Source organism: Gilliamella sp. Choc6-1, from assembly GCF_001690385.1.
Taxonomy (GTDB): Bacteria; Pseudomonadota; Gammaproteobacteria; order Enterobacterales; family Orbaceae; genus Gilliamella; species Gilliamella apicola_A.
This window is the reverse complement of sequence record NZ_LZHI01000026.1, coordinates 1-55,589: the sequence shown is the minus strand read 5'-3', so window position 1 is coordinate 55,589 and position 55,589 is coordinate 1. Positions and strand designations below refer to the sequence as shown.

The 55,589-nt window shown below is 34.5% G+C and carries 48 protein-coding genes, 1 tRNA gene, 1 rRNA gene and 1 pseudogene; 26 read left to right on the top strand and 25 right to left on the bottom strand.

Annotated features, from left to right (window positions below):
- From A9G36_RS03205 to tsaE, 11 genes and pseudogenes are all read right to left on the bottom strand, one after another.
- A 16S ribosomal RNA gene (locus A9G36_RS03205) occupies positions 1 to 236 on the bottom strand; the annotation flags it as partial.
- Between the two features lie 303 nt (positions 237 to 539).
- Positions 540 to 1,721 (bottom strand): formate-dependent phosphoribosylglycinamide formyltransferase, encoded by a 1,182-nt coding sequence (purT, locus tag A9G36_RS03200; protein WP_065585399.1) that lies wholly within the window; start codon positions 1,719 to 1,721, stop codon positions 540 to 542.
- A 78-nt stretch (positions 1,722 to 1,799) separates the two neighbouring features.
- Positions 1,800 to 3,098 carry an adenylosuccinate synthase gene (locus A9G36_RS03195; RefSeq protein ID WP_065568926.1) on the bottom strand — a complete coding sequence of 433 codons (1,299 nt, stop codon included), beginning with the start codon at positions 3,096 to 3,098 and terminating at the stop codon, positions 1,800 to 1,802.
- Positions 3,099 to 3,117: 19 nt separating this feature from the next.
- Positions 3,118 to 4,080 carry a protease modulator HflC gene (hflC, locus tag A9G36_RS03190; RefSeq protein ID WP_034947588.1) on the bottom strand — a complete coding sequence of 321 codons (963 nt, stop codon included), beginning with the start codon at positions 4,078 to 4,080 and terminating at the stop codon, positions 3,118 to 3,120.
- A 9-nt stretch (positions 4,081 to 4,089) separates the two neighbouring features.
- A complete protein-coding gene (hflK, locus tag A9G36_RS03185; RefSeq protein WP_051825406.1) occupies positions 4,090 to 5,301 on the bottom strand; it encodes an FtsH protease activity modulator HflK in 1,212 nt (403 codons plus the stop codon).
- A gap of 23 nt (positions 5,302 to 5,324) precedes the next feature.
- On the bottom strand, positions 5,325 to 6,620 hold the full coding sequence (gene hflX / locus A9G36_RS03180; RefSeq protein ID WP_065585398.1) for a ribosome rescue GTPase HflX: 1,296 nt from the start codon (positions 6,618 to 6,620) through the stop codon (positions 5,325 to 5,327).
- Between the two features lie 20 nt (positions 6,621 to 6,640).
- A complete protein-coding gene (gene hfq / locus A9G36_RS03175; protein WP_034947582.1) occupies positions 6,641 to 6,886 on the bottom strand; it encodes an RNA chaperone Hfq in 246 nt (81 codons plus the stop codon).
- 286 nt (positions 6,887 to 7,172) lie between these two features.
- Positions 7,173 to 8,087: a tRNA (adenosine(37)-N6)-dimethylallyltransferase MiaA gene (gene miaA, locus A9G36_RS03170; RefSeq protein WP_034947579.1), complete on the bottom strand. Its 915-nt coding sequence runs from the start codon at positions 8,085 to 8,087 to the stop codon at positions 7,173 to 7,175.
- Positions 8,084 to 9,937, bottom strand: a complete 1,854-nt coding sequence (gene mutL, locus A9G36_RS03165; protein WP_065568924.1) for a DNA mismatch repair endonuclease MutL — start codon at positions 9,935 to 9,937, stop codon at positions 8,084 to 8,086. The genes miaA and mutL overlap by 4 nt, the downstream gene beginning before the upstream one ends.
- Before the next feature lie 20 nt (positions 9,938 to 9,957).
- Positions 9,958 to 10,662: pseudogene (locus A9G36_RS03160) on the bottom strand (N-acetylmuramoyl-L-alanine amidase); the annotation flags it as partial.
- 56 nt (positions 10,663 to 10,718) lie between these two features.
- Positions 10,719 to 11,198, bottom strand: coding sequence for a tRNA (adenosine(37)-N6)-threonylcarbamoyltransferase complex ATPase subunit type 1 TsaE (gene tsaE / locus A9G36_RS03155; protein ID WP_034947573.1), 480 nt, complete (start codon positions 11,196 to 11,198; stop codon positions 10,719 to 10,721).
- 127 nt (positions 11,199 to 11,325) lie between these two features.
- Here tsaE and tusB point away from each other — a divergent pair, with 127 nt between their 5' ends.
- The 3 genes from tusB (at position 11,326) to A9G36_RS03140 (ending at position 13,402) form a co-directional block, all read left to right on the top strand.
- A complete protein-coding gene (gene tusB / locus A9G36_RS03150) occupies positions 11,326 to 11,607 on the top strand; it encodes a sulfurtransferase complex subunit TusB (protein WP_065568923.1) in 282 nt (93 codons plus the stop codon).
- Between the two features lie 123 nt (positions 11,608 to 11,730).
- Positions 11,731 to 12,294, top strand: a complete 564-nt coding sequence (locus A9G36_RS03145; RefSeq protein ID WP_065568922.1) for a Sua5/YciO/YrdC/YwlC family protein — start codon at positions 11,731 to 11,733, stop codon at positions 12,292 to 12,294.
- Positions 12,295 to 12,298: 4 nt separating this feature from the next.
- Complete coding sequence (locus A9G36_RS03140) at positions 12,299 to 13,402, top strand: anhydro-N-acetylmuramic acid kinase (RefSeq protein WP_034947564.1); 1,104 nt, start codon at positions 12,299 to 12,301, stop codon at positions 13,400 to 13,402.
- Positions 13,403 to 13,420: 18 nt separating this feature from the next.
- On the opposite strand, the gene A9G36_RS03135 is transcribed toward A9G36_RS03140, so the two are convergent.
- Both A9G36_RS03135 and hda read right to left on the bottom strand, forming a co-directional pair.
- Positions 13,421 to 14,200 carry a Cof-type HAD-IIB family hydrolase gene (locus A9G36_RS03135; RefSeq protein ID WP_065568921.1) on the bottom strand — a complete coding sequence of 260 codons (780 nt, stop codon included), beginning with the start codon at positions 14,198 to 14,200 and terminating at the stop codon, positions 13,421 to 13,423.
- Position 14,201: 1 nt separating this feature from the next.
- Positions 14,202 to 14,885 carry a DnaA inactivator Hda gene (hda, locus tag A9G36_RS03130; protein WP_080715932.1) on the bottom strand — a complete coding sequence of 228 codons (684 nt, stop codon included), beginning with the start codon at positions 14,883 to 14,885 and terminating at the stop codon, positions 14,202 to 14,204.
- Positions 14,886 to 15,555: 670 nt separating this feature from the next.
- Between hda and mnmG the strand changes: the two genes are divergently transcribed.
- Both mnmG and rsmG read left to right on the top strand, forming a co-directional pair.
- Positions 15,556 to 17,448, top strand: coding sequence for a tRNA uridine-5-carboxymethylaminomethyl(34) synthesis enzyme MnmG (mnmG, locus tag A9G36_RS03125; protein WP_065585397.1), 1,893 nt, complete (start codon positions 15,556 to 15,558; stop codon positions 17,446 to 17,448).
- Complete coding sequence (gene rsmG / locus A9G36_RS03120; RefSeq protein WP_034947551.1) at positions 17,426 to 18,034, top strand: 16S rRNA (guanine(527)-N(7))-methyltransferase RsmG; 609 nt, start codon at positions 17,426 to 17,428, stop codon at positions 18,032 to 18,034. The genes mnmG and rsmG overlap by 23 nt, the downstream gene beginning before the upstream one ends.
- A 32-nt stretch (positions 18,035 to 18,066) precedes the next feature.
- Here rsmG and A9G36_RS03115 read toward each other — a convergent pair whose 3' ends face one another.
- Positions 18,067 to 19,302, bottom strand: coding sequence for an N-acetylmuramoyl-L-alanine amidase (locus A9G36_RS03115; protein WP_034947548.1), 1,236 nt, complete (start codon positions 19,300 to 19,302; stop codon positions 18,067 to 18,069).
- A gap of 378 nt (positions 19,303 to 19,680) precedes the next feature.
- On the opposite strand from A9G36_RS03115, the gene miaB reads away from it, so the two are divergent.
- The 11 genes from miaB (at position 19,681) to A9G36_RS03060 (ending at position 32,616) form a co-directional block, all read left to right on the top strand.
- Positions 19,681 to 21,108, top strand: coding sequence for a tRNA (N6-isopentenyl adenosine(37)-C2)-methylthiotransferase MiaB (gene miaB / locus A9G36_RS03110; RefSeq protein ID WP_065568919.1), 1,428 nt, complete (start codon positions 19,681 to 19,683; stop codon positions 21,106 to 21,108).
- Between the two features lie 193 nt (positions 21,109 to 21,301).
- Positions 21,302 to 22,312 (top strand): PhoH family protein, encoded by a 1,011-nt coding sequence (locus A9G36_RS03105; RefSeq protein ID WP_051825400.1) that lies wholly within the window; start codon positions 21,302 to 21,304, stop codon positions 22,310 to 22,312.
- Positions 22,313 to 22,351: 39 nt separating this feature from the next.
- Positions 22,352 to 24,292, top strand: coding sequence for a penicillin-binding protein 2 (mrdA, locus tag A9G36_RS03100; protein ID WP_065568918.1), 1,941 nt, complete (start codon positions 22,352 to 22,354; stop codon positions 24,290 to 24,292).
- A 2-nt stretch (positions 24,293 to 24,294) separates the two neighbouring features.
- The gene (gene mrdB, locus A9G36_RS03095) at positions 24,295 to 25,401 is read left to right on the top strand and encodes a peptidoglycan glycosyltransferase MrdB (protein ID WP_034947539.1); all 1,107 of its coding nucleotides are present in this window, start codon (positions 24,295 to 24,297) and stop codon (positions 25,399 to 25,401) included.
- Between the two features lie 14 nt (positions 25,402 to 25,415).
- Positions 25,416 to 26,597: a serine hydrolase gene (locus A9G36_RS03090; protein WP_034947536.1), complete on the top strand. Its 1,182-nt coding sequence runs from the start codon at positions 25,416 to 25,418 to the stop codon at positions 26,595 to 26,597.
- A gap of 335 nt (positions 26,598 to 26,932) precedes the next feature.
- Positions 26,933 to 27,670, top strand: coding sequence for a 30S ribosomal protein S2 (gene rpsB / locus A9G36_RS03085; protein WP_034947534.1), 738 nt, complete (start codon positions 26,933 to 26,935; stop codon positions 27,668 to 27,670).
- An 84-nt stretch (positions 27,671 to 27,754) separates the two neighbouring features.
- Entirely contained in the window at positions 27,755 to 28,612 is an 858-nt protein-coding gene (gene tsf / locus A9G36_RS03080) for a translation elongation factor Ts (RefSeq protein WP_065568917.1), read from the top strand.
- 118 nt (positions 28,613 to 28,730) lie between these two features.
- Positions 28,731 to 29,465: a UMP kinase gene (gene pyrH, locus A9G36_RS03075; protein WP_034947527.1), complete on the top strand. Its 735-nt coding sequence runs from the start codon at positions 28,731 to 28,733 to the stop codon at positions 29,463 to 29,465.
- A gap of 29 nt (positions 29,466 to 29,494) precedes the next feature.
- Positions 29,495 to 30,052, top strand: a complete 558-nt coding sequence (gene frr / locus A9G36_RS03070) for a ribosome recycling factor (RefSeq protein ID WP_065568916.1) — start codon at positions 29,495 to 29,497, stop codon at positions 30,050 to 30,052.
- 234 nt (positions 30,053 to 30,286) lie between these two features.
- Positions 30,287 to 31,483 carry an MFS transporter gene (locus tag A9G36_RS03065; protein ID WP_065585396.1) on the top strand — a complete coding sequence of 399 codons (1,197 nt, stop codon included), beginning with the start codon at positions 30,287 to 30,289 and terminating at the stop codon, positions 31,481 to 31,483.
- Positions 31,484 to 31,545: 62 nt separating this feature from the next.
- On the top strand, positions 31,546 to 32,616 hold the full coding sequence (locus tag A9G36_RS03060; protein WP_065585395.1) for an alpha/beta hydrolase: 1,071 nt from the start codon (positions 31,546 to 31,548) through the stop codon (positions 32,614 to 32,616).
- 98 nt (positions 32,617 to 32,714) lie between these two features.
- Here A9G36_RS03060 and A9G36_RS03055 read toward each other — a convergent pair whose 3' ends face one another.
- On the bottom strand, positions 32,715 to 33,590 hold the full coding sequence (locus tag A9G36_RS03055) for a LysR family transcriptional regulator (protein ID WP_065568931.1): 876 nt from the start codon (positions 33,588 to 33,590) through the stop codon (positions 32,715 to 32,717).
- Positions 33,591 to 34,050: 460 nt separating this feature from the next.
- On the opposite strand from A9G36_RS03055, the gene deoC reads away from it, so the two are divergent.
- From deoC to ispC, 3 genes are all read left to right on the top strand, one after another.
- Positions 34,051 to 34,722, top strand: coding sequence for a deoxyribose-phosphate aldolase (deoC, locus tag A9G36_RS03050; protein WP_065585394.1), 672 nt, complete (start codon positions 34,051 to 34,053; stop codon positions 34,720 to 34,722).
- 61 nt (positions 34,723 to 34,783) lie between these two features.
- Positions 34,784 to 35,545, top strand: coding sequence for a DNA-binding transcriptional repressor DeoR (gene deoR, locus A9G36_RS03045; RefSeq protein ID WP_065585393.1), 762 nt, complete (start codon positions 34,784 to 34,786; stop codon positions 35,543 to 35,545).
- Between the two features lies 1 nt (position 35,546).
- Positions 35,547 to 36,725 (top strand): 1-deoxy-D-xylulose-5-phosphate reductoisomerase, encoded by a 1,179-nt coding sequence (gene ispC / locus A9G36_RS03040; RefSeq protein WP_065585392.1) that lies wholly within the window; start codon positions 35,547 to 35,549, stop codon positions 36,723 to 36,725.
- 137 nt (positions 36,726 to 36,862) lie between these two features.
- Here the strand turns inward: ispC and A9G36_RS03035 are convergent, their stop codons facing one another.
- Positions 36,863 to 37,822, bottom strand: coding sequence for an aminoimidazole riboside kinase (locus A9G36_RS03035; protein WP_065585391.1), 960 nt, complete (start codon positions 37,820 to 37,822; stop codon positions 36,863 to 36,865).
- Positions 37,823 to 38,135: 313 nt separating this feature from the next.
- Between A9G36_RS03035 and A9G36_RS03030 the strand changes: the two genes are divergently transcribed.
- Positions 38,136 to 39,605 carry a glycoside hydrolase family 32 protein gene (locus tag A9G36_RS03030; protein ID WP_065585390.1) on the top strand — a complete coding sequence of 490 codons (1,470 nt, stop codon included), beginning with the start codon at positions 38,136 to 38,138 and terminating at the stop codon, positions 39,603 to 39,605.
- A 44-nt stretch (positions 39,606 to 39,649) separates the two neighbouring features.
- Here the strand turns inward: A9G36_RS03030 and A9G36_RS03025 are convergent, their stop codons facing one another.
- The gene (locus tag A9G36_RS03025; protein WP_034909633.1) at positions 39,650 to 40,654 is read right to left on the bottom strand and encodes a LacI family DNA-binding transcriptional regulator; all 1,005 of its coding nucleotides are present in this window, start codon (positions 40,652 to 40,654) and stop codon (positions 39,650 to 39,652) included.
- A gap of 210 nt (positions 40,655 to 40,864) precedes the next feature.
- Between A9G36_RS03025 and A9G36_RS03020 the strand changes: the two genes are divergently transcribed.
- The gene (locus tag A9G36_RS03020) at positions 40,865 to 42,109 is read left to right on the top strand and encodes an oligosaccharide MFS transporter (protein WP_065568907.1); all 1,245 of its coding nucleotides are present in this window, start codon (positions 40,865 to 40,867) and stop codon (positions 42,107 to 42,109) included.
- Between the two features lie 181 nt (positions 42,110 to 42,290).
- Entirely contained in the window at positions 42,291 to 43,052 is a 762-nt protein-coding gene (gene cysE, locus A9G36_RS03015) for a serine O-acetyltransferase (protein ID WP_065568930.1), read from the top strand.
- A gap of 61 nt (positions 43,053 to 43,113) precedes the next feature.
- Here the strand turns inward: cysE and A9G36_RS03010 are convergent, their stop codons facing one another.
- The 5 genes from A9G36_RS03010 to recN form a co-directional block, all read right to left on the bottom strand.
- Entirely contained in the window at positions 43,114 to 43,947 is an 834-nt protein-coding gene (locus A9G36_RS03010) for a mechanosensitive ion channel domain-containing protein (protein WP_065568929.1), read from the bottom strand.
- Positions 43,948 to 44,009: 62 nt separating this feature from the next.
- A complete protein-coding gene (gene slmA / locus A9G36_RS03005; protein ID WP_065568906.1) occupies positions 44,010 to 44,603 on the bottom strand; it encodes a nucleoid occlusion factor SlmA in 594 nt (197 codons plus the stop codon).
- Positions 44,600 to 45,058, bottom strand: coding sequence for a dUTP diphosphatase (dut, locus tag A9G36_RS03000; protein ID WP_065568905.1), 459 nt, complete (start codon positions 45,056 to 45,058; stop codon positions 44,600 to 44,602). Before dut ends, slmA begins: the two co-directional genes overlap by 4 nt.
- Positions 45,042 to 46,268, bottom strand: coding sequence for a bifunctional phosphopantothenoylcysteine decarboxylase/phosphopantothenate--cysteine ligase CoaBC (coaBC, locus tag A9G36_RS02995; RefSeq protein WP_065568904.1), 1,227 nt, complete (start codon positions 46,266 to 46,268; stop codon positions 45,042 to 45,044). Before coaBC ends, dut begins: the two co-directional genes overlap by 17 nt.
- 52 nt (positions 46,269 to 46,320) lie before the next feature.
- Positions 46,321 to 47,982 carry a DNA repair protein RecN gene (recN, locus tag A9G36_RS02990; RefSeq protein WP_065585389.1) on the bottom strand — a complete coding sequence of 554 codons (1,662 nt, stop codon included), beginning with the start codon at positions 47,980 to 47,982 and terminating at the stop codon, positions 46,321 to 46,323.
- A 122-nt stretch (positions 47,983 to 48,104) separates the two neighbouring features.
- On the opposite strand from recN, the gene A9G36_RS02985 reads away from it, so the two are divergent.
- From A9G36_RS02985 to metF, 4 genes are all read left to right on the top strand, one after another.
- Entirely contained in the window at positions 48,105 to 48,557 is a 453-nt protein-coding gene (locus A9G36_RS02985) for an integrase core domain-containing protein (protein WP_442902650.1), read from the top strand.
- A 752-nt stretch (positions 48,558 to 49,309) separates the two neighbouring features.
- Positions 49,310 to 49,861 carry a DUF1440 domain-containing protein gene (locus tag A9G36_RS02975; RefSeq protein ID WP_065585388.1) on the top strand — a complete coding sequence of 184 codons (552 nt, stop codon included), beginning with the start codon at positions 49,310 to 49,312 and terminating at the stop codon, positions 49,859 to 49,861.
- Positions 49,862 to 50,034: 173 nt separating this feature from the next.
- Positions 50,035 to 52,308, top strand: coding sequence for a 5-methyltetrahydropteroyltriglutamate--homocysteine S-methyltransferase (metE, locus tag A9G36_RS02970; RefSeq protein ID WP_065585387.1), 2,274 nt, complete (start codon positions 50,035 to 50,037; stop codon positions 52,306 to 52,308).
- Between the two features lie 127 nt (positions 52,309 to 52,435).
- Positions 52,436 to 53,311 (top strand): methylenetetrahydrofolate reductase [NAD(P)H], encoded by an 876-nt coding sequence (gene metF / locus A9G36_RS02965; protein ID WP_065585386.1) that lies wholly within the window; start codon positions 52,436 to 52,438, stop codon positions 53,309 to 53,311.
- Positions 53,312 to 53,376: 65 nt separating this feature from the next.
- Here the strand turns inward: metF and A9G36_RS02960 are convergent.
- From A9G36_RS02960 to A9G36_RS02950, 3 genes are all read right to left on the bottom strand, one after another.
- Positions 53,377 to 53,453 (bottom strand) — tRNA-Met (locus A9G36_RS02960).
- A 905-nt stretch (positions 53,454 to 54,358) separates the two neighbouring features.
- Positions 54,359 to 54,694 (bottom strand): fatty acid desaturase, encoded by a 336-nt coding sequence (locus A9G36_RS02955; RefSeq protein WP_255305663.1) that lies wholly within the window; start codon positions 54,692 to 54,694, stop codon positions 54,359 to 54,361.
- 108 nt (positions 54,695 to 54,802) lie between these two features.
- Positions 54,803 to 55,589: IS3 family transposase (locus tag A9G36_RS02950; protein WP_081296663.1), on the bottom strand; the 787-nt coding region annotated here is incomplete at its 5' end.

The following is a 55,589-nucleotide window of genomic DNA, read 5'->3' as shown; positions in this document are numbered from 1 at the left end:
CATATGGGTTCATCAAATGGCGCACGTCCTCGCGGAACCGTACTTTGGTCTCTCAACTTTATGCGGTATTAGCAGTCGTTTCCAACTGTTGTCCCCCTCCATCTGGCAGATCCCCATACATTACTCACCCGTCCGCCACTCGTCATCAAGTGCAAGCACTCATGTTACCGTTCGACTTGCATGTGTTAAGCCTGCCGCCAGCGTTCAATCTGAGCCATGATCAAACTCTTCAATTTAAAGTTTGATGCTCAATAACTGTCTCTGACATATTCAAATGAATCTTCAGTGTCACTTATCAAGACTTCTTAATCTTTTTAGTCCGTAGACTTTAATTCTTCGTCTCGCAAGTGCCCACACAGATTGTCTGTTTCTTCTTTTTAAAGAGCTAACAGCTTATATCTTTCATCAACCTTTTGTTGATTTAGTTCGCTGTCTCAAGGGTTGCGTATGTTACTCACTTCACTTGTGAACGTCAACCCCTATTTTAGAATTTTTTATTTTTTTGTATTGAGTGACTGTTTTTTACACAAATTTATGCATTATAGGGTTATCTTTAGTTGTTTTGTCACATCAATTGCTTTATTAATGGCCTCTTTAACTGTCGATGCTCTAGCTAACGCAACACCCATTCTTCGTGTTCCTTTTACTTCTGGTTTACCAAACAAACGTAAATCGGTTTGCGGCTCGCTTAATGCTTTATCAATATTAGCAAAAGTTATTTGCTTGGAATTACCTTCTACTAATAAGACAGACGATGCACAAGCACCATATTGTTCTATAATTGGAATTGGCAATCCTAATATTGCTCTAGCATGTAATGCAAACTCAGATAAGTTTTGTGAAATTAACGTCACCATACCGGTATCATGAGGGCGAGGTGATACTTCACTAAACCATACTTGCTCCCCTTTAACAAATAATTCAACACCAAATACTCCTCGCCCACCTAATGCTTCTGTTATTTTAGTTGCAATATTTTTCGCTTTTTTCAATGCTTTTTCAGGCATCTGCTGAGGTTGCCAAGATTCTCGATAATCACCTTTTTCTTGACGATGGCCAATTGGTTCGCAGAATGAAACTCCGTTAATATGCCGAACAGTCAGCAAAGTAATCTCGTAATCAAAATCAACAAAACCTTCTATGATTACTTTCCCTTTACCAGATCGCCCCCCTTCTTGAGCATATATCCATGAAGATTTGATATCTGCTTCACTACGCAATAAAGATTGACCTTTACCCGAAGAGCTCATAACTGGCTTAACCAAACATGGAAAACCGATCTCTTTTACCATTTGTTCATATTCAAATTCGTTTTCAGCGAAACGGTAAGGTGAAGTGGGTAGTTTTAATTCTTCTGCAGCAAGACGGCGAATTCCCTCACGATTCATTGTTAATTGCGTTGCTTTTGCTGTTGGAATAATAGTAAATCCTTCTTTTTCCAACTCAATTAATGTAGATGTAGCAATAGCTTCAATTTCTGGTACGATATAATCAGGATTTTCCACTTCAATGACTTTTCTTAGAGCCCCCCCATCAAGCATATTAACAGTATGATACCGATGAGCTACTTGCATTGCTGGCGCATTAGCATAGCGATCAACAGCAATAACTTCACAGCCAAAACGCTGTAATTCTATCGCCACTTCTTTAGCTAATTCTCCTGCACCACAAAGCAATACTTTAGTTGCAGTCGGTGATAAAGGAGTACCTAATTTAGCCATAATTCCCTCATACACAGTTAATCGTTATACCTCAAAAAATAAAAAATCGGGAAAATTATCCCGATTTTTTAATCAATATTAAGCTTGATAAGGATCACGTAAAATCATGGTTTCATTGCGATCAGGACCTGTTGAAATAATATCAATTGGTGTTTCAGTTAACTCTTCAATTCTTTTGATATAAGCTTTTGCGGCTTGCGGCAGTGCATCATAGCTTTTAATACCAAAAGTTGATTCACTCCAACCTGGCATAGTTTCATAAACAGGTTTTACTAAGCTCCACTCTTCAGCGGCAGCTGGAGCGTTTTTGATAACATCACCATTTGGTAATTGGTAACCGACACAAATTTTTACTTCTTTAAGCCCATCTAACACATCAAGTTTAGTTAAACAAAATCCAGAGACAGAATTAAGTTGTACTGCTTTACGCACAGCAACAGCATCAAGCCATCCAGTTCGACGGCGACGACCTGTCGTTGCACCAAATTCATTACCTTGTTTGCAAAGATATTCACCAACTTCGTCAAATAGCTCGGTAGGGAATGGACCAGCACCAACACGCGTAGAGTAAGCTTTAACAATACCTAACACATAGCCAACATAACGCGGACCAAAACCAGATCCCGTTGCCACACCACCAGCAGTAGTATTAGAAGAAGTTACAAAAGGATAAGTACCATGATCGATATCAAGTAATGTACCTTGTGCACCTTCGAACATAATTCTTTCGCCTTTTCTTCGTGCATCTTCCAAAAGTGCAGGAATATCGGCAATCATAGCAACTAAAATATCAGCAATCGCTAATGTATCATCTAACACTTTTTGATAGTCAACCGCTTCTGCTTTGTAATAGTTGACTAATTGGAAGTTATGGTACTCCATCACTTCTTTTAATTTTTCAGCAAAAGCTTGGCGATCACGTAAATCACCGACTCGAAGCCCACGGCGAGCAACTTTATCCTCATAAGCAGGACCAATACCACGCCCTGTTGTTCCAATAGCTTTATTACCACGAGCTTTTTCTCGAGCTTGATCTAATGCAATATGGTAAGGCAAAATTAGAGGACATGATTCAGAGATAAGGAGTCTTTCCTTAACAGGAATACCACTATTTTCTAACTCTTTCATCTCTTTCATCAAAGCATCAGGACAAAGCACTACACCATTAGCAATAATGCTAATAACATCATTACGTAAAATTCCTGATGGAATTAAGTGTAATACTGTTTTTACACCATTAATAACTAATGTATGACCTGCATTATGCCCACCTTGATAACGAACAACATATTTTGCTTTTTCTGTGAGTAAATCAACAACTTTACCTTTACCTTCATCACCCCATTGTGTACCTAGCACAACAACATTATTACTCATAAGCTATTTACTCATTCTATTATTTATTTGATTTTAATTTCATATATTGGAAAAAGTCATTATCAGGGCTAATTACCATAACATCATTACTTGTAATGCTTTTTTCATAAGCTTTTAAACTACGAATGAAGCTAAAAAACATCATATCTTTACCAAAAGCATCAGCATATAGTTTTGCGGCAACGGCATCCCCTTCACCACGGATAATACGTGACTCTCGCTCAGCTTCAGATAAAATTTTAGCCGCTTGCAATGTTGCGCTAGCTCGGATTTCCTCTGCTTTTCTTACACCCTCAAAACGCTTATCTCGAGCAATAACTTCGCGTTCTGCTCGCATTCTTGCATAAATAGAACCAGAAACAGCATCAGGGAAGTTTATCTTTTTTATACGCACATCAATTACTTCAACCCCAAAAGCTCTTAAACTAGTTTTGCCATCTTCAGAATCTTTTTTAAGATCAACAGGTAGATTACCAATTTGAGCATGTTTAACTACTTCATGATGAGTACCATTTAAAGAATCTTTAACACGAATCATTAAAGAATTACGTGATTTAGTATCCGCGTTAGAATCGTTTATAATATCTTCATTACTAAGCTTACCAATTTCAGCTCTTAAACGGCCATTCAAACGTGCTAATAATAAGTCTTCAACATTGTTACCACCAGCTACCGTTTCATAATAACGGTTAAAATCTATAATTTTCCATTGAACAAAATAGTCAACAATTAGCTCTTTTTTTTGTACATTAAAAAACCGCTGTTCTCTATTATTATTAGAACTATTTGTCGTGTGGATTTTTGCATCAATTATTTTTACTCTATCCATACCAGGAATTTTGAAATGTAATCCAGGTTTTGACAAAGCAATAATTTTATTGAATCGCAATACGACTCCACGCGTACCTTCTTCAATAACATAAGCACTTGAAAAAAATATCCCAATCAAGATTAAGACAATAGGAATTAATAGTTTACGCATTTTTTCTCCTTATCGTCCTATAGTTCGCGTAGTATTTCCTGAAATACTACCACCATTAGGTTTATTACTATTTTGTGATTCAGGTTTAGTTTCTTGTCGATTTTTTATTTCCTCAGAAGTATTTAGCATATTAAAATGATAACTTTCATTTGTATTTGATAAGGTCGAGGTATCAAAACCCTTTTCAGCTTTATTTTTTAATAATTGCTCTAACGGCAATACCATTAAATTACCACTTTTATCATTAATAATGACTTTATTAGTTTTACTTAATATTTTTTCCATTGTTTCGATATATAAGCGCTCTTTAGTTATTTCAGGCGCAACTTTATATTGTGGTAATATTTTTTCAAATCGAGCAACATCACCAGATGCTTCAAGTTGAACGCTAACTTTATAAGCATTAGCATCAGCTAAAATTCTTGCAGAACGACCTTCTGCTTGCTGAATTAACTGCACTTTATCCGCTTCAGCCTGCTTTATCTCACGTTCACTGTCACCTTGAGCTCGTATAGCATCATCATAAGCGTCCTGAACTTGCTCTGGCGGTCCTGCAACTTGGAAATTTAAATCAACAATATTAATTCCCATATCGTAATGAGTAATAACATTTACAAGCTCATCTTTAGTGCTACTTTCAAGTGCTGCACGCCCATCTGAAATAATAGCATCAATATTAGAACTACCTACAGCCGTTCTAAGCGCACTATCAGCTGCTTGATGAAGGCTATCTTTAACATTAGTAACATTAAATAAATATTTTAAAGGATCATTAATACGATACTGAACATTCATTTCAACATAAACTAAGTTTTCACCTGTAGTAACGATGTATCCTTTCACATTAAAATTTTGTGTTCCTTGTGTATCGACAATATAAAGATTATCGATCAATGGCATTCTCCAATTCAACCCTGGTTGTATGATTTCAGATTGAACTTGACCAAAACGAGTAATTACGCCTCTTTGGCTTTGGTTTATAGTATAAAAGCCACTTACGCCCCAAATAAGTATTAATGCAATTATAACAATGCTACCTATTTTAGTAGCACTAATTGGGCGTTTTCCTGGTAATAATCCACCAATATTGCCTGAATTACCTTTTTTTAAAAGGTTTTTAATTTTATCAAATAAATTACCTGATGAACCAGAAGGCTTTTTGTTATTATTTCCCCATGGATCATTGTCTTGTCCGTTATTTCCGGGCTGATTCCACGCCATATTTTATATGCTCCATTTAACAATTAGTTGTTATTTTGCGTATTAGTTAAGTATAACAGATCTGGCTCTTGTTTACAGAGCCTATTCCACTCAATTGAAGGCATTCTTACATTTAAATAAAAATTACCATCATCACAAATAATTTCCTTTTCTACTGCATTTAATTGATATAGACGACTTCTTATTCTAACTAAATAAGCAGGCAAACTTATCTGACAAATTTGCATTTGTTTAGTAAGTATTTCTTTTAAAGCGATAAATAAAAGATCTAATCCTAAATTATTTTGGGCTGAAATCCAAACACGAATTGGGATGCCATTTTCATCTCGATCAATACTTGGCTGTTTATCTTCTATTAAATCGATCTTATTCATAACAAATAGTGTCGGTATTTTGTGTGCATTAATTTCAAATAATACCTCATCAACTGCATACATGCTATCTAACAAATTAGGATCGGCTGCATCTACCACATGCAATAATAATGCTGCTTCTTGTGTTTCGAGAAGTGTTGCTTTAAAAGCTGCAATAAGATCATGCGGTAAATGACGAATAAAACCTACTGTGTCAGCTAAAACAACCTGACCAACATCATTAACATAAATACGCCGTAATGTTGGATCAAGCGTAGCAAATAGTTGATCAGCCGCATAAACATTGGCATTAGTTAACACATTAAATAATGTCGATTTACCAGCATTAGTATAACCAACAAGTGAAACTGTTGACAGATCAGCTTTGTTCCTAGATTGGCGATTTTGGTTACGTTGTTTTTCAACTTTAGCTAGTTTTGACAAAATTAATTGAATGCGATGACGAATCAATCTTCTATCGGTTTCTAACTGAGTTTCACCCGGTCCACGTAAGCCTATCCCACCTTTTTGACGTTCTAAATGCGTCCAACCTCGAACTAAACGTGTGGATAAATATTGTAATTGTGCTAGCTCGACTTGTAATTTACCTTCATGTGTTCTAGCTCGTTGCGCAAAAATATCTAGAATTAATCCGGTTCGATCAACAACTCGGCATTTACACAATAATTCTAAATTACGTTCTTGGGATGGCGTCAAAGCATGATTTACTAAAATAACCGAAGCGTCAAGCTGTTTAACTTTTTGAGCTATTTCTTGAGCTTTACCTTCACCAATAAAATATTTTGCTTGAGGTGCTTTTCTTGAAGTTGTTACAATATCGAGAACGTCTATCTTAGCTGAAGAAACTAATACTTCAAACTCTTCAAGATCCTCGATATTGCTTTCTTTAGGGAAGAATACATGAACTAATAAGGCAGTTTCACCGCCTTTATGTCTTTCAAACAATCAGATTCTCCACTGAAATATCAGCTTTCGCCTTCCTCTTCAGTCTGAGATACAAATCCAGAAATAGGTCTAGATGGTACGACTGTTGAGATAGCATGTTTATATACCATTTGGCTAACAGTATTTTTTAACAAAATCACAAATTGATCGAAAGACTCAATTTGTCCTTGTAATTTAATACCATTAACTAAATAGATAGATACTGGAATATGCTCGCGACGAAGCAAGTTTAAATAAGGATCTTGTAATGACTGCCCTTTTGACATGAGTTTATCCTTTAATAAGAAAATTATAATAAGATGAAAGAACCAATAATGTTATCGCAGAAAATAAATTATTATTCACGACGAAAAATAAAACTCTTTTATTATCTACCAAAATAACATAAAAAGCACTGTTCTTAAACCAAACAACAACAATTAATGCACAAATAACTAAAATTTTAATGAATTTAAACCAAAAAGTAAAAAATTATACCCATGTTTAACAAACGCTTGCAATATTTTTACTAAAATTACTAGGGTAATTTAAATTAAAAATATTCGTACTCTTTTATTTCAATATGTTATCAAAAATAGAACCTATATTATCGGTATTTAACCATGTTATAGGTTGTTTCCAACCTCGTAACCACGTTATTTGTCTTTTCGCTAATTGGCGTGTAGCGCAGATCCCTTTAAATACCATCTCATCATAGCTAGTACAACCATTTAAATATTCCCACATTTGACGATAACCAACACAACGAATAGAAGGTAAATTTAAATGCAAATCAGTTCGCTGCATAAGTGCTCTAACCTCATTTTCAAATCCTTGATCAAGCATTTGTAAAAAACGTTGCTCAATACGTTCATGTAATTGAGACCTATCTTTTGGCATAATAGCAAATTGCATAATATTATATGGTAATGCTTCACCACTTTCTTGTGTAAGTTCAGTTAGGCTTTTACCTGAAATTAAATAAACCTCTAAAGCACGATTAAGTCGCTGGGGATCGTTAGGATGAATTCGTTCAGCTGAAATTGGATCGACTTTTTTTAGATCTTCGTGAATTGCTTGCCAACCTAATTTATTGGCTTTTTCCTGTATTTGCTTACGAATTTCGCTATTAGCAGCAGGAAGTGGTGAAAGCCCTTCAATTAACGCTTTAAAATAAAGCATTGTGCCACCTACTAATAGAGGAATTCGTCCTTTTTCCAGTGATTTTTTAATTTCTACCAATGCATCACGTCGAAAATTTGCAACTGAATAACTTTCTACAGGGTCGCAAATATCAATCAATTTATGAGGATACATCTGTTGTTCCTCTTTAGTTGGTTTGGCTGTACCAATATCCATACCACGATAAATTAACGCTGAGTCAACACTAATAATATCAATGGGAAAGCGATCATAAAGAGCCATAGCGATAGCTGTTTTACCACATGCTGTTGGTCCCATTAACGAAATAATTTTTGGTTTATTCATAATAAAATTGATTGTGTTAAATTTTTTATATCAATCGGATATAAAAATGATTCTTGCTGTAACAAATTAATATCTATCTGTTCTAACTTTGCTAACAATTGAATTACCTTAGCTACACTCCAACTCTCCGCACAACTATCATAGTATTGATTAGCTAACCAAGCAGCAATTTGAGTTGGATTGAACACTTCCTTTTCCGATGATGAGATAAAACTAATTAAAGTAGGTAAAATTTGTTGCCAGTTCATTGCTCGCAATATTTTAGGCACATTTTGTAGATATAATTTAGCTTTATCAATATAAAAATGAAAACCTAAAAAACTCAACTGAGGTTGATAAGAAGACAGGACTTTCTGCTCTTTATTATCGAGTAAAATTGTTAATGGAATAAGCAATTTTTCAGAATCTTGTGATAATAATTTAATCGCAATGACTTTTTGTTGAGCAATAGGCAATTTTATTAACAATAATTTTTGCTGATCACCTTCATACTTTTCAAGCAATGCAATATTAGGCTGAATAATGGTTAATACCCGACCAAATTGTACTAGTGATGAGCTATCAAGATGCTGTTGTAATGTTTGTAACGGAGTACTTCGTTTTGGAAATAATGATTCAATCACCGCTTTTTGTGGTCCGGTTACGTCATTTTCTTCTATAGATAAAAATGGTTTTTCGATATCACGTTGTGCAATATTTTGAGAGGGAGATTCAACACTAACTAACTGACCATATAACGCATTTTCTTTAGCATAATTGCTATTTTTTTTGGGTAATTGGTTATTAGCTTGATAAGGCTTAGAAATAGCCTGTTGATTAAAGATATTTTCTCCAGCTGCTTGCCGATTAGGTGTTATTGTTACTTTTTCATCTATTGCAGATAAATCTGATTCAAGCGCCATAACTATGGATTGATAAACGAAATCATGAACCAATCTTGCCTCATGAAAACGGACTTCATATTTAGCAGGATGAACATTAACATCAACTTGTTTTGGGTCAATTTGTAAAAATACCACATAACTTTGTTGTTCATTCGTACGTCTTATATAAGCTTGTCGTAACGCATGATTAAGTAATTTATCTTTGATCACTCGACCATTCACATAAAAATATTGTAAATTACTTACTTCACTACTAGTAACCCAACCTTGAATAAACAGATCATCGTGCTGCCAATCAAGTTTTATAGCTTTTTGCATAAAAGATCGACCACAAACTAATTCAACTCTTTTTTCAAGAGAAGATAAACGATATTGTTTTACTAATTTACCATTATGTTGCAAATTAAAAGTCACATCAGGACGAGATAACGCAATACGCCGAACAAATTCCTCAATATGCATAAATTCGGTTTTTTCTGTTTTTAAAAAACGGCGTCTTGCAGGAGTATTATAAAACAAATCAAGTACTTCAACAGTGGAGCCAACTGGGTGTGCAGCAGGTTTAATCACCGGCTGCATATCTCGCCCTTCAGCATAAACTTGCCAAGCTTCAGTTTGTTCTGCTGTGCGTGAAGTTAATGTCAATCTTGCAACTGAACTTATACTCGCCAGAGCCTCACCACGAAATCCGAGGCTAATAATAGAATCTAAATCATCTAACTTGCTTATTTTACTTGTAGCATGGCGAGCAAGCGCCAGTGCTAATTCATCTTTCGCAATACCGCAGCCATTATCACGAATACGAATTAATTTACAGCCACCTTGCTCAAGTTCAATATCAATTTGAGTGCTACACGCATCAAGGCTATTTTCAACTAACTCTTTAATAACAGAAGCAGGACGTTCTACCACCTCACCAGCTGCAATTTGATTTGCTAATTGAGGTGAAAGAATATGAATTGCCATTAGTGTTGCTCTCCAAATTTTGGATTTTGTTTAACGTAATTTTTTATACCTTGATAGATTGCTTTAGCTATCTTATCTTGATGAGCATTACTATTTAGTAATCGTTCTTCGCCTTCATTAGAAATAAAACCAACTTCAATTAAAATTGACGGAATATCTGGCGAACGTAATACACCTAAACTTGCATGTTCAGGAACTGATTTATGTAATTTTACTATCTTTTTAATTTGTTTTAATACTTGTTGTGCTAGCTCATAACCCACTTGTTGAGAATAAGAAAATTGTAAATCTAATATTGCTTGACTTAAATGAGGATTGCTATCGTCGCTTAATGCATTGCCAGCACCACCTAACAACTCTGATTGTTTTTCGCTCTGTTCAAGCCATCTTCCTAATTCCGTATCAGCTCGCTTGGTTGACAATACCCAAATAGAAGCACCCATTGCATTTCGATTCGGTGCTGCATCGGCATGAATTGAAATTAATAAATTTGCTTTATTTTTACGAGCTATTTCAGAGCGTTGTGAAACAGAGATAAAATTATCATTGCTACGGGTTAATACTCCTTTAAAATTAGGATCTTTATTTAGTAAATTGGTAAGTTTTTTAGCAATAGAAAGCGTAACTGTTTTTTCATATAACTTATTTTTCCCTATTGCGCCGGAATCTTTACCACCATGCCCCGCATCAACGGCAATAACAACTTTAGCTGCATAGGCAGAACTACAAAGCAGTAATAAAATAAAAAAAGTGAATAATTTTTTCATTGTCTTTATATTGTTTATTTCAAATATGATAGATTAATAATCTCGCTGCCTTTTTCACTTATTGCCTGAACGCAAGCAGTACGTTCAAGCGCCAAATAAGTCAAATGAATTTCAAGATCAGCACTTGGCAAGATCCCATTTGCTTGCTGTGGCCACTCAATCAAACAAATTGATCGCGAAGAAAAATATTCACGAATCCCCATAAACTCTAATTCTTCTGGATCACTAAGTCTATATAAATCAAAATGATAAACTGAAAAACCATCAAATTGATAAGGTTCAACTAGAGTATACGTAGGACTTTTTACGTTACCAATATGTCCCAATTGTTGCAAAAAACCACGACTAAAAGTTGTTTTACCTGCACCTAGGTCACCAATCAAATAAATGACTATTGTACTATTATGATTTGATAAATAGTTTAAACATTTAGATGCAAGCAGCTTACCAAACAAAACTGTTTCTTGCTCATTGGATAAAATAGTAAGTTTCATCACGCATTCTTTGCTCAATAAATAGTACTTATTATATACTAATACCCTATAAAGATGTACCAAATAAGATTGGACTAAATTTTTTTTAAAATTCGAGCATGTTATTCAATATAAAAAGTGAAAAATTATGTTACACACAATTTCTTCTGCTAACCGATTAGTTATCGAACCTCTAATAATATCAAAACAAGATGCCGTGCTATTTTGGCAAAATGGAGTTATTATGGCTACGCAGAATAATCCATTATTGGATTATATTTTCCAACAAACAGATCATTGCTACATATTAGATAACGATATTAAAGCTCGTGGACTTAGTTCAAGTATCGATCCTAGGCTTAAAATTATTACGATGCAACAAGTTATTAAACTAACAACCTATTATTTTCCACAAATAAACTGGGAATAATCAAAGAGTATTTAATTTATTTGGCTTTAGCAATTGTTTAAAAGTAAATGAGACCAATTTGCAAATCTCAATACCTAGGTTTAATATAATTTTCAACCATGTTTAACTAATATTTATGTATTAATGGCAAATTTATTATCTTTAAAACAAACCAAGAAGTTACTAAAAACAGCTTCGGTTGTGGCCTACCCAACCGAAGCTGTTTTTGGATTAGGCTGTGATCCTAATTGTGAATCAGCCGTATTAAAACTGTTACAACTAAAACAGCGATCAATAGATAAAGGTTTGATTTTAATTGCTAGTCATTACCAACAACTGATTCCTTATATAGATGAATCAGCTATAACTAATGAACAAAAACAGTTAGCACTTACTAGCTGGCCAGGTCCTATTACTTGGGTTTTTCCTAAAAATAAAAAAACACCTTATTTTTTGACTGGTAAATTCGAAACCATAGCAGTACGAGTCACCAATCACCCTTTAGCTCGTAAATTATGCGATCTTTATGGCAAACCGATAGTTTCAACCAGTGCTAATTTATCGAGTTATCCTCCTTGTAAAACAGCCATCGAAGTAGCCAAACAATTTGGCCAAAATTTTCCGATTTTAGCAGGCGAAGCAGGTAATAGATTACAGCCATCTCAAATCAGAGATATTCAAACAGGTAACATTATTCGACAAGGATAGATATATGCAAAATTTATATATTGGTGTGATGTCGGGAACCAGCATGGATGGAATTGATATTGCTATGGTTAGTATTACCGAAAAAAATGTCACATCAATAGCTAGTAGTTGCTACCCAATGCCCACCAACTTAAGACAGAAATTATTAACATTATGTGAAACAAAACAAACCACATTACAAAATTTGGGTGAATTAGACCATCAACTTGGTGGATTATTTGCAGATAGTATCAATCAATTTTTAAAAGACAATAAAATAGATAAACAACAAATAAAAGCAATTGGTTGCCACGGGCAAACTATTTACCATGCACCAATCAGTGACAATCCATTTACCCTACAAATTGGCGATGCCAATATTATCGCTGCAAAAACAGGCATAACCACCATAGCTGATTTTCGCCGAAAAGATATGGCTTATGGCGGGCAAGGAGCCCCACTGGTCCCCGCTTTTCATAAAGCTATACTACAAGATCCAAAAATCAATCGTGTAGTATTAAATATAGGAGGAATTAGTAACATTTCAGTATTAATTCCTAACCATACTGTTATTGGTTATGATACAGGTCCAGGAAACGTACTGCTTGATTGCTGGATAAATCAAAATCTAGGTAAAAGCTATGATAAAAATGGGTTGTGGGCAAAAACAGGAAAAGTTAGCCAAGACTTACTGAATAAATTATTTGATGAAGATTATTTCAAAATACCAGCACCTAAAAGTACAGGGCGTGAGCTATTTAATTTACCATGGTTACATAAAAAACTAACAGGAATTGATTTAAAAGCTGAAGATATTCAAGCAACATTCGTTGAATTAACCTCTTTATCAATTGCAAATGAAATCAATAAATTACCTATAGTAAAAACATTACCTTGTGAGCTTTTAGTTTGTGGAGGAGGAGCTAAAAATTCACTTATTATGCAAAGATTATCAGCATTATTACCATCATGGTCAGTATTAACAACAGATACTAAAGGCATAAATGGTGACGACATGGAAGCTATAGCCTTCGCTTGGCTCGCTTATTGCCGGATCAACAACATTCCATCAAATATTCCCGAAGTAACTGGGGCAAACCAAGCTGTGTGTTTGGGCGTTATTTATTAATAAACTAAAAAATATCGATCAAATCAACCCAAATTTTTGTAACGCTTTAGCAATACCATCATTATTATTAGTATCTGTAACAAACTCAGCTTTTGCTTTTAATTCATCAACTGCATTACCCATAGCAATAGGGTGATCAACGGTTAAGAACATTTCAAAATCATTCATACCATCACCAAATGCATAAGTTGGCACATCAGTGAACTCTTTATTTTTTAATAACTGAGTAATACCATAACCTTTAGAGCCACCATGATTAAAAACATCAACACAGTAAGGGGTATTACGAATAAAAGTTAACTCAGGGAAAACATCTCGATAAAACTCTTCTCCAGATTCACAAAGTAATAAAAGCATCTGAATAGGTGATTTTAAATAAACCTGATCATCAACAGGAGGAACTGGTTGCTTAAGATAATGATAAAACTTCTCGGCTGCTTGACTATACTCAGATATACACATCATTTCATCATTATAAAAAGATAAAGGAATATTCGTTTCCTGCTTAGAATACTGATGTATTCTTATTATCAAATCTTTATCAATATTATTAGTAAAAACCTTTTCGCCTCTGTATAAAACAACTTGCCCATTCATGCCAATAATCGAATCTATTTGAGTCTTTTGCATTAAATCAGAAACTTCACAGGGTGTTCGACCAGTTGCTATCACTGGAATAATATTATTATGTTTTAACTTTTTTATAGCATCAAGGGAACTGGACAATATATCAATTTGACTATTAAATAATGTCCCATCTAAATCAAAAAAAACAATAGCTTCAGGTTTATGGCTCATATTACAAATCCAAAATATTTTTAATAAAAGGAATAGTTAGCTTTCGTTGTTGTGCTAACGTTGCTACTTCAAACTTTTCTAACAAAGAAAATAATGTACGCATATCACGATTAACACGTTTTAATAAAAATAACCCAACATCTGTTGATAGTTCAAATCCACTTAATTGTGCTCTCAATTGCAAAGCTTTAAGCTTGTCATCATCGCTAAGTTCTTTTAATTGATAAACCTGCCCCCAAGATAATCTAGAAACTAAATCAGGCAATATAAAAGGAATTTGTTTAGGTGGTGCATTTGCAGTTATCAATAATTTACTCACATTTTTTTCTGTCAAACGATTAAATAAATCAAAAATAGCCTCTTCCCAATCTCTATGACCTGCTATTGCATCAATATCATCTAAACAGACTAAATCATAATTTTCTAATCCTTGTAAAATTTCAGGTACCAAATGATAATGCTGTTTTAATGGAATATAACTAGCTAATTTATTTTGGCTTGACGCATGTAAAAGGTGAGTTCGGCCTGCAACGTTAGCCGCCCATATATAAAAGACATTAAAACCCTCTTTACCTAATAAGGTTTGCAACGAATCAAACAATAACCGATTATTACCTACATAAAAACTATCAAAAGTTTCATTATTAGATAACGGAAAAGGCAAAGGTAGCTGTGAAAGAGTAATAAAGTAACCTCACAATACAAATAAAATCATATTAAGTATAAATTTGCTTTTATAAAAATCAATCACTTTTATAGAAAAGAAAAACATCCTACTTTTCAAAGTATTTAATGTGTATTTTAAATAACACAAATACAAGTTAATTTACTATTAATAAAAAAATAAAACTAACCAAGTTATTCAGTTGTTTTTGAATTTTATTCAAATAATAAGATCATAAAAAGAGTAGATTACTCACTTATGTATAAAATAAAGGCAATAAAAGATAAAAAGTAAGCAAACGAATTTATTTTTTTGTGGATAACTTTGTGATAAAACGGGATAATAAGTTGTGATAAGCCTATTAACAACCTAAGAAACAAAATTAACTGTGAATAAAAGTAGCACTTATCAACATAATTAAAACAAAAAAGATCCGATCAACTAACATAATTTAGCGATCGATAAGATCAAACAAAATAATAATAAAATAGAGTTACCCACAAAAGTTATCCTACATAATAATAATAAAAATAAAAAGATCATCTAAAAGATCTTATTTTATTTAGAATGCGATCCTAATAGATCATTTGACGTAACCAAAAAGATGAGTAAAATCTCCTACCCTGAATAAATCAAATCTCCCGATCTAAATTAGCGATCATCTATACACAAAATAAATACGAGGCTTTTTATGTTTTATCCAGATCTTTTTGATGTCATCATCGTTGGTGGCGGTCATGCAGGAACAGAAGCAGCAATGGCATCAGCAAGAATGGGGCGAAAAACACTACTTTTAACCCATAATATCAATACATTAGGACAAATGTCTTGTAATCCTGCCATTGGTGGTATAGGTAAAGGCCATTTGGTAAAAGAAATTGATGCAATGGGTGGCTTAATGGCACGCGCTATCGATCATGCTGGGATCCAATTTAGGATCTTAAATAGCAGTAAAGGACCTGCAGTTAGGGCTACAAGAGCACAAGCAGATCGATCACTATATTGCAAAGTGATCCGAACTACACTTGAAAATCAAGAAAACTTAATTCTTTTTCAACAATCTGTTGAAGATGTGATCATCAAAAACGATCAGATCGTAGGTGTAAAAACCCAAATGGGAGTATGCTTTAAAGCTAAAACAGTCGTATTAACAACAGGTACCTTTTTAGACGGAAAGATCCATATAGGACTTAATAATTACAGTGGTGGACGTACAGGCGATCCTGCTTCGATCGGCTTATCAAAATCACTTCATCAATATCCATTTAGAATGGGACGATTAAAAACTGGTACCCCTCCACGAATTGATGCTAGAACAATTGATTTTTCAAAATTAGGTACACAATATGGTGATGATCCTGTTCCTGTATTCTCATTTTTAGGTAATGCAAACGAACATCCTAAACAAATTCCTTGCTATATAACAAGCACTAACGAAACAACGCACGAGATCATCCGAAATAGTTTAGATCGTAGTCCCATGTATACTGGTGTGATAGAAGGAGTTGGTCCAAGATACTGCCCATCTATTGAAGACAAAATTATGCGTTTTGCGGATCGTAATTCTCATCAGATCTATTTAGAACCTGAAGGATTAGATAGCAACGAAATATATCCAAATGGGATCTCAACAAGTTTACCATTTGATACACAATTAGCATTTGTACGCAGTATGAAAGGATTAGAAAATGCTAATATTGTCAGACCAGGTTATGCGATCGAATATGATTATTTTGATCCAAGGGATCTTAAACCAACACTTGAAAGTAAAGTTATTAAAGGTCTCTTTTTAGCAGGACAGATCAACGGAACAACTGGCTATGAAGAAGCCGCAGCTCAAGGAATGCTTGCTGGCTTAAATGCAGCACGTTTTGCATATGATCAAGATCAATGGTATCCAAGCCGTGATCAAGCCTATTTAGGGGTATTAGTTGATGATCTTTGTACTCTTGGTACTAACGAACCTTATCGCATGTTTACCTCTCGTGCTGAATATCGTTTAATGTTACGTGAAGACAATGCTGATATTCGCTTAACTGAGATTGGTCGCAAGCTAGGTATGGTTGATGATTATCGCTGGCAACGTTTTAACGAAAAATTTGAAGCTATTGAACAAGAAAGAGCAAGATTACGTGATATATGGGTACATCCTCATATTGAAAGCATTGACGAAGTAAATGCTGTGTTAGGTGCTAATTTGACTAAAGAAGCCAACGGAGAAGAGTTACTTAAGCGGCCTGAAATGAGTTATAACACATTGAAATCGCTTTCATTATTTTCTCCTGGATTGTCTGACGCACAGGCTGCGGAACAGGTTGAAATTCAAGTTAAATATGATGGATATATAAAATTACAAATAGAAGAAATTGAACGTCAAAAACGCAATGAAGAAACGCTTATTCCTGAGCATATTGATTATGCTGAAATATCGGGTTTATCGAACGAAGTTGTGGCTAAATTAAAACAACATAAACCTATTTCAATAGGACAAGCTTCGCGTATATCAGGAATTACTCCTGCTGCAATTTCAATGTTACTAGTTTATTTAAAAAAGAAAAATTATGTTAAAAAAGAAACTCATTAATTTAATAGATCAAACGGATCTTTTGATCTCAGAATCACAAATAGATCAATTGATCCATTATGTTGAAATGCTTAATAAATGGAATAAGACTTACAACTTAACAGCTGTACGAGATCCTAATGAAATGTTAATCAAACATATCATGGATAGCTTAGTTGTATCGCCCTATTTAACTGGCAAAACTTTTATTGATGTTGGAACTGGTCCTGGTTTACCAGGCGTTCCACTAGCAATTATTAACCCAGATAAACAATTTGATTTAGTGGATAGTTTAGGTAAGCGTATTCGATTTTTAAAACAAGTTCAGTTTGAATTAAAGCTAACTAATATAAACCCAATACAAAGCCGAATAGAGGAGTATAGCGATAAAAAGTTTGATGGCGTTATTAGCCGAGCATTTGCTTCATTGCAAGACATGCTTAGTTGGTGTAAGCATCTTCCTAATGAACAAGGATCTTTTTATGCTTTAAAAGGTAGCGATCTTGATCCTATTCCTGAAGATTTTAGGCTTACCCAGAATATTAAGCTGAGCATTCCACAATTGGGTGCTGAAAGATGTTTAGTTATTATTGTTAAAAGTATATAACTTATTTAGTTTACTTTAAAAATGATAAAAAACTAGTTTTTACGTTTTTTTAGATAATCTTTAATTCCGTCAACAATAGCTTTAGATACTTGATTTTGGAAAGAAGCAGTCTTAAGTTTTTTCTCTTCAACAACATTACTAATAAAAGCTGTTTCAACTAAAACTGACGGAATATCAGGCGCTTTTAATACAGCAAAACCGGCTTTTTCAATGGTTGGTTTATGTAACTTATTTATACCTTTCATGCGATTTAATATTGCGCTACCTAATAAAGCTCCATTACTTAGTGTTGTTTTTTGTACTAAGTCCAAAATAGTGTTGTCTAAATACTTATCACCACTTCGACTAACCCCCCCTATCTGATCGGCTTTATTTTGTGTTTGTGCTAAATAGCTAGCCGCCGAACTACTTGCTCCACGAGTAGATAAAGCAAATACAGTTGAACCTCTTACTGAGCGGTTAGTAAAGGCGTCGGCATGAATAGAAACAAAGAGATCAGCATGCAATGATCGTGCCTTAGCGACACGAACTTTTAATGGAATAAATACATCTTCATTGCGTGTCATATGGACTTTTATATTATTTTCTTTTTTTAATAAATTGTAAGCACGACGGGCTATTTGTAAAACTATATCTTTTTCTTTAGTTTTATTATAACCGATTGCTCCTGGATCTTCGCCTCCATGTCCTGGATCGAGCATTACAATAATTGGTGCATTTTTCTTTTTATTAATTGGGGGAGGGATATTAGCTTGTTTTTTATTAAGATCGCCGTCCTTGTATTCTTCTAATAAGGCAAGTAAGGGATCATCGTCATTTATTGAAATTGATCTAGTAGGATAAAGATCCATAACTAAACGATGTTTGAATTCTGCTATTGGAGATAATGTAAAGGTATTAGGTTCCACACCTTGTTTTAAAACGATCATAATTCTGATTATTTTAGGGTTGACTTTATTAACACTAATCAATTTTATGAAAGGATCGTGACTGAGTACTTTTGACGAAATTGTTTTTAATGTAGGAGTTAAATCTATATTATCAATATCGATAACTATTCGATCAGGGTTATAAAGCAAAGCACTTTTATAATTTAATCGAATAGTTGATTCTAATGTGATTCGTGTATAAGTTGATGATGGCCAAATACGAACAGCAATAATTTTTGCCATTGCTACTGCAAAGCCAATACGGGTGACAGACAATAAACAAGTCGCAATTATCCCTTTGATAAAAAGGCGTTTTTTTGGACTAAATGTTTTTGGCATACCTGAACACTTTATTTGTTATCACTATTAAGTGCGAATAATAACATAAAATAAAATGATATTAAAAAAGAATGAATATCATAATTAGTTGTTTTTTTGATAAATAAAATAGATTCTATTCATGTTTATAGATTTTTATAATATTAGAATCTATTTTTGATTAACCCACTATTTTATATATAAAATACTTTTACTAATCTTCTTACAAACCGCCCTTTATGCTGTAGTTAAAAAAACAAAAAATAAAGTGCCATTTTGTATGGTCATTTTTTATTTTATTATAGACCCTACAATCACAAAGCATTACAATATGCCACGCTAAAATCGCGGATTTAAACCCGTTTTCATTTTAACAATTAAAATATAGCTGAGTTATTGATGAGCAAAAAATTACATATCAAAACTTGGGGCTGCCAAATGAATGAATATGATTCTACTAAGATGGCAGATCTCCTTGAATCCACCCACGGTTTAACTTTAACAGAAAATGCCGAAGAAGCAGATATTTTATTACTTAATACCTGCTCTATTCGAGAAAAAGCCCAAGAAAAAGTCTTTCATCAATTAGGACGTTGGAAGAATCTTAAAAAAAATAACCCAAATATCATTATTGGTGTTGGGGGATGTGTTGCTTCACAAGAAGGAGCTCATATTCGTAAACGCGCACCATTTGTGGATATTATTTTTGGACCGCAAACTTTTCACCGCTTGCCTGAAATGATTGAGCAAGTTAGAAGTGGTAAAGGTAATCATGTGGTTGATATAAGCTTTCCTGAAATAGAAAAATTTGATCGCTTACCAGAACCTCGTAGTGAAGGCCCAACCGCATTTGTTTCAATTATGGAAGGATGTAATAAATATTGTACTTATTGCGTAGTTCCTTACACTCGAGGTGAAGAAGTTAGTCGACCTTGTGATGATGTTATTTATGAAATAGCTCAGCTTGCTGAGCAAGGTGTACGTGAAGTCAATCTACTAGGTCAAAATGTAAATGCATATCGTGGACCAACATTCGATGGTGATATTTGTTCCTTTGCTGAATTACTACGCTTAGTTGCAGCCATTGATGGTATAGATCGTATTCGTTTTACAACTAGCCATCCAATCGAATTTACAGATGATATTATTGATGTTTATCGTGACACACCAGAGCTAGTAAATTTTTTACATTTGCCAGTACAAAGTGGCTCAGATCGTGTATTAAACTTAATGAAACGTACGCATACCGCACTTGAATATAAATCAATTATTCGAAAACTACGCAAAGTACGACCAGATATTCAAATTAGCTCCGATTTTATTGTTGGTTTCCCAGGTGAAACACAAGAAGACTTTGAACAAACCATGAAGTTAATTGCCGATGTTAATTTTGATTTAAGTTACAGTTTTGTCTATTCAGCACGTCCAGGTACACCAGCTGCTGAAATGGAAGATAATGTGTCTGAAGACGAGAAAAAGCAGCGTCTTTACATTCTTCAAGAAAGAATCAATCAACAAGCCATGCAGTTTAGTCGTCGTATGTTAAATACCATACAACGTATTTTAGTTGAAGGGCCATCTAAAAAAGATCTCATGGAATTAACAGGACGAACCGAAAATAATCGGATTGTTAATTTTGAAGGTCATCCTGATATGATAGGTAAGTTTGTTGATGTTGAAATTACTGATGTTTACCCAAATTCATTGCGCGGTAAAGTGGTTAGAACTGAAGATGAAATGGATTTGCGCGTAAATGAATCTCCGATGTCAGTGATATCACGAACTCGAAAAGAAAATGATTTAGGCGTAGGGATTTATCAACCATAAAAACGAAATGCCTATTTCAATTAAAATGGCAAAGATTTGATAAAAAACAGTCAACAAGAGCAGTAGATAATGTTGTTAGCTTAAACACAGTTTCTTGGCGTTACGGTAATATCAACTTTTTAAAAGGTGTTGAAATTATTCTTTATGTGAACAATGTATTAGTAGCTAACGTTAATTATTTGAGGGATTACGTTTGAATATTATGAAATATGAAATTGTGCTTGAGCCAGAAGATAATCAGCGCCTTAATAGCCTTTGTGGTCCTTATAATGACAATATTAAGCAAATTGAACGTCGATTAGGAATTGAAATTAACCACCGAGGCAATCTTTTTTCTATAACAGGTGATGCTATTTGTGTAAAAGCGACTAATGACATTTTGAAGTCGCTTTATAAACAAACCAAAATCAAAGATAAAATTGTTGATATTGAGCCTGAACAAATACATCTAGCAATAAAAGAGTCCGGTCTTTTACAAAAAGCGAGTGAACACTTACCAGCTTATATTGATCATCAAGGTGGAAAGCTAGTGATGATAAAAACTAAACGAGGCATAATCAAACCCAGAACAGCGAACCAAGCACAATATATTGCTCATGTGTTGGATTATGATATCTCGTTTGGAATTGGTCCTGCTGGAACCGGTAAAACCTACTTGGCGGTTGCAGCCGCGGTTGATGCTCTTGAAAAACAGCAAATCCGCCGAATTGTATTAACTCGTCCTGCAGTTGAAGCAGGTGAAAAATTAGGTTTTTTACCAGGTGATTTAAGTCAAAAAGTGGACCCTTACTTACGTCCACTTTATGATGCCTTATTCGAGATGTTAGGTTTTGAAAAAGTCGAAAAACTTATTGAAAAAAGTGTGATTGAAGTGGCACCACTTGCTTATATGCGTGGAAGAACGCTTAATGATGCATTTATTATCCTTGATGAAAGCCAAAACACCACGATTGAACAAATGAAAATGTTTTTAACTCGAATTGGCTTTAATTCGAAAGCGGTAATAACAGGTGATATTACTCAAATTGATTTACCGCATAATCAAAAATCAGGATTACGTCATGCGATAGAAGTTTTAAGCCAACTTGATGAAATTAGTTTCAATTTTTTTAGTAGTGAAGATGTTGTCCGTCATCCAGTGGTAGCTAGAATCGTTAATGCCTATGAAAAATGGGAAGAACAAGAACAGCATCATAAGAAATAACTCAATGAAAAAAGCGTTTAGAGGAGTATTATTATCCCTATCTCAAGTAAAAAAAAGCGAACTAATATTCGAGATCACTCGGCAGAAACAAATTTGTTTTTGCGTCGAGCATTGTTTGCTTTTGTTGTAATAATATTATTAGTGATTATTTTGTTGGTTAATTTAGCCGACCTTCAAATTGCTAATTATAGTTATTACAGTACAAAATCGAATAATAATCGCATTGAAAATATTCCTATACCTCCAAGCCGCGGTATGATTTATGACCGTAACGGTACGCCTTTGGCAATTAATAACATCACATATCAACTTAATATTATTCCTGATAAAATAAAAAATCTTAATGAACAGTTTAGTTATTTAAAAAAAATTGTTGATTTGACAGATGAAGACATAGAAACATTTCAAAAAGAGCGACGAAATTATAAAGCACATCGCCCTGTGCCGCTTAAAGAAAATTTAACCAGCCTACAAATTGCCCGTTTTGTTGTTGATCAACATCGATTCCCTTTTGTTTCAATTGTTAAGATTCAACATCGATATTATCCTTATGGCGCATCTTTAACGCATATAATTGGTTATATTTCTAAAATTAACAGCCAAGATAAAAAACGCTTAGAAGATGAAAATAAAACCAGTAACTATGTTGCAACACTTAATATAGGAAAAATGGGTATTGAGCGATATTATGAAGATGTGCTACATGGCACGGCTGGTAATGAAAAGGTTGAAGTAAATAGTCGAGGGCGTATCGTTCGTTTACTTGAGCAGCACCCACCGAAAGCAGGTGAGGATATCTATTTATCTATCAATTTAAAATTACAACTCTATATTGAGCGACTTCTTGCGGGACGCAAAGCTGCAGTAGTTGCTATTGACCCTAATAATGGTGAAGTATTAGCAATGGTTTCAAGTCCAAGTTATGATTCCAATTTATTTGTTGGAGGTATATCTAGAGCTAATTATAATGAATTACTTAATGATCCAGATAAACCATTATTTAATCGAGCGTTACTTGGTGCATATCCACCAGCTTCAACTGTTAAACCTTATATTTCCATAGCAGCTTTGAGTGAAGGAATTGTTACGCCCAAAAGCATTATAAATGATCCCGGATGGTGGCAATTACCTGGAACTGAAAGGCGTTATCGTGACTGGTTAAAATGGGGACATGGTCATGTAGATGTATTGAAAGCCATTGAAGAATCAGTTGATACTTATTTTTATCAAGTTGCATATGATATGGGCATAGATCGTTTGAATTTATGGATGACTAAGTTTGGTTATGGTGAAAAAACAGGTATTGATATTTCACCAAATGAAGAAACTCGTGCTGTTATGCCTAGTCGTGAATGGAAAATGTTGCGTCATAAAAAATCTTGGATGCAAGGGGATACTATTCCAGTTGGAATTGGTCAAGGTTATTGGACAGCAACACCTATACAAATGGCGAAAGCTTTAACCATTTTAATTAATAATGGTAAAACTTATATTCCTCATTTTTTACTATATAAAAAAAGTGATATTTTGAATTCTAATGATAATAAACCACAAACTAATCTTGTATTATTTGAACAACCCAATAGTTTAACTGAGGTCAAATCTACTTATTGGGATTTAGCTAAAGAAGGTATGCGTCGCGTCATGTTTGGTTCACGAGGAACAGCACGTAAAGTTTATGTTGATGCACAATATCAAGCGGCAGGAAAATCAGGAACTGCACAAGTTTATGGTTTGAAACAAAACGAAACCTATAATGCACATAAAATTCCGGAACATTTACGAGATCATGCCTTATTCGTTGCTTATGCGCCTTTCGATAAACCAAAAATTGCTTTAGCTATTGTTCTTGAAAATGGGGGAGGAGGAAGTTCCAATGGTGGTGCTGTAGTGCGTAAAATACTTGATTATTACTTGCTTGGTAATAACTCTACAAAATTAGATGATGAAATATCACCAACTACAGGAAACTCTAATTAATTATGCATAATATCAAAAAAACTTTTTGGCAAAAAATACATATTGATCCTCTTTTTTTCCTATTTATTGCATTATTACTTGGCTATAGTCTTTATGTACTTTGGAGTGCTAGTGGACAAAATATCGACATGATGCAAAAACGAGCAATACAAATACTGCTAGGTTTTGCTGCTATGATTATTTTTGCTCAATTTTCACCCAGAACTTATGAAAAATGGGCTCCTTCACTTTATGTTACCTGTATTATAGTATTATTCTTGGTTGATATTTTTGGCTATACCAGCAAAGGTGCACAACGTTGGTTGGATTTAGGAATTTTACGTTTTCAACCTTCTGAAATTGCCAAAATAGCGGTACCATTAATGGTTGCCAAATTTATTCATCGTGACGGTTGTCCACCACCTTTAAAAACGACTTTACAGACACTCACTATAATTGGAGTGCCTGCTTTGCTTGTCGCAATGCAGCCAGATTTAGGGACTGCAATTTTGATTGTTATGTCAGGTCTTTTTATTATCTTTTTAGCGGGTATTGATTGGCGCTTTATCCTTATTGCACTTATTTTAATTGCTGCTTTTTTACCTATTATGTGGTTCTTCTTAATGCATGATTATCAGCAAGAAAGGGTACTAACCTTGTTTAACCCTGAACGGGATCCAAATGGTACCGGTTATCATATTATTCAATCTAAAACAGCAATAGGATCTGGTGGAGTGTGGGGAAAAGGTTGGCTTAAAGGAACTCAATCACAATTGGAGTTTTTACCAGAACGGCATACTGATTTTATTTTTTCTGTTATTGCTGAAGAGTTTGGCTTTATTGGTACCGTTATTTTGTTAGTACTATTTTTATGTTTAATTATTCGTGGACTTTTTATTGCTTCACAAGCACAAACCACATTTGGCAGAATATTAGCTGGTGGATTAATTTTGGTTTTCTTTGTATATGCGTTTATTAATATTGGTATGGTCAGTGGAATATTACCTGTAGTTGGTGTACCATTACCGTTAATAAGTTATGGTGGCTCATCTTTAGTCGTATTAATGGCTAGTTTTGGCATTATGATGTCTATTCACACACATCGCTATATGTTATCTAAAAATATTTGACGGAATCCAAATAAATGAAAAAGAAATTTAAATTATCTTTTGCTTTGTTATTACTCGCAATTTGTTCATCAGTTTCAGCTGAAGTGGCATTTCCTATCCCAGAAATTCCAAAATTAGATGCAGAATCTTATATTTTAATGGATGCCAAATCAGGCGAAATTTTAGCTCAATATAATGCAGAACAACAGCGAGATCCTGCTAGTTTAACTAAAATGATGACCAGTTATGTAGTTGGTCAAGCTTTGAAAGTTGGTCGTATTAAAAATGATGATATGGTTATAGTAAGTAAAGATGCTTGGGCAACAGGTAATCCTATTTTAAAAGGATCATCATTAATGTTTCTAGAAGTGGGTAAAAAAGTTTCAGTATCAGATCTGAATAAGGGTATTATTGTTCAATCAGGTAATGATGCTTGCATTGCCATGGCTGAGCACGTTGCTGGTAGCCAAGGTGCTTTTGTTAATTTAATGAATGATTATGCAAAAAAAATTGGGTTAGAGCATTCTCACTTTGAAACTGTGCACGGGCTTGATGCTCCGGGGCAGTATACTACAGCTAAAGATATGGCATTATTAGGTCAAGCCTTAATTCGTGATTTGCCATCAGAATATGCTATTTACAAAGAAAAAGAATTTACCTATAACTTATCTAAACCACAATTAAATCGCAATGGCTTGCTTTGGGATACCACACTAAATGTTGATGGGATAAAAACAGGCCATACTAATGCTGCTGGTTATAACTTAGTTGCTTCTGCGGTGGATGGTAATACTCGCTTAATTTCAGCTGTATTAGGTGGGCGCACATTTAAAGGACGTGAACAAGAAAGTAAAAAATTATTAGTTTGGGGGTTTCGTTTTTTTGAAACAGCAAATCCCGTAAAAGCTGGTAACTCATTAATAACAGAATCAATTTGGTATGGTGAGCAAAATAAGATCCAACTAGGCTCACTTAATGGTTCTTATGTGACAGTACCAAAAGGCCGTTCAGCAGATGTACAAGTTAAATATACAATTGATGGCTATATTTATGCTCCGATTACTAAAGGGACTGTTGTGGGCAAAATGCAGTTTTTATTAGATGATAAAGTTATCAATGAAGAATCATTGGTTGCACTACAAAGTGTTGAAGAAACAGGTTTTTTGGGTGGTATATGGGATTGGATATGTTTACAATGTCATAAATTATTGAACTAAATAGTTTTCTTAAAAAAGTTACTGCAATTTAATTTCGGACATTTTTAGGCTACTCGTTATAAAAAATAACTTACATGCTAAGCTCCGAAATTAAAATTACCTCATTTCTATAAATAAAACTGGTAATCTTAGATTAAATATGGTATAAAACGCGCGCTACATTTCACATTATTTTTTGCAAAAGTAATGATGGATAAAAGCATTAAATTTAATGATTAATTAACGTTATAACACACACATATCATTACACTTTTCCGGGGTGCCTTTTACTTTATGTATAGGTCGGATAGAGCGGATATGTGGAGGCATAACCCCAACGTCAAAATGAGGAAATCATGACTACAGTATCAATGCGCGATATGTTACAAGCGGGTGTACACTTTGGACACCAAACTCGTTATTGGAACCCAAAAATGAAACCATTTATTTTTGGTGCACGCAATAAAGTTCATATTATCAATCTTGAAAAAACAGTACCATTGTTCAACGAAGCATTAGCTGAATTAAACAAGATTGCCGCTCGTAAAGGTAAAATTTTATTTGTTGGTACAAAACGTGCAGCTAGCGAAGCAATTAAACAAGCGGCTGAAAGCTGTGGACAATACTACGTTAATCACCGTTGGTTAGGTGGAATGTTGACTAACTGGAAAACAGTACGTCAATCAATCAAACGTCTAAAAGATTTAGAAACACAAGCTAGTGATGGTACATTCGATAAATTAACCAAAAAAGAAGCGCTAATGCGTGCTCGTGAAATGGCTAAATTAGAAAATAGCTTGGGTGGAATTAAAAATATGGGTGGCTTACCTGATGTGATCTTTGTTATTGGTGCAGACCACGAACATATCGCTATCAAAGAAGCTAACAACTTAGGTATTCCAGTCATTGCTATTGTTGATACTAACTCAGATCCTGATGGTATTGATTACGTTGTTCCAGGTAATGATGATGCGATTCGTGCAATTCAATTATATGCAAATGCAGTTGCTGAAGCAGTACGTTCTGGTCGTGAACAAAACCAATCTCCAGTATCTGAAGAAAGCTTCGTAGAAGAAGCGCCAGCAGCAGAGTAATAAACTCAAATATTTTCAGGGTTGATAATAATATCGACCCATTCTAATGAAAATCATCACAATGGTTAAATAGAGGATTAAAAAATGGCTGAAGTTACCGCTTCTATGGTAAAAGAACTGCGTGAAAGAACTGGCGCAGGTATGATGGAATGTAAAAAAGCATTAGTTGAAGCTAATGGTGATATTGAACTTGCGATTGACAATATGCGTAAATCAGGTCAAGCAAAAGCGGCTAAAAAAGCGGGTCGTGTTGCGGCTGAAGGTGTCATTATTTCTAAAATCTCTGCGGATAAGAAATTTGGTATTATCTTAGAAGTAAATTGTGAAACAGACTTTGTTGCCAAGGATGCTGGATTCTTAGCATTTAGTGATAAAGTTGCTGAAGCTGCTTTAACTGATCGCATTAATGATATTTCAGTTTTACAAGCTAAATTCGAAGAAGAGCGTACAGCGCTAGTTGCTAAAATTGGTGAAAACATTGGTATCCGTCGCATTGCTCAAATCGCTGGCGATGTAGTTGGTAGTTATCAACACGGTGCTCGTATTGGTGTATTAGTTGCTGCTAATAGTGCTGATGATGAATTAGTTAAACATATTGCAATGCACATTGCTGCAAGTAAACCAGAATATGTTGATCCAATTGACGTACCTGCTGATGTGGTTGAACACGAACGTAACATTCAAATTGATATCGCAATGCAATCTGGTAAACCACGTGAAATCGCTGAAAAAATGGTTGAAGGTCGTATGCGTAAGTTCACTGGTGAAGTATCATTAACCGGTCAACCATTTGTTATGGATCCTTCAAAAACGGTTGGCGACTTATTAAAAGAAAAGAGCGCAGCAGTAGCTTCATTCATTCGTTTTGAAGTGGGTGAAGGTATTGAAAAAGTTGAAGTTGATTTTGCAGCAGAAGTTGCTGCAATAACGAAACAATCTTAATAGTTTCAACAAAGCCGCCGTTAAGGCGGTTTTGTTTATCTACAAAATATTTTAAAATTATTGCAGCTAGCAGTCCTAGCTTATCAGGTAATTAAACAACGAAATAGTGAGACTTCATATGGTAACCCCTTTTTATAAACGTATTTTGCTTAAGCTTAGTGGTGAAGCGCTACAAGGCGACGAAGGTTTTGGTATTGATGCAGCCGTTCTTGACCGCATGGCTCAAGAAATAAAAGAGCTTATTGAAATGAACGTTCAGGTTGCGGTAGTCATAGGAGGTGGTAATTTATTTCGTGGTGCAGGACTTGCTAAAGCGGGAATGAACCGAGTGGTTGGTGATCATATGGGCATGCTAGCAACAGTTATGAATGGACTTGCTATGCGTGATGCGTTGCACCGAATTGAGGTTAATGCCCGTTTAATGTCAGCGATACCATTAAACGGCGTTTGTGATGATTATCGTTGGACTGAAGCAATTAGTTTGCTTCGCCATGGTAAAGTTGTTATTCTTTCTGCAGGAACAGGTAATCCTTTCTTTACAACAGATTCAGCCGCTTGTTTACGAGGTATTGAGATTGAAGCGGATGTTGTTTTAAAAGCGACCAAAGTAGATGGTGTTTACTCAGCTGATCCTGTTAAAGATCCAACAGCAATACTTTATAAAACATTAAACTATGAAAAAGTTCTTACTGATGAGCTTAAAGTAATGGATTTAGCTGCATTCACATTAGCAAGAGATCATAATTTACCGATTTGTGTCTTTAATATGAATAAACCTGGTGCGTTGCGTCGTGTCATATTAGGTGAACAAGAAGGAACATTAATTAATAACAAAGCAACTTTAACCAGTTAATTATCTTTATTTTAAATAAGGCTTTTATTATGTTAAACGAGATTCAAAAAGAAGCGCAAACGCGCATGGAAAAAAGCATTGATGCATTTCAGACTCATATTTCTAAAGTTCGAACTGGTCGCGCATCACCAAGTTTATTAGATGGCATTATGGTTGAATATTATGGTAGTCCAACGCCACTTCGCCAATTGGCTAATATTGTAGCGGAAGATGCAAGAACTCTTGCTATAACCGTATTTGATAAATCATTAACCCCTCTTATTGAAAAAGCTATCCTAACTTCAGATTTAGGGCTTAATCCTGCATCAGCAGGCACAGTTATTCGCGTACCATTGCCACCGCTTACAGAAGAACGTCGCCGTGACTTAACTAAGATTGTTCGTAACGAAGCTGAACAAGGACGAGTATCGATCCGTAATATTCGCCGTGATGCTAACGATCAAATCAAAGCATTACTAAAAGATAAAGAAATATCTGAAGATGAAGAGCGTAAAGCGCAAGATTTAATCCAAAAAGCGACAGACGCCGCAATTAAAAAATTAGATACAGTGCTTGCCGATAAAGAAAAAGAACTAATGGAATTCTAATTTTCCCTCCCTTTTCTTAACAAGTGCTCTGCTTTACCAAACAGAGCGCTTTTCCTAAAAAAACAGTCTAATTTTCTTATCAATAACTGGCAAAAAATTATTATATAAAACAACAAACCATGCTTTTAAAGCATGTTTATCTATAAAATATAAGTATTTTACATGGTTAATTAAATTACCTATACTTTTTTAAACTTGCCATTTGAACTAGTTAAATAAAAGGTACTTTATGTAATGAAAACACCATTATCCTATCACACAGAAGAAAAAACCTCCCATTGGTCTGCTGTTTTTTCATTATTTATGGGGGTAACTAGTCTTATTTCAGCTGAATTTATTCCTATCAGTTTGTTAACACCTATTGCACAAACTTTGCATATTACTGAAGGAATGGCAGGGCAAACAGTTACCGCAGTTGGTATTTTTGCAGTTATTGCAAGCTTGATACTAGCACCACTAAAAATAAATAGACGCTTGGTACTATTAATTCTCTCGATGTTATTGGTGATAGCCAATATATTAGTCGCATTTACACCTAATTATATTATTTTATTAATAGGAAGAAGCATATTGGGGATATGTGTTGGTGGTTTTTGGTCTCTAGCATCAGCAGTAACACTACAACTTGTACCGATAAAAGATCTGCCTCGAGCATTAAGTATTATCTATGCTGGCGTTTCAGTAGCAACAATTATTTCACTACCATTAGCAAGCTATCTAGGTGATCTTATTGGTTGGCGAAAGATCTTTTTACTATCGACATTACTAGGTGTGATTGCTTTTATTTGGCAATTTATTACGTTACCTACTTTACCTGCACAGCAAGGTAATAGTTTTAAAAGCATGCTTTTTCTCTTAAAGCAATGCTGGATAACGGTAGGAATAGTAGCAACAATATTTAGTTATGGTGGATATCATGTTTTTTTTACTTATTTAAGACCATTTTTAGAGCATAATCTTGCCTTGCAAACAAATTCCATATCCACGATTTTACTTCTATTTGGAATAGCTAACTGCATTGGCACCGTTATTGCGGGTTTTGTTATGGGAAAACAATTTAAAATAACGATGATAGCAGTTCATTTTATTTTATTGATGCTTGCTATTACTTTAATGTTTAGCCATAAAAATATAACATTCAATATGCTACTAGTTATTGCTTGGGGATTGGTGTTTGGTTTTATTCCAGTAGGTTGGTCTACTTGGATTATACGTACACTTGCTGATAAAGCCGAAATGATGGGAGGATTATCTGTTGCTTCGATTCAATTTTCCATTGGGTTAGCAGCAGCAATGGGAGGTCTCATCTTTGATCATAAAGGGATACTAGGCATATTTTTTAGTGCTGCACTTATTTTTTTATTTGCCTTGATATTAATTCAACTCAGTTTTCAATTATTTACTCGTGTAATAGGACATCCTATTGCATAGTAATCTTTTTTCAATTTATTGATAATATTAAATAAAAGTTACTTATTAAAAGGATCACATCAATGAAAAAGGTTTTATTTTATTTCAAAGATAGTACTGCTTTAATCGTTTTTTTAAGTTTTTTAGGGTTATTTTTATCACCATTAGTAATGGGAGCCGATATGTCTAGCAATGCAAATAATTTTTATCAAAGTAATAATGTCACTATGCAAAAAGTTAGTTTTCTAAATCAATATAAAATGAGTGTGGTTGGAAATTTATTTATGCCTAAAACGCTTGATGCCAAAAACAAATATCCAGCAATTATTGTTGGACATCCAATGGGCGCAGTTAAAGAACAAAGTGCGAATTTATATGCTACTAAAATGGCTGAACAAGGCTTTATTGCATTAGCCATTGACCTATCTTTTTGGGGCGAAAGTGAGGGGCAGCCTCGTAATGTTGTATTACCCGATATGTATGCAGAAGATTTCAGCGCTGCAGTTGATTATTTAGGTACTCAAACTTTTGTGGATCGTAACAATATTGGCGTAATTGGTGTTTGTGGTAGTGGTAGTTTTGCTATTAGTGCCGCTAAAATTGATCCTCGTTTAAAAGCCATTGCGACGGTTAGTATGTACGATATGGGTTCAGCCAATCGCAATGCACTTCACCATTCGTTAACACTTGAACAGCGAAAACAGATCATAAAACAGGCGTCAGAACAACGTTATGTTGAATTTACCGGCGGTCAGACATTATATACAAGTGGCACGGTTAATAAGGGCCAACTTAGACCTGAAGATGGTCCTATTGCTCATGAATTTTATGATTTTTATCGTACGCCTCGTGGTGAATATACACCTGTAAGTTCAACGCCAGAACTAACGACTCACCCAACATTAACTAGTAATGTAAAATTTATGAACTTCTATCCATTTAACGATATTGAAACCATTTCACCACGACCAATATTATTTATCACAGGTGATCAGGCTCATTCTAAAGAGTTCAGTGAAGATGCTTATAACCGTGCGATAGAACCCAAGGAACTCTATTATGTGAAAGGAGCCGGGCATGTTGATCTTTATGATCGAATCGATTTAATCCCTTTTGATAAATTAACAATCTTTTTTAAAACGTATTTAAAATAACCATTAATTTTTAATGAAATGTTATCCGACCGCAAAGGGAGTATGAATTTATGATGCTTCCTTTCTTTTACTCATCATTATAAAATGATAGATGAATATCAAAAATGTTCTTTTAGCTGTTTTAAGAGCAGTTCAGCAGCTTTAGAAAATACATGATATTTTTTCCAAACAATATTTACATCTACTTTTAATTTTGGATATAAGGGTTTAAAACAAAGCGAATTATCGCCTGCTGTATTAATGAGTTTATCTAAACACAAGGCATATCCGATATGTTGTTCAACCATTAACGCTGCATTAAATATTAAGTTATATGTTGCAATAATATTTAGTTTTTCGTAGTTCCGTTTAAACCATTTTTCAATGCTATCACTAACATATTTTTGTTGGGATACAATCAGTGGTAATGACCATAAATCAGATGGAGAAATAACCTCAAGGTTTGCCAGCGCGCAATCTTTTCTCATTAATACCCCCCATGTATCTTGTTGAGGAAGGCACAATGATTCATATTTTGTTAGATGAGTTGGCTCAATTAACACACCAAAATCAAGTAATCCCTTATCAATACGTTCGGTGACATCATTTGCATTACCACTATAAATATGAATGCGGATGCGAGGGTAAACTTCTTGCATTGATTTGATAACATTTACCACTAACTTCATTGCATCGGTTTCACCACAACCAATATAAATATCACCACAAATACTTTCGTTTGGTGCTTGAAATTCTTCTACTGTTTTATGCACAAGTTCCAGTATTTCCTCCGCACGTTTACGTAATCGTATTCCTTCATCGGTCAAGGTAATTCGCCTACTACCGCGAATAAATAGGGTTTTGCCAAGTGTTTGTTCAAGTTCAATCAACTGACGAGATAAGGTGGGTTGAGTTAGATGTAAATAGTTAGCGGCAGAGGTAATACTTTCTTCTTTAGCAAGAGCAAGAAAATAACGTAAAATTTTAATATCTATCATTTTCCTTTCCCATCATTCTTGTTTAACAACTCTTCTTTTTTATATTTAAAAGATTTTGTGTAAAAAATGAGGATGTTTATATCTCATTATTAACATAATATAAAAACTTCAGATGTTTTACCATAAATTGCTTAAGTTTTACTGAGAAAGCTCATCGGCATTAGAAGATTTAGTAGGATGTTAAATAAAACTTAATACACAGATGTACACTCCAAGGTTAATCATTCAAACATATTAAAAAATACTCAGAAAAATTTATTGATTTTATCTAAGTTTTTTTTGTTAACATTTAAAGAAAAACAAAACTCAATATCCGCCTATTTTTATCTGTACTATTTTTTACAATTACCCATAATGTTACTATAATAACATTATCACCTTATATCTGTTATTAAAATAACATTTTACACCTAACAAATTTATTAAATTAGACATCAAAACTAAAAAAATTAAGGATATCACTATGAATTATGCAAAGTATATCGATCATACTTTACTTGCGATGAACGCAACAAAAGACCAAATAACTAAACTCTGTGAAGAAGCTAAACAATATCATTTTTATTCAGTTTGTGTTAATTCAGGCTATGTTCCTTTAGTGGCTAGTTTACTAAAAGGTAGCGATGTAAAAGTGTGTTCAGTAGTTGGCTTTCCTTTAGGTGCAATGCTAACTAGCGCTAAAGCCTTTGAAACCGAAATGACGGTTAAAGCAGGTGCGCAAGAAATCGATATGGTTATCAATGTGGGTTGGTTAAAAAGCAATGATTGGGATGCGGTTAAACAAGATATTGAGGCGGTATTTAACGCTTGTGGCGCTGTGCCATTAAAAGTGATTTTAGAAACTTGTTTATTAACTAAAGACGAAATTGCTAAAGTCTGTGAAATTTGTAAGCAAATCGGTGTTGCTTTTGTTAAAACCTCGACTGGGTTTAGTGTATCTGGCGCAACGGTTGAGGATGTTAAGTTGATGCGTGATACCGTTGGCAATGAGATGGGCGTTAAAGCATCGGGCGGTATTCGTGATCGTCAAACGGCTGAAAAAATGGTTCAAGCGGGGGCTTCACGTTTAGGGGCTAGTGCAGGTATTGCGATTGTTTCTGGTGATGCAACTTCGACCAGTGATTATTAATCAATGATATCAATTAATAAGCTACTTATGTAGCTTGTTATTATTGATTTATGGGATCAGCATGGAAACACAATCACAAAAAAGAGTGAATGATCTTATTCAACTTTTAAAAAAAACAGATAAGATTCATTTAAAAGAAGCCGCTAAGTTGTTGGCTGTTTCAGAAATGACCATTCGCCGAGATTTGGGCAATGTTGGTTGTTCCCTAAGTGTTTTGGGTGGCTATGTTGTTAGTGATGCTCGTCATCAAATTACCCCGTATTTTTTGTCAGACCAACAAGATAAACAGGTTTATGAAAAACAATATATTGCCAATATAGCTAGTAAATGCATTGTAGAAAACGATACCGTTTTTTTTGATTGTGGTACCACTATTCCTTTTATTATTGATGCCATTGATGATGAGATAAATTTTACTGCTATCTGTTATTCATTAAACGCATTTTTAGCATTACAAAATAAATCTAATTGTAAGACAATTTTATGTGGTGGTCATTATCAGGCTAATAATGCGATTTTTAGCGCTATTGGACAGCATAGTGGATTAAATTCGATTTGCCCAAATAAAGCATTTATTTCGGCCGCAGGGATTGATATTGAACAAGGTGCAACTTGTTATCATTTTGATGAACTTGATATGAAATTGCAGGCTATAAAAAAATCAGGTCAAAATATTTTGATTGCCGATCATACTAAATTTAATCAAGTTAAACCGGCTTTTATTGGTGAGTTAACTCTGTTTAATCAAATTATTACAGATAAAGTGCCAACCAAGGAATTTATTAATTTTTTAGCTAATCATAATATAGATTTAATGTATTAATATGAAAAATATCACAATTTTAGGTTCGACAGGTTCAATTGGTTGCAGTACGCTAGCGGTTATTGCTCAAAATCCACATCTATTTAAAGCTTATGCTTTAGTAGGAGGTAATAATGTTGCCAAAATGACTGAGCAATGTCTGGCTTTTAAGCCTAAATACGTTGCCATGGCAACAGCGCAAGCTGAGATGGCATTAAGAGCAAATCTTGCCAATCTAAAATTGGATATTGAAGTGTTAAGTGGTGAACAAGCCATTTGCGAATTAACGCAGTTGCCCGAGGTCGATCAAGTGATGGCCGCAATCGTTGGAGCCGCAGGATTAAAACCAACTCTTGCTGCGATTAAAAAAGGTAAGCGTATTTTGTTGGCCAATAAAGAATCGCTAGTAACCTGTGGACATTTATTTATGCAAGCGGTTAAAGAGTATGGTGCTGAGTTGTTGCCGGTAGATAGCGAACATAACGCTATTTTTCAAAGTTTACCAACGACGGTACAGCATGATTTAGGTTTTGCTAACCTTGCTGAGCATGGTATTACTAAAATCGTGTTAACAGGTTCTGGCGGACCATTTCGTGATTGGGATTTAGCTAAACTGGCACATGTCACCCCCGAGCAAGCGGTTGCTCACCCTAATTGGTCGATGGGTAAAAAAATATCTGTTGATTCAGCAACGATGATGAATAAAGGGCTGGAATATATTGAAGCTCGTTGGCTATTTAATGCTAGTGCCAACGAAATGGAAATTATTATTCATCCGCAATCAATTATCCATTCAATGGTACGTTATCAAGATGGTAGTGTGATAGCTGAACTTGGTGTGCCTGATATGTGCACGCCAATTGCTTATGCCATGTCTTACCCCGATCGTATTCCTTCAAGCGTACCACCTTTAGATTTTACGCAAATTTCGTCGTTAACATTTAAACAACCTGACTTTGACCGTTATCCATGTTTAAAATTGGCAATCGATACCTTTAATCAAGGGCAAGCGGCTACCACGGCGCTCAATGCCGCCAATGAAGTTGCGGTTGAAGCATTTTTGCAACATAAAATTGGTTTTATGGATATTGCTAAAAATGTATCAAAAGTATTAGATCAATTGGCTTTCCCTGAGCCATCGACAATTGATGATGTTTTTATGATAGATCAATGGGCAAGATCACAATGCAGTCGGTGTTAAATGCTATTTTATTTTATAAACAGTAATTTAACTAAATAGTTAAGTTATTGAGTGGTAAAGGGCAGTCAATAACAATTATATTTTGAAACTATTGTGCTCAATCTTGCTGCCCTATTAGTAAGTTTTTACTATTTTTATTATGCCATTTGTTTTGCTGTTAATGTTGGATTATCGCTAATAAATGATTGTAAAAATGTACTATCAGGTAGTGCAGTTAATGCGCCTTTTTTGGTTGTAGCTAAGGCTCCACAAGCACTGGCAATGGTCATCATGCTTTCTAACATCAGTTTATCATCAGGCATGCCTGATGATGCAATACTGCTGAGTAATCCTGCGACAAAAGCATCACCTGCACCGGTTGTATCAACACTATTTACATGGTACGAATCAAACGAAAATGTTTTGCCTTGCCATAATACAATGCTGCCATCTTTACCTTTGGTAATTAATTTTAATGATGCTTCATAGTGTTGTTGTAGTTTATTTAATGCTTCACTCCAATCATTGCTTTGAGTTAACCAAAATAGTTCTTCGTCTGATAGTTTGAGGATATCAGCATCATGACAAAATTGGGTAATGGTGGTGCGCATTTCGTCTTTATTGACCCACATCTGTTCGCGCAAGTTAACATCAAAGCTGATTAGGCCATTTTTAGCGGTAAGCTGTTCAATCGCAATTTTAAGTGTTTGACGGCAGGTGTGGCCAACTAGCGCCAAAGAGCAAAAGTGTAAAATATCTTGGTTAAAATTAGGAATTGCTTGCTGAGATAAAAATTGATCAGCTGAAGGTGAAACCAAAAAAGTAAAACTACGTTCACCGTTTTTTCCTAAATCAACAACCACAGTACTTGTTCGATGATGTTCATCTTTTTCAAGGCTTTGACAATCAACGTTATATTGGCGGAATGTGGTTTCCATAAAATCACCAAAAGGGTCATTACCAACACGACCAATAAACGCTGAAGGCAACCCTAATTTTGCAACACCAATTGCAACATTTGCAGGTGCGCCACCAGCACATGCTTTATAATTCATATCACCAAATGGCAATAAATCAATAACGGCATCTCCAAGGGACCAAATTTTAGTAGTATTCATTTTTTTACTCGGTTATAGTTAGTTACTGCGGTAATCTAGTATAGAGACAGATTACTTGAGTTTTTTGAAATATGTCATCTTTTTACTTTTTAGTAAAGTCATTAATACTTAATCTGTTGTTGAATTTATAATAGTCATTTTTTAAAAGTCCGCCATAGACTAAATCATTTGACAAAAAATTCATTGTTAACGTTAAAAATATGTGACTATCATCACATATTTTATCGCTAATTTCATTAATAGTTAACGTTAACAATCAAATTAAGATACTATTAAATAAAGGTATCTAATATTGGATAAAAAAGGGGTTTTTATGTCTACTGCTATTGATAAAGCCAATCTAGCTGTTAAAAATTTAGAAAAAGCAATGAATAAACAATATTATCCACATTTTCATTTAGCTCCACCAGCTGGTTGGATGAATGATCCTAACGGTTTGATTTATTTTAAAGGTCAATATCATGCCTTTTATCAGCATCATCCTTATGATGAAAATTGGGGACCAATGCATTGGGGACATGCTGTTAGTGATGATTTAATCACATGGCGAAGGTTGCCAATAGCTATTGCTCCCGATCAAGAATTTGATAAGTCAGGCTGTTTTTCTGGATCGGCCGTAGATAATAATGGTGAGTTATGCTTAATTTATACTGGTCATATATGGTTGAGTGGCCAAGGTTATGATGAACAGATTCGACAAAGCCAATGTCTTGCAACTAGTAAAGATGGCATTCATTTTGAAAAGCAAGGCACAGTACTTATACCCCAAGACGGAGTAATGCACTTTCGCGATCCTAAAGTGTGGCAACAAGATGGTAAATGGTGGATGGTTGTTGGTCAAAGAACGCCAAATAATGTTGGTCAAGTTTTACTATTTAGATCTGATGATTTAAATGAATGGCAATTGGATCATGTTGTAGTGAGTGATATCGATCCAGATGTTTATATGCTTGAATGCCCTGATTTTTTTCCACTTGGTGATAAATGGGTTTTGATGTTTTCACCACAAGGGTTGAAAGCAAAAGGTTATCAGTATCGTAATCAATTCCAATCAGGCTATATAGTAGGTAATTGGCAACCTGGGCAGCAATTTTCAATAGTTAAACCCTTTCAAGAAATGGATTTTGGACACGATTTTTATGCACCGCAATCATTTCTTGCCGCTGATGGACGTCGTATTATTTTTGCTTGGATGGATATGTGGCAGTCAGCCATGCCAAGCAAAAAAGATAAATGGGCAGGCGCATTTACACTTCCTCGTGAACTGATTTTAGATCAAGATAATAAAGTCAGAAATCGCCCAATAAAGGAACTTGAAGCATTGCGCGAAAAGCCAAAATCATTTGATGAAATAATACTCAATAGTGAGCTTAAAAATACCAATATTGAGTCAATTTATTGTGAACTTTGTGTTGAATTTGATCTAAAAGAAAGTGATGCTGAGCGTTTTGGTTTGCAACTTGCTGCCACTGAAAATGGTAAACAAGCAACATTACTATATGTTGATTTACAATCTAATCGTATTGTTCTTGATCGTAGTTTATCTGGTCTTGAATTAACTGGTTATCGTAGCGTACCATTACCAGAGAGCCAAAAATTAACTTTACATGTGTATGTTGATGCTTCATCTGTAGAAGTATTTGTTAATGGTGATTTATATAGCCTTTCAAGCCGTATCTATCCAAAATTACCAGCAGAGCGAGTAGTTAATTTATTTGCTGAAAATGGTAGCGCCAGAATAACCAAAGTAGATAGCTGGCAGTTAAAATCTATTTATGCGTAATTGATGATTGAATTGATCGCCATTTGGCGGTCAATTTAAGTAAGCTATAATGAATTCCTTTCTAAATAAGGTGATGCTACCTGTATTATCTGTTTTTGGTTTTTGTTATTAATTATATGTAAAGCTGCTTGTTCTCCAATCTCATAATGAGGCAATTGTACTGTTGTCAGTGGTGGATAAAATAGTTCACCAGTACCTACCATGTTATCGTAACCTAATACAGCCACATCAGAAGGAATATGAAGTCCTTGACCGAGTAAATATTGATAAGCAACAAAAGCTATTCGATCATTACCACAAATTAATACATCAAAATCGGGTTTTTTATTACAATGCTGTTTGAGTATATCAACCGTCATCATATATTCTTGAGCAAGATCATCTGATAAAGTTGAGGTATGGTAACTAGTAATCTCATTTAAATTGTAACCGGCATCTAACCACGCTTGCTCAACAGCTTTACGTCTAGTTTTTCCTGCTAATGTGGTTTCTGATAAATAGATGCATAATGGTTTTTTATAGCCTTTCTTTATTACTTGTTGCATGGCTTGATATTGACCCAAATAGTCATTTGGAATGTAGCAAGCTAGTTGTTTTGAATCACTTATACAGTTGGCTAATACAACATTTTTATCTAATAACTTTTCAGGAAGTTCAACTTTTCTTAATCCCATTGTGGTATAGATAATACCGTTAGGGCGATATGATAGCAGGGTGTTTATTGCATGATCGGGATCTTTATCATCAAATAAATTAACTATAAAGGTATTCCAACCATGATCTTGTGCGGTCTTTTCTATGGCTTGTAGTAATTCTACCGAAAATGGCGTCATTGCTGTTTCTAATGCCAAAACACCAATTGCACTTGGTCCTGACTTATCACCACGAATCTTCCTTGCCGATAAGTCAGGTACGTAATTAAGGTGCTCAATAGCTTGTTTAACGCGCTTGTAAGTTTCTTTATTTAATTTTTCAGGGTTATTTATTGCGCGTGAAACCGTCATTAATGAAACAGAAGCTAGCTTTGCAACATCCTTAAGTGAAGCCATAGTTAAATCCTCTTGTTTTACAAGATAAAAATGATTATCAATCATTACTATGCATGATGATATCACAAATAGAAATGATAAAAAGTGTGAGGTAAGTAACATTTATGATAATTGGTTCTATCTATTTCGTATCAAATATGGCAATAATGTTAATATTAGCATGTTAACGTTAAACTTATTCGATATTTCAACAATATAAGAGTAATAAACATGAATATGATAAAAAATAGAAACTATTGGTTCTCGTCTGGTTACCTTATTACCTTTTATGCTGCGTGGTCGATGTGGTGGTCTTTTTACGCAATTTGGTTAAAAAGTAAAATTGACTTATCCGGTGAGCAGTTAGGTATTGTTTATGCGGCTAATTCTGCCGCGGCCATGTTTTTCATGATTTTCTATGGCATTATTCAAGATAAATTACAAATAGGTAAAGCGGTAGTGACCTTCCAAAGTATTATCATGGTTCTTATTGGTCCTTTTTTAATTTATGTGTATGAGCCTTTATTAAAAAATGATTTTATTTGGGGTGTTTGTTTCGGAGCACCCGTTTTAAGTGCTAGCTTTATTTCAGGTAGTGCTTTGATTGACTCTTTTATTGAACGTATTAGTCGATTATTTGGCTTTGAATTTGGTCCTGCTCGTTTTTGGGGATCATTTGGTTATGCTGCTGCCACGTTTGTTGCCGGTATTTTATTTGGCATTGATCCTCATATTAACTTTTGGATGGCGTCGGGTGTTGCGGTTATCTTTTTTACCATTAATATGATATTTAAGCCAAAACAATATCAAGCATCACCAACTGAAAATAACGATACTGCTTTAGTAGAAAAAACAACGACTATACCAACAATGGGTGAAATTTTATCGTTGTTTGGTTTGAAAAAATTTTGGTTGTTTGTGTTTTTTGTTATTGGTACTTATAGTTTTTATACTATCTATGATCAGCAGTTATTTCCTAATTTTTATACTGGTTTTTTTGAAAAACCAGAAGATGGCTATCAAATTTACGGTTATTTAAATTCATTCCAAGTCTTTTTAGAAGCAACTTGTATGATTATTGCTCCTTATTTTATTCACAAAATGGGGGCTAAAAAATCGCTATTAGTTGCTGCACTAGTTATGATTTGCCGAATTGCATTATCTGCAACGTTAGATAATATTTATCTGATATCATTCGTTAAGTTATTTCATGCAATTGAAATTCCATTATTTATTTTGGCGATGTTTAAATATATTGTAGGTAATTTTGATGCTCGGTTATCTGCTACACTTTATTTAGTTGGTTTTAATATTTCATCAAATCTTGGCGTTATTGTGTTGTCATGGTTTGTGGGTAAATTATTTGATAATACAGGATATGCGACAACATTTTATGTGCTTGCTGGTGTTGTTTTGATTACTTCGATAATAGCTATATTTACTTTAAGTGACGAGAAAAAAGCAAAACAACAATAATTTTAAATTAGCTCTAATAATTATAAAAATGGGGACATATAGTTTCCATTTTTATTTTTATTGATGTTAAATCAATACAATCCTTGCTTATAAGGAAAGTTTGCGAAACAATATTAATAATTTTAGTTAATATGTATAGGGAGTTGTAGTGAACGATAAAAAAATAGCTGTGAAACCAGAAATGTTATGGCAAACCATTCGACAAGAAGCCTCAGAGTTAGTTGAAAGCGAGCCGATGCTAGCTAGTTATTTCCATGCAACTTTACTCAATCATGAAAATTTGGGTAGTGCTTTAAGCTATATTTTAGCTAATAAACTTGTTTCTCAGGTTATGCCCGCTATTGAAATTCGTGAAATTGCTAGGCAGGCTTATCAAGCGGACCAAAATATTATTCAGTCAGCTATATGCGATATCATGGCTGTTTATATTCGCGACCCGGCCACTAATTATTATTCAACACCACTTCTTTATTACAAAGGATTTTTATCCTTGCAAGCTTATCGAATTGCACATTGGCTTTGGAAGCAAAATCGTAAGTCATTGGCGGTTTTTTTACAAAGCCAAATTGCGATTGTATTTGGCGTTGATATTCACCCTGCGGCAAAAATTGGCTGTGGAGTAATGTTTGATCACGCAACAGGTATTGTGATTGGAGAAACGGTGGTAATTGAAAATGATGTTTCTATTTTACAATCGGTTACATTAGGCGGAACGGGTAAAGAAAATGGTGATCGCCATCCAAAAATTCGTGAAGGAGTGATGATTGGAGCTCATTCAACGATTTTAGGTAATATTGAAATAGGCAAAGGTGCTAAAATTGGAGCAGGATCTGTCGTATTAGATCATGTACCGCAGCATACAACTGTTGCAGGTGTGCCAGCAACAGTTGTTGGTTGTCCAGATTGTGAAAAACCGGCGTTAAATATGGATCAAGATATTTAATTGCTAATAAATGATAAATAAACTTCTATTGAAACGGATCAATGAAGTTTTTAATAAACTGTTACTTAGACTTCAGGTTTACATCCATTGTTGGATATGGAATATCGATATTATTTTCAGTTAATCCATTTTTGATATTTTCAAGCAACTTACCTTTTACTACTCCATAATTTTCATTTAATGTCCAAACTAAAACATTAAAATTCATTGAAGAAGCATCTAAAACATCTAATCGAATGGTAGGCTCTTTTGAAGTTAATATATTATTAGTTTTATCAACTGCTTGTTTTAATACTTGATAAACTTTTTGAATATCTGAGTTATAACTAACATTTATTACCAGATCTAAACGCCTTTCAGGCAAACGTGTATAGTTAATAATATTGGCACTAACTACCTGGCTATTAGGGATCACCACTAGTTCATTAGTGGGTGTAACAATAGAAGTTGAAAAAATTTGGATAGAATCAATAATCCCTTGCTGGCTATTGATAACGACCATTTCACCCACTTTAAATGGACGAAAAATAATTAAAATAACACCAGCTGCAAAGTTAGATAGCGAGCCTTGTAATGCTAAACCAATCGCTAAACCAGCAGCACCGATAACAGCAACAATTGAGGCTGTTTGTACCCCTAATTGACCTAAAACAGCAACCAATGTCACTAAAAAGGTTGCATAGTATGATAAAGCACTGACAAATTTAACAACAGTTGGATCAACATGCCGATTTGTTAATATTCTTTTTAATTGGTTACTAATAAATTTAGCGATGGTTCTACCAATAACAAAAATAATAATAGCAAAGCAAAAATGAGCGATATAGCTAAATACTACCCCATCATATTTTTTGATAAATGAAAGAGTATAATTTAAAAAATCTTCAAAATTCATATTATTATCCTCATCAATAGGTAATAAAAATTTTTTATTAAAGAATTTAATTATGAAATTGGTTAAAGCAGTTGCTTGGCTAATAAATTCCAACGTATATCAAAATTAGTTGTTGGTAGATATTTAAAACCTGAACGAGAATAACGTGCCATCATTCCCTCGCAAAAAGCTAATAATTGGCTAGATAAAATACGTTCATCAGTTATGAAGGCAACACCTTCACGAATTTTTCGCTCACGTAAAACTTGTTTAATTTGAGTTTCAATTCGTTCAAATAGCTGGTTAATACGTTCTTGTAACTGATCTTGCTCAAACATTAATGCGTGCCCAGTCATAATTCTGGTTAATCCTGGGTTCTTTTCAGAAAATCCTAATATCAAAGCAAGAATAAGTTGTAACCGAGTAAATGTATTTGGCTCTTCATGCATGATCACATTTATACGGGATAACAAGATATCTTCAATATAGACAATTAAACTTTCAAACATTTTTGTTTTACTCGGAAAATGTCGATATAAAGCTGCTTCAGAAACACCTACTGTTGCAGCTAATTTGGCTGTAGTTATTCTTTGAGTGCCTTCATTAGATTCAAGCATTTTTGCCAATGCTTGTAAGATATCTTCTTTGCGATTTCTATTTTTGCTACTCACGATCATTTTTTACCCGAATGTCCAAAACCACCTTCGCCTCGTACTGATTCAACAAATTCATCAACAATGTTAAATTCGGCTTGTACAACCGGAACAATGATTAGTTGAGCAATTCGATCGCCTGCTTCAATCACAAAAGGAGTTTGGCTTCGATTCCAAACAGGAACAAATAGTTGTCCTTGATAATCTGAATCAATCAAACCCACCAAATTACCAAGTACAATACCATTTTTTGAACCAAGCCCTGAACGCGGTAACACTAAAGCAGCTAAACTAGGATCAGCAATATGCATGGATAAACCAGTCGGCGTTAAGATAGTTTCTCCTGGTTTTATTTCGGTTGTTTTATCAAACATTGCTCTTAAATCAATGCCTGCAGATCCTTCAGTTGCATAAGTAGGTAGAGGAAATTTGTTACCTAAACGTTTGTCTAATACTTTTATATCAATTTTTCTTTTCATCATGACTCGCTTTATATCGTGTTATAACAGTTTGAAGTAACTGTGTTGCTAATTGATTTTTACTGCTTAATGGTAACGTTTGCTCACCATTTTGCCAATACAGTGTTAATGCATTTTGATCGGAATTAAAGCCAATGGTTTTATCGGAAACATCATTAGCACAAATTAAATCTAAATTTTTTGCGGTTAATTTTTTTAGTGCATAAGTTTTAACATCATTAGTTTCAGCGGCAAACCCTACCACAAAAGGGCGATGTGTTTTTAGTGCTGCAATATTAGCTACAATATCGGGATTTTTAACTAATTCAATCACAAGTTCATCGTTATCACCCGTTTTTTTAATTTTTTGTGTCGCAATTGTTTTAGCATGATAATCGGCAACAGCGGCACAAGAAATAAAAATATTTGATTTTTTAGCGTGATTCATTGCTTCATCGTACATCTGTTTAGCACTTTTAACGTCAATTCGGTTGACACTATTCGGCGTATGTAAGTGAACTGGTCCACTAATTAATGTGACATTAGCACCCATTTGAGCAGCGGCATTTGCAATTGCAAATCCCATTTTTCCTGAACTGTAATTACTAATATAACGAACTGGATCGATTTCTTCGATTGTTGGGCCTGCTGTAATGGTAATTGATATATCTGAAAGTGCTGAGGTTGATTTAAAATAGTCGGTTATTTCCTCAACAATAGTGAGCGGCTCAAGCATACGTCCTGGTCCAACATCACCGCAAGCTTGAAAACCACTGTCTGGACCTAAAATTAAGGTATTTCTTGACGCTAATACAGATAAATTATGTTGAGTTGCGGCAGCTTTATACATTTGTTGATTCATCGCCGGAGCAATAGCAATTGGCGAAGATGTTGCTAAACAAATTGTTGATAACAAATCATCGGCAATACCATTTGCCATTTTAGCAATAATATTGGCGGTTGCAGGCGCAATTAATACTAAATCTGCCCATTTGGCAAGTTCAATATGACTCATAGAAAGCTCGGCCGATGGATCAAAGAGATCGCTAGAAACCTGATTGCCAGAAACAGCTTGAAGCGTCATTTTAGTGACAAAATGGCTAGCAGAATCTGTCAAAACTACATGCACTTGCGCGCCAGATTTTTTTAAATGGCGAACAAGGTCAGGACATTTATAAGCGGCAATCCCACCAGTAATCCCTAACAAAATACGTTTACCCGATAGACTCATGATCATGCTTCCTTCACACCAAAAATGAAAGCGTTATATTACCACAATTAAGTTAGATAATAAGTAGCTCTTTCGCATTGGCTAATGTTGCATCTGTAATTTTATCGCCGCCTAATAATCTCGCTAACTCGTTTAACCGCCCATTTTCGTTTAATTTTTGCATATCTGTAGTGGTTTTTTTACCATTAGTTTGTTTACTAACAAAATAGTGTTGATTAGCTTGTCCTGCAACTTGTGGTAAATGAGTAACGGTAATTACTTGAGTTGATTGTCCAAGCTGCCTTAATAGTTGCCCCACTTTTGCGGCGGTTGAACCGCTGATCCCAACATCGATTTCATCAAAGATTAAAGCTGGCGTATCCATTTTTTGCGCAGTTAAAACTTGAATTGCCAAAGCAATACGCGATAATTCCCCACCCGAAGCAACTTTAGCCAGTGGTTGGGGGCTTTGCCCTGCATTAGTACTAACTAAAAAAGTGACTTGATCAGCGCCATCTTCATTTAATCGATTTTCGTCAAAAGCAATATCGATACTAAATTGTCCATTAGGCATAGATAATTCATGCATAATAGTGGTGACTTTTTTAGCTAATGTTTTGCTTATCGTTAATCTTTTTTGATGCAATTTTGTAGCAATTTCAACGGCAATTTGATGGTATTTAGTAATATCATTTTTAAGTTGTTCACTTTGTTCATCTTGCTGATTAATTTGTTTAAATTCAGCTAACAAAGTTTGATGTAAATCTGGTAATTCTTCGGGAGAAACATGATGTTTACGCGCCAAAGCAATCTGTTTAGATAGCCGCTGTTCTAATTGCATGACTCGAGCAGGATCGAGCTCTAAACGCTCGCTATAGTGGCGCAGTTCATCACTTGCCTCTTTAATTTGGATTGAGGCTTCTTCTAACATGTTATAAACGCTATTTAAGCAAGGGTCGAGTTCAGCTATTTCTTGAACGCTGTTTTTTACACTACTTAGTAAGCTATTAACATTATAATCATCAGCTTCATCTAATAGCATGACTGATTGTTGGCTTAGATTAATTAACTGTTCGCTATTAGATAGCCGTTTGTACTCTTCATCAATTTGTTGAAATTCCCCCTCAATGGGCGAAAATTCATTAAGTTCTTTTAATTGATATTGCAAAAGTTGCATATGCGCATCACGCTCTTGCCTTGTTATTTCGTATTGCTGGTAAAACCGTGTTGCTTCTTTCCATTGCTTATAGGCTTGATGCATTTGGGCAAGTAGTGTTGATTCATTCATATAATGATTTAACAACAACTGCTGATAATCACTGCGTAACAGGCGTTGATGCGCATGTTGCCCATGAATTTGAATCAACATTTGCCCCAAATCTTTTAATTGCGAAATAGGAACAGCTCGACCATTAATAAACGCTTTAGAACGCCCATCTTGATTAATTACTCGTCGCAAAATGCACTCATTACCTTCATCAAGTTGGTTTTCGCTTAGCCAATCAAAAGCTGCAGGCGTATCATCAAGTAAAAAACTTGCAGAAATATCAACACGATCAGCTCCATGTCGAATAGATGAAGCATCAGAACGATTACCTAAACATAATCCCAATGCATCAATAGCAATCGACTTCCCCGCTCCCGTTTCGCCGGTAATAGCAGTCATACCCGAAGTAAAATCGACAAGAAGCTGATCCACAATAGCAAAATTATTAATAGTGAGTTGAGTTATCATAATAAATTAATACATAAGGCTAGTTATAATATTGGCAGTATAGCAGTAAAAACACTGTAAATAAATACAGGGTTGTATTTTTGTTTTTTGGGAAGGGGGCGAAGATGTAACTATCCCCTAAAATAGTACAGCAAAAAAGTAGAAAATTCTCTATGATAAAAGTAAAAGAGGATTTAATAAGGATTACCCGTTATCTGGATAAACTGGCCGAATATCATGGCTATCCACTCAAAATACGAGTGGATAATGGACCGGAGTTTACCGGAAAAACATTCATCGACTGGGCTAAATCACATGATATAACCATTGATTATATCCAGCCCAGTAGTCCCTATCAAAACTGGTATATTGAACGATTTAATCGTACCTATCGAACTGAAGTACTCGATTTATATCTTTTTAACAACTTAGCACAAACAAGGAGAATAACCGAAGAATGGTTAACGATTTATAATACCGAAAGACCGCATGAGGCATTAAATAACATGACACCGATTGAGTATAAAACTAAAACAAGCAGCATGATTTTCTACGTGAGCTGTGTACTAAGTTTGGGATATTTACACTTTAACTGACAAAAACACAAAATTTAGGATAGGGTCGATTTTTTTGTATATTAAACAGAATTATTGCACTGTCTGGTTTTTTGTTTGTTTTTAGATCTTATTTATATTATATCTGTAGACATAGCCATAAAGCATTCTGTAACTATTATTAAGTGAGACTTATTTAATTCTTGTTTATTTTTATTTGTTGCTCAACTCTTCCTACATTTGCTGTTTTTATTGGATTTTTATATTATTTTCCATTCTTTCCATGCTTTTTGCATCATTAATTTCTTTCATCGTGTTGTTAATTGGTACAAAAGTAATAAAAGAAAACAACAGTGCTACAACAATATAATCGGCTCTACGTTTATGCTTTTTTAATAGGATGTAAAAAAAATTCACAATACAATTAAAAATAAACAAAACAACAATAATGAAATTGATAATTTCCTGTGGAGATATTGTGCCTATTCCATTATTACCCAAACCCGGGAAGATAAAACACACTTCTAAAAAATAAAGCACGTAAAGAAAATAAACCATACTTAAAGCCGATAACAAAATCTAAAATTTTATATTATTATTAATAAAAATACTAATTAATTGTGGACTATAAAAATACCGTTTATAAAAATTTAACGGATTATTTTTAATAAATGGCCACTTTCTATTATTTCAATTACGTTTACCGTTAGCTAATTCTTTCTATTCTTCTTTTATCCAAAATTACACTGGAGTATAATTCACACACCTATTATTGTAATTGTGGAAAACCCAGTATGTTTGGAAATAAAACAAATCGTCAAATCATTATTTGGACAACAATCATTGGTGGTTTTATTAGTGCTTTAGTTAAGTGGGGATCAGAGGTTAATATGCCTCCTCGTGTCCCGGGTGAAATTTCGCCTCCAGCGGCACATATTGATGCATGGCTTGGTTGGTTAGGGATTGATTCTCATTCACTTGATTATATTTATCAAACAGCAACTGTTTCTGGTGCGGTAACGCTTTATCACTGGTTATTCAGTTTTGCTTTCGCCTTTGTTTATGTGGCTGGTGCATATTATTGCAACAAAATCCGACTATGGTATGGCGCAGTTTATGGCACTATTATTACTATTTCTATGCATGGTTTTTTAATTCCATTACTTGGCTTTCGTCATCCTGCTTATGATGCCGAAGGTACTGTTGGTTGGTTATGGAATTTAAATGGCTATGAGCTTTGGAGTGAAATTTTGGGTCATATTTATTGGGGCGCTTCAATTGAAATTTGTATGATTGCCGTTCTTGCTCATTTTTCAAGACCTATTCGTGGCGAGTGGCGTCAATAATTTAAGTTAAATCACTTAATACTAAACCCTACTATTTAACTATAGTAGGATTTTTCATTTTATTGGTTATAGCTAAAAACTATATTAACCAATAAAAAACTAGAATTATTCAATATCTATTTTTTTTGTTATCTTCTTTATCACTAAAGAAAATCGATAAAAAGGAAATAAAAATGAATACTGCTGTTATTGGATATCCTCGAGTTGGTAAGCTTCGTGAACTTAAATTTGCAACAGAAGCCTATTTTAAAGGTAATAAAACACAAGCTGAATTATTAAACGAAGCTAAAGCGCTACGAGCTGAGCATTTAAAACAACAAGCGGCTCAAAAAATTGCTTTTATTTCATCTAATGATTTTTCATTCTATGATGCGGTGTTAGATACAGCGTGTTTACTTAATGTTATTCCAAAACGTTATCAAGATTTAGGTTTACCTGAACTTGACCGTTATTTTGCGATGGCACGTGGTTATCAGGGTGAAAAAGGCGATGTGAGAGCACTCGCTATGAAAAAATGGTTTAACACCAATTACCACTATTTAGTACCTGAAATTGAAGATTCAGTACAAATTAAGTTAACAGGCACTAAACCTTTTGACGAATATCAAGAAGCTAAAGCGTTAGGTGTGCAAACCAAGCCGGTTGTGATTGGTGCATTAACCTTTTTTAAATTAGCACAGTATTTAGGTAAAAAACAGCTTGTTGATTTTAAAGCTGATATTATTAAAGCTTATCAAGACATCATCCAAAAATTCACAACGCTTGGTGCTGAGTGGATCCAAATTGACGACCCCATTTTAGTCACTGACCTAAATAAAGACGATATCGCTTTATTCACCGAACTTTATCAAGCGATTTTATCGGTTAAAGGTAACACCAAAATTGTTCTACAGACCTATTTTGGTGATGTGCGTGATTGTTATAAAGAACTTGTCGCTTTACCTTTTGATGGTATTGGTCTTGATTTTGTTGAAGGTAAACAGTCATTAGCTTTACTTGAAAACAATGGCTTCCCTGCCGATAAAGTCTTATTTGCTGGTGTGGTAAATGGAAAAAATATCTGGAAAAACAATTACCAAAAAACCTTAGCATTACTTGGCAAAATTAAACAAAAGGCCGCAAATATTGTAATCAATACTTCTTGTTCATTACTGCATGTTCCTTATACATTGCAAAATGAGACCAAATTAACCATTCAACAACGTGCTTATTTTGCTTTTGCACAAGAAAAGCTACAAGAACTTGCTGAACTTGGTCAATTATTTAAAGATGTAAATCCTGAAAATAATGCCGCTTATAAAGCTAACCAAACATTATTTACTCGTGAGCGTGAGGGCGCAAATCAAGCAGTACGCCAAAAAGTGGCCGCATTAAAAGAGTCGGACTTTACTCGTTTACCTGAATTTTCAGTGCGTGAAGCTGCGCAGAAAAAGGCCTTTAATTTGCCACTATTACCAACTACCACTATTGGATCATTCCCACAAACGCCTGACGTACGTTTAAATCGTGCTAAATTCAAAAAAGGGGAAATTTGCCTGAACGAATATACTGAGTTTAATCAACAAAAAATTGCCGAATGTATTAAATTACAAGAAGAAATTGGCATTGATGTGTTAGTTCATGGTGAATTTGAACGTAATGACATGGTGGAATATTTTGGTGAAAGCTTAAATGGCTTTGTGTTTACTGAAAAAGCATGGGTGCAATCTTATGGTACTCGTTGCGTTAAGCCACCAATTGTTTGGGGTGATATTTCACGCTCAAAACCGATTACTGTTGCATATTCAAAATATGCACAAAGCCTGACAGACAAACCAGTTAAAGGTATGTTAACAGGACCTGTGACTATTCTAAATTGGTCATTCCCACGAGAAGATATTTCTCAAAAAGAATCAGTATTCCAAATAGCATTAGCAATTGGTGATGAAGTATTAGATCTTGAAGCAGCGGGTATTAAGATCATTCAAATTGACGAAGCGGCATTAAAAGAAAAATTACCACTACGTAAAGCCGATTGGAACAGTGAATACCTTGATTGGGCGATCCCTGCGTTTAGATTGGTACATAGCAAAGTGCAAGCAGATACGCAAATCCACACTCATATGTGTTATAGCGAATTTGCCGACATTATTAAAGATATTGATGCAATGGACGCTGATGTTATTTCGTTCGAGGCTTCTCGCTCTAATTTGCAGTTGATTGACGTACTTAATGCAAACAACTTCAAAACTGAAGTGGGACCAGGGGTTTATGACATCCATTCACCACGTGTACCACCAGTAGCCGAAATCAAAGCAACAATTGAAAAGTTACTAGCGAAGATTGATAACCAAAAATTGTGGATCAACCCAGATTGTGGTTTAAAAACTCGTGGTGAAAAAGAAGTGGTTGAAAGCTTACAACATTTAGTACAAGCCACTTTAGAAGTAAGAAAAACACTGAACTAAGCAATGTTTTTACAAAGTCGTTTTTATTAATAAATCAGGCTTTGTTTAGCCTTACGTTTCCGCCGCCTATTTGGGCGGCGGAAGTGTCAATAAGGACAATAAGTGACATAACCAATGGATGAAACAAATGAAAACAAATCTACTATTTAATAAAAAAACCGTATTCTCCTTTGAGGTTTTTCCTCCTAAAAAAACCTCACCTTTAGAAACAATTTATAGTACATTGCGTGAACTTGGTTATTTTAAACCTGATTTTATCAGTGTCACTTATGGTGCAGGTGGTAGCTTAAATGGTCAAACCACCATTGATATTGCCCACTCAGTCAAGCACACTTATGGCATTGAAAGCGTTGCTCACTTGCCGGGGATCAATTTTGATAAAGCTGAAATGCAAAAAATCCTACACGATCTTAAATGTGCAGGAATTGATAATGTGCTTGCTTTGCGTGGTGACATCAGCCCGAATGTGCAACCTAAAGATGATTTTCGATACGCCAGCGAACTGGTGACATTCATTAAAGAAAACGGTGATTTTAACGTGATTGGTGCATGCTATCCCGAAGGACACCTTGAAGCAGCAACACTAAAACAAGATCTGATCCACCTAAAAGAAAAGGTCAATGCAGGTACCGATCAACTTATTTCACAGCTATTTTTTGATAATGATTATTTTTATACATTTTTAGATAAATCTCGCGATATTGGCATTAATGTTCCAATAGAAGCAGGCATCATGCCAGTGACCAATAAAAACCAAATTGAGCGTATGGTATCAATGTGTGGGGTGAATTTACCTAAAAAATTCAAACAAATGATGGAAAAATACGAACACCATCCAGAAGCATTTCGTGATGCCGGTATTGCTTATGCAATTGATCAGATTGTTGATTTAGTTTCGCAAGATGTCGATGGCATTCACTTATACACCATGAACAATAGCTACATAGCAAGGCGCATTAGCGAAGCAGTATCAACATTGCTAGCAGTGCCAAAATTGGAATAGTGATGGTATAAAGATAAAGTATATTTTTTTGGAGTACTGTGGAGTTGTTGCGGACTAGCTAAAATTGGTTGCGGGGGCTGGATTTGAACCAACGACCTTCGGGTTATGAGCCCGACGAGCTACCAAGCTGCTCCACCCCGCGTCAAAGAAGTGGATATATTATAGCAATAAAATAATAAAGCAATACTTTTTTTACTAAGAGTTATATTTTTAAACATTCTTGAGTAAATATGGATTATTTTTTTACATAAAAAACCTAGCCATACTAAAATAACAATTTCCATATAAATTTTTGATTTTAAGTAAAAGTATTAAAACAAAAATTTAAGGAAAGGCGATTTCAATGATAATGATTATCTTAAATTGCTCGATGATTTAACAGTGTAGTTTGCTGATGAGAATTTTCCTATTCATTCTTATCCTGAATTTTATTTAACTGCAATGCGTAACAATGAAAATGCGATAATTGGATAATGCCACTTTATTATCCAATTATCAATGACAAAAATTTACTTTAAAATTTATTAAACAACTTTGCGAACAAATTGGTTCAAGTATATCTTTTCACAAAGACCTCATTAAGCAATATTGAACACAATTTGAAGAGCAATTTCCAAACAATAATGTAATTGATTAATGGGTTAGCTCCGCCTTGCAGCAATTAAGAGATAAAGGTTATTTGTTATTTTTAAAAAAAGAAAATACCAACTGTTAAGTAATGATACTGACTATAAAACTCAAGATCATTTTAATAACCAAGATATTACTGAATCCTTAATCATAAAACGATCTTATACCCATATTCAGCCAGTTTATCCAGATAATGGGGGAATCTTACCTGCTAGTGAACTGATGGCTGTATCAGAATGTCTAACACATCACTATTAAAGTCATCAATCACATTTATGGTGTGATTAGATAGTTACAAATTAAAGATGAAATCATCTCATGGAATTTAGTTATCTGAATTCTTTTCAGCTTTAATACTGTCAATGCCTCAAAAAGCATTTATTTCTTCCTTCCCATTTGTTTTAAAAAAACTTGCTGCTATATAAACAGTTCAGGCAGAGTAATTTCATGATAATCAATCTGAAATTGCTTGGATATTTGTTGGATAATCGCCGTTAAGCGCAAGTAATGTCGATGGCTGAAACCGGGATATATATGGTGAGTTAGGTGTAAATTGAGCCCGCCTAACCAGTATTCTATAATAGGATATTTTAATCGCCAATTAAGCGCCGTATTAAGTACATGTTGTGTTGAACCATGTGGCATAAGCCCATCAGTGGGCGCTAGGTAAAAATTGGCTTTTTCCCTGTGGGTACCAAGAATCAGTATTATAAAGATCATTGAAGAGCACAGTTGACTTAGCCCATAGGTGATGAGAATAAATCCTACACTGAATTGAGGACAAATAACTAAAGAAAATGGCGGATAATCGAGCAGATAAGTGTAAATGCCCCCAACTTAGTACACAACTCACGTAGAAAATTAAGCTGCTTGTTTTAGTGTTTTATACTCAATCGGTGTCATGTTATTTAATGCCTCATGCGGTCTTTCGGTATTATAAATGGTGAGCCATTCTTCGGTTATTCTCCTTGCTTGCGCTAGGTTGTTAAAAAGATATAAATAGAGTACTTTAGTGCGATAGGTACGATTAAATTGTTCAATATAGCCATTTTGATAAGGGCTACCAGGCTGGATATAATCAATGGTTATATCATGTAATTTAGCCCAGTTTATAAAGGTTTTTCCTGTAAATTCTGGTCCATTATCAACTCGTATTTTTAATGGATACCCATGATATTCAGCCAGTTTATCTAAGTAACGGGTAATCCTTCCTGCTGGTAAGCTTACTGCAATATCAATCCCTAACGCCTCACGATTAAAGTCATCGATGACATTGAATGTCCTAAAGCGACGTTGATTACGGCTACTGTCACTCATAAAATCCATTGACCAACATTCACCTTGTTTATTGGGGGCTAATAACCTTTCCGGGCATCGTAGAGGAATACGTTTTTTACGCTTTACCCTGAGGTTAAGCTTTAATTCACAATACACCCGATATACCCGTTTATGATTCCATTTATAGCCGAGCTTTCTGATACGATTAAAACATTTAGGAAAACCCCAGCGTAAATGCCTTTCCGTGATAGCATTCAACACCGAAATAATCACTGAATCATCCGGTAACTTAGGTTTATAATAGTAAGCACAACGGCTTAAGCCAACAATGGCACAACTCATAGTAATAGTAACTGAATGATTTTGTTGT

Bases quoted from the DNA above. Each gene is read 5' to 3' on its own strand.
- purT (WP_065585399.1), bottom strand. From the start codon at position 1,721: ATGGCTAAATTAGGTACTCCTTTATCACCGACTGCAACTAAAGTATTG.
- A9G36_RS03195 (WP_065568926.1), bottom strand. From the start codon at position 3,098: ATGAGTAATAATGTTGTTGTGCTAGGTACACAATGGGGTGATGAAGGT.
- hflC (WP_034947588.1), bottom strand. From the start codon at position 4,080: ATGCGTAAACTATTAATTCCTATTGTCTTAATCTTGATTGGGATATTT.
- hflK (WP_051825406.1), bottom strand. From the start codon at position 5,301: ATGGCGTGGAATCAGCCCGGAAATAACGGACAAGACAATGATCCATGG.
- hfq (WP_034947582.1), bottom strand. From the start codon at position 6,886: ATGTCAAAAGGGCAGTCATTACAAGATCCTTATTTAAACTTGCTTCGT.
- miaA (WP_034947579.1), bottom strand. From the start codon at position 8,087: ATGAATAAACCAAAAATTATTTCGTTAATGGGACCAACAGCATGTGGT.
- mutL (WP_065568924.1), bottom strand. From the start codon at position 9,937: ATGGCAATTCATATTCTTTCACCTCAATTAGCAAATCAAATTGCAGCT.
- tsaE (WP_034947573.1), bottom strand. From the start codon at position 11,198: ATGAAACTTACTATTTTATCCAATGAGCAAGAAACAGTTTTGTTTGGT.
- tusB (WP_065568923.1), top strand. From the start codon at position 11,326: ATGTTACACACAATTTCTTCTGCTAACCGATTAGTTATCGAACCTCTA.
- A9G36_RS03145 (WP_065568922.1), top strand. From the start codon at position 11,731: ATGGCAAATTTATTATCTTTAAAACAAACCAAGAAGTTACTAAAAACA.
- A9G36_RS03140 (WP_034947564.1), top strand. From the start codon at position 12,299: ATGCAAAATTTATATATTGGTGTGATGTCGGGAACCAGCATGGATGGA.
- A9G36_RS03135 (WP_065568921.1), bottom strand. From the start codon at position 14,200: ATGAGCCATAAACCTGAAGCTATTGTTTTTTTTGATTTAGATGGGACA.
- mnmG (WP_065585397.1), top strand. From the start codon at position 15,556: ATGTTTTATCCAGATCTTTTTGATGTCATCATCGTTGGTGGCGGTCAT.
- rsmG (WP_034947551.1), top strand. From the start codon at position 17,426: ATGTTAAAAAAGAAACTCATTAATTTAATAGATCAAACGGATCTTTTG.
- A9G36_RS03115 (WP_034947548.1), bottom strand. From the start codon at position 19,302: ATGCCAAAAACATTTAGTCCAAAAAAACGCCTTTTTATCAAAGGGATA.
- miaB (WP_065568919.1), top strand. From the start codon at position 19,681: ATGAGCAAAAAATTACATATCAAAACTTGGGGCTGCCAAATGAATGAA.
- mrdB (WP_034947539.1), top strand. From the start codon at position 24,295: ATGCATAATATCAAAAAAACTTTTTGGCAAAAAATACATATTGATCCT.
- A9G36_RS03090 (WP_034947536.1), top strand. From the start codon at position 25,416: ATGAAAAAGAAATTTAAATTATCTTTTGCTTTGTTATTACTCGCAATT.
- rpsB (WP_034947534.1), top strand. From the start codon at position 26,933: ATGACTACAGTATCAATGCGCGATATGTTACAAGCGGGTGTACACTTT.
- tsf (WP_065568917.1), top strand. From the start codon at position 27,755: ATGGCTGAAGTTACCGCTTCTATGGTAAAAGAACTGCGTGAAAGAACT.
- pyrH (WP_034947527.1), top strand. From the start codon at position 28,731: ATGGTAACCCCTTTTTATAAACGTATTTTGCTTAAGCTTAGTGGTGAA.
- frr (WP_065568916.1), top strand. From the start codon at position 29,495: ATGTTAAACGAGATTCAAAAAGAAGCGCAAACGCGCATGGAAAAAAGC.
- A9G36_RS03065 (WP_065585396.1), top strand. From the start codon at position 30,287: ATGAAAACACCATTATCCTATCACACAGAAGAAAAAACCTCCCATTGG.
- A9G36_RS03060 (WP_065585395.1), top strand. From the start codon at position 31,546: ATGAAAAAGGTTTTATTTTATTTCAAAGATAGTACTGCTTTAATCGTT.
- deoR (WP_065585393.1), top strand. From the start codon at position 34,784: ATGGAAACACAATCACAAAAAAGAGTGAATGATCTTATTCAACTTTTA.
- ispC (WP_065585392.1), top strand. From the start codon at position 35,547: ATGAAAAATATCACAATTTTAGGTTCGACAGGTTCAATTGGTTGCAGT.
- A9G36_RS03035 (WP_065585391.1), bottom strand. From the start codon at position 37,822: ATGAATACTACTAAAATTTGGTCCCTTGGAGATGCCGTTATTGATTTA.
- A9G36_RS03030 (WP_065585390.1), top strand. From the start codon at position 38,136: ATGTCTACTGCTATTGATAAAGCCAATCTAGCTGTTAAAAATTTAGAA.
- A9G36_RS03025 (WP_034909633.1), bottom strand. From the start codon at position 40,654: ATGGCTTCACTTAAGGATGTTGCAAAGCTAGCTTCTGTTTCATTAATG.
- A9G36_RS03020 (WP_065568907.1), top strand. From the start codon at position 40,865: ATGAATATGATAAAAAATAGAAACTATTGGTTCTCGTCTGGTTACCTT.
- cysE (WP_065568930.1), top strand. From the start codon at position 42,291: ATGTTATGGCAAACCATTCGACAAGAAGCCTCAGAGTTAGTTGAAAGC.
- A9G36_RS03010 (WP_065568929.1), bottom strand. From the start codon at position 43,947: ATGAATTTTGAAGATTTTTTAAATTATACTCTTTCATTTATCAAAAAA.
- slmA (WP_065568906.1), bottom strand. From the start codon at position 44,603: ATGATCGTGAGTAGCAAAAATAGAAATCGCAAAGAAGATATCTTACAA.
- dut (WP_065568905.1), bottom strand. From the start codon at position 45,058: ATGAAAAGAAAAATTGATATAAAAGTATTAGACAAACGTTTAGGTAAC.
- coaBC (WP_065568904.1), bottom strand. From the start codon at position 46,268: ATGAGTCTATCGGGTAAACGTATTTTGTTAGGGATTACTGGTGGGATT.
- recN (WP_065585389.1), bottom strand. From the start codon at position 47,982: ATGATAACTCAACTCACTATTAATAATTTTGCTATTGTGGATCAGCTT.
- A9G36_RS02975 (WP_065585388.1), top strand. From the start codon at position 49,310: ATGTTTGGAAATAAAACAAATCGTCAAATCATTATTTGGACAACAATC.
- metE (WP_065585387.1), top strand. From the start codon at position 50,035: ATGAATACTGCTGTTATTGGATATCCTCGAGTTGGTAAGCTTCGTGAA.
- metF (WP_065585386.1), top strand. From the start codon at position 52,436: ATGAAAACAAATCTACTATTTAATAAAAAAACCGTATTCTCCTTTGAG.